Consider the following 57,671-nt stretch of genomic DNA (forward strand, 5'->3'; position numbering starts at 1 on the left):
ATATGTTTCTGCTGCTGCAACCACTCTGTCAGCATGCATGGTCATTTCGCATCCTCCACCTAAAGTCATTCCGTGAGGAGCAACCACTACAGGAATAGAAGAGTAACGTACTCTCATCATTGATTTCTGGAAATAAGCGATAGCCATATTCAAATCATCCCAATCCTGCTCAATAGCCATCATAAGGATCATAGCAAGGTTAGCTCCAACAGAGAAATTAGCACCCTGGTTTCCAACCACTAGTCCGTCATATTCTTTTTCAGCTAAATCAATGGCTCTGTTTAATCCGTCAAGAACTTCGCCTCCAAGAGAGTTCATTTTTGAACGGATTTCGAAGTTGATGATACCATCTCCTAAATCTTCAATAGCAGCACCGGAATTGCTCCAAAGCGTTTTATTTTTTCTGATATTATCTAAGATGATGAATGCATCCTGACCAGGAATTTTGTTGTATTCTCCTGAATTTTTGTCAACATAAATGCTTTGACCTTCGTCGTTAACTTTGTAGAAAGTTTCTACATTTTTCACCCAGTCTGAAACTTCATATCCTGCATCTTTTGCCAGTTCTATACCTTTCTGAACACCTACAGCATCCCAGATTTCAAATGGTCCGTTTTCCCATCCAAAACCGGCTCTCATAGCGTCGTCTATTTTGTAAACTTCGTCAGAAATTTCAGGAACTTTGTGAGAAACATAAGCGAATAATGCTCCTAAAGACTTTCTGTACAGTTCACCAGCTTTGTCTTTTCCACCGATCAGCACTTTGAATCTGTCAATTGGCTTATCAATAGATTTTGTTAATTCTAAAGTAGGGAAGGATGATTTTCCTTGAAGTTCGTATTCTAAAGTATCAAGGTTTAATCCGTGAATTTCAGATTTTCCTTCTGCGTTTTTCACTTTTTTGTAGAAACCTTGTTCGGTTTTTGAACCTAGCCACTTATTATCCATCATTTTCTGGATATAAGGAGGGAGGGCAAATACATCATTGAAATCATTCGCTTCAGCACCGCTTTGACGAACTCCGTTGGCTACCATTACCAAAGTATCAAGACCTACCACATCAGCTGTTCTGAATGTAGCAGATTTTGGACGCCCGATTACAGGTCCTGTTAATTTATCAACATCAGAAACGGTAAGTCCTAATTTCTGAACGTTGTGAAGAAGATCCATCATAGAGAATACACCGATTCTGTTAGCGATGAAAGCTGGAGTATCTTTAGCTAAAACAGTAGTTTTACCTAAGAATTTTGCTCCATAATTCATATAGAAATCGATGATCTCAGGATCAGTATCGTTAGTTGGGATAATCTCTAAAAGAGGAAGGTATCTTACCGGGTTGAAGAAGTGCGTTCCTGCAAAGTATTTTTTGAAATCCTCACTTCTTCCTTCTGTAAGAAAATGAATAGGAATACCGGATGTATTAGAAGAAATTAAGGTACCCGGTTTTCTGAACTGTTCAATCTTTTCGTATACAGACTTCTTGATATCAAGTCTTTCTACTACTACTTCAATGATCCAGTCTGTATTTTTTATTTTCGGCAAATCATCATCGAAATTTCCGATTGTAATTCTGTCTGCAAACTTAGGTGAATAAAGAAGTGCAGGACTTGCTTTTTTAAGTTTTTCAAAGTTTTCGGAAGCAATTCTGTTTCTTACTACCTTGTCATCTTTGGTCAAACCTTTTTTCTGTTCAGCTTCAGTAAGTTCAAATGGAACAATATCCAAGAGTGATACTTCCACACCAATATTGGCGAAGTGAGCAGCGATACCGCTTCCCATAATTCCTGAACCAAGAACCGTTACATGTTTGATTCTTCTTTTCATATGTAAATTTTTATTTTTTAAAAGATTATATGAACCCGAAGGTGTCATCATAATTTACTTTCTGTTATTCAATAATTCGTTGGCTATTTTCATGATTTCGGTCATCACGTCTTTGAAAGCTTCCAGTTTTTCCGGAGCTATTTTCTCCATTACCTTTTTGTTGAAGTTCACAACGACTTCCTTAGACATGTTTCTGGAGTTTAATCCTTTATCTGTAAGTTTAATGATGACCTCTCTTTTATCAGTAGTGGTCTTTTCCTTATAGATATATCCGTTATCTTCCAGAAGTTTTATGATTCTCGTTAACGAAGTGGGCTCAATAGCCATCTTCGGACCAAGATTGGTACTTCGGGTTCCTTCTTTGGGATCAATTTTTAGAAGAGTTAGTGCCTGTACCGCTGTGGAATCATGTTCCTGGGCTAATTCTGTGTACATTTTAGAAACAGCCAACCAGGTCTGCTTTAAAATTAAATCTACGTTTTCTATTTTTTCCTTATTATTATCCATCATTTTTGCGCCAATGGTTTTACCCAAATTTAATAAATATTATGCATGCATAATATTTATTAACGTTAAATTTTGTTAACAGGCTGTAAATAAACGAATTAAATTATATGATTAGCATAATACTATGCATGCATAGTATGTGAATTAATCAACAGAAAACGTGTATTAATGAATGTTTGTGACTAAATTGATGATTTCTTCAAAAGATTCACATTGATAAGTGGTGGAATCTTTAGTAATTACCCAAAAAGTGTTCTGAAACTCGAAATTGAGGTCAGACAGGTCTTTTTGGAAGTTTTTTTGAAGCAGAGAATACAGCATTTCCTTGTGAAATTGCGGTGCTGAGATAAAAGGTGGGATAAAGGTTTCGTTAATTTGAAATAACGAAGCATTAGTAAGTTCATCATGCTGCAACAAAACGTCCTCTACAATCCCTGAATACAGATGATTTTCCTTTACATACCATATTTTATCTGCAAACTCTTTGGCCAGTCGCCAGTCGTGGGAAGAAAACAGGATAAGTTTATTCTGCTCCTTAGCCAGCTTTCTTAAGGTTTTAAGGATAATGATTTTATTTTTTTCATCCAGATGGGTAGTAGGCTCATCCAGAATAATGATAGGTGAATTTTGAGTAATAGCACGCCCGATAAATGCTTTCTGAAGATTTCCGTCTGACAGGTTTTTTAAAAGAGTATATCTGTACTGAGTAAGACCGAGCTCCTCAATAATATGGGCAACTTCTTCACGGTCTTCTTTTTTTAACTCAAAATAAAAAGGGTAGTAGATGTATTTTCCCAGAGAAATAAGATCCTCAACCGTATAATGCTGCGGGATAACCGATTTGGAAAAGACAATAGCAATATTCTCAGCGATTTCTTTTACAGACAGATCTTTTACATTTTTTCCATTAATGGCGATTTCTCCTTTTAATAAAGAGGTTTGATGCAGAATAGATTTGATTAATGTTGTTTTTCCTACACCGTTATTACCAATCAGCAGACAAACATCCCCAAGCTTCAAATCTGCGCTAGCATTGGAAATTAAAGTTGTGTTGTAGCCAATATCTGATTGTTTAATCTGTAGGTGCATGTTTTTATTGGTTATACGCAAAGGCGTAAAATTTTTTACAAAAATAAGGTTTTAAGGCTCAGGGAATCTGACTTTTTTAAATTTTTATCCTATAAATTGTTTACAATTCTTATTACTCCGTTTTTGAAAACATCAGATTGAAAGTTGAGCAGCATACCTAATTTGCAGTTTGACATTTTTAAATAGGTTAGTAATTGAGCTTTATGAGTGGGGCTAATGTAATCAACTGCTTTTATTTCCAGTATTACCTTGTTTTCAATTATCATATCAAGTCTGAAAGCATTTTCTATTCTCAAATCTTCATAAACAATCGGAAGTAATTTTTGTTTTTCTACATGAATACCGGATTTTGTTAGTTCATAGAACATACATTCTTCATATACATGTTCAAATAATCCTGCTCCAAGCTTTTTATGAATTTTTAAACCGGTTTCAAAAACTACTTTTGATAATTCATTTTCTGTCATTTGTTGTGTTTTATTGAGTTTAAATATATGAATAGTTGCTTAACTATTATTAATGATGTACATTTTAAAACGTAGTAAATCTATACCTATTGATGCGAAATGTTGGATAAACGCGAAGGCGCAAAGGCTTTTAATCTGTTAGGTATATTTTAAGGTGCGAGAAAATCGAAGATTTTCAGCAAGGGGTTGGGGATATTTTTTGTTTAGAATATTTAAAATATGCAGTACTCAATTTTATCGGAGATAAAATCTTTGCGTCTTAAAAATATGTAGATTTTAAAAGTTTCTTGCGCCTTTGTGTTTCCAACAAAAAAATCTAAACTCTATTCTGCTTCAAAAGCATCATCAGAATCACAGGAATACCGAATACAGAACTGATTACATTCAAAGGGATCTGTGTTTTCTCAGCAATTATAGAGAAGAATAACATGATCAGTATTCCCAGAAACATATTAAGAATCCATTGCTGCCATAATTTTGAAGGATTATAAACGAGTCTGCAGAAGTGAGGAACAATAATTCCGATAAATAAAATAGGGCCTAAAAATGCCGTAACAGACGCTGATAGGAGAGAAGATGCAACAATGATTAAAAGCTTTAACTGTTTCAGGTTAACACCTAAACTTTGAGCATAGGAATTACCCAGTGAGTTTCCAATAAGTGGTTTTATAGCTTTGAAACAGATAAACATACCAATTGAGACTAAGATAAAGAGCACATAAATCTGGTTTCTCGTCACCATATTATTCGCTCCGAAAGACCATAAAATATAGTTTTTCAGGCTTTGATTTTCTGCATAAAACTGAAGAAGAGATACAATGGCACCGGCAAAAGCAGATACCAGGAATCCGAAAATAATAAGATAGGATTTGTCCTGAAATCTATTCGACATGGACAGTAGTATCAACATTAACAGCAAACTTCCTCCAATGGCCGATAGGCTAAGGAAGCTGTTCTGTAAAAATTCAGGGAGTAAAATATGGTGAGAAAAGAAAATATAAAAGGCAACCGACAGACTGGCAACTGAAGTAATTCCCAGTATATCAGGTCCTGCCAGCGGATTTTGGAAATATTCCTGCATCAGAAAACCTGAAGTGGGAATTGAAATTCCAGCCAGCATCATGACCAGAACCCTGTTAATACGGATTTCGGCAATCTGGCTATGAGCAGACTCCTGAAAGAAATCCTGGAAGCTTAAACTTAAAAATCCTGTGTTCAGATTAATGACAGCGCTTACAAGAATGGCAATCACAAATAACAAACACAGGATTTTAAATCTTTTTGACATGATTCAGAAAGAGTTCAGTCTATTTTTATTTTAAGAAAGAATCGATTTTTGAATTCAATACATCTTCCGTCATCATTCCCAGATACTCATCAGTTTTATCTCCTTTTCTCATGAAAGTGAAAGGAATAGAACCACCGTCCCATTGTTTGAAATTATGATGGAAGAAGTTTTGATCTAATTTTTGTCCGTCCAGTAAAATAATGTTTCCTCCCAGTTTATTTTCTGTAGCAAAATTTTTCACAGCACCAGCCCATTCTGCCTTATCATCAAGGTTTACGAAAGTGAATTTTACAGGTTTCCCCTTCAATTCCTCCATTTTACTTTTAAAACTTGGAATTTCTTTCATACATGGCCCACACCAGGTTGCAAAAAAATTAGTTACGTATAGAGTATCATTATTTTTTGCTAAATGCTGACTTACACTTTCAGGAGAAAGTTCTTTAGGAAGAGCCGTACTTCCTTCCGAATCTGTAGTTTGAGATACAGAAACAGAGTTCGCACCTGCTGTATTTTCAGTTTTCTGACCTTCTTTTTTACAGCTGTACAGTGCAGTAAGAAGTAACGTGGATAAAATTATCTTCTTCATAAATTATTTTTTATCTATTTTTGAATTGAAGTTATGGAACAACAAATCTATAAAGGGAAACTGATACAGTTTCATCCGTTAAAAATAGCGAAAAAGGAAGAGCTGACCAAAAATACTTTTTCTCTGGAGTTTGAAATTCCTGAGAATGTAAAGGAAAATTTCAAGTTTGAAGCAGGGCAGTTCGTCAGTATACGATTTCAATCACATGGAAAAGAGGTTATTAATGATTATTCAATGACTTCGGCTCCTTATGAGGAAAAAATATGTTTGGGGATAAAGGTTAATTCTCCTGATGGCGCGACTTCGCAGTTATTTCATAACTATAATGAAGGCGATATGCTGTGGGTGAGTGAGCCCGCAGGAAGATTTACCATTGTATCAAAACCCAGCGAATTCAGGACCATTGTGGCCTTTGCTGCCGGTATAGGGATTACTCCTATTTTAAGTCACTTTAAAAATATTCTTCATAACGAACCAAGAACGCGGCTGTTTTTATTCTTTGGGAATAAAAGCTCAGATGAGCTTGTTTATCGTGATCAGCTGGATAATCTTGCCAGAACCTGTGGTGACAGACTTCAGATATTTTATTTTTTTTCAAGGGAAAAAACAGCAGACCAGTTTTTTTATGGGAGGCTGGATGAAAAGAAACTGGCTCTCATCATCAATCAGATCCTTCATTTGGATGATACAGACGAAGAATCTACCATTTGGGATGCAGTAGATGAAGTGCTGATCTGTGGAAAAGGGGAAATGATTAAAACATTAGCTAATGCCTGCTATCACCATGGAATTCCGAAAAAGAATATTCATTTTGAGCTTTTTGAAGAATTTAATGATGATATTTATCCTGTAGAAAAAGAATTTCCTTTGATTGAAAATATTGAGGTGGAATTTACCATGCTTGGAAAAAAATATACTACCCAGCTTGCTGATAATAAGGATAAATTGTTGCAACAGCTTCTTATTCAGAAATTTCCGGTTCCTTATTCATGTAAGTCAGGGATTTGTGGAAGTTGTGAATGTTCTTTAGAAGAAGGGGAAGTGGAACTGCTGGAGAATGAATATCTTACCGAAAAAGAAGAAGAACAGGGACATATTTTAGCTTGCATGTCTATTGTGAAAAGTAAAAAAATAAAGCTTAACTTTGATCTTAGTTGAGAATTATACGGAACATATTTAACCTGGGTTTTATATCATTGGAATTGGGAATTCTGATGATATGCTTCTGTAATGTGTGGGTTTTTGGGCTTACCAACGGAAGAACGTATACCAAAATCTCAAAAATTCCGCCCAGGGAAATCGCTTTGGTTCTGGGAACATCCCCTAAAATGAGATCCGGAAAATCTAATCCTTATTTCACGAAAAGAATGGATGCTGCGGCCCTTCTTTACCATCATGGAAAGATCAAGAAAATTATCGTAAGCGGGGAGAAAAGTAAAGGCTACAATGAACCGGCAGCTATGAAAAACTATCTGATCAATCAGGAAGGGGTTCCGGAAGATATTATTGTGGAAGATCCGAAAGGCTTCAATACCTATAAAAGTATTCTTCGCTGCAAGGATGTTTATAAAAAGAAAAACGTGATTATCGTATCTCAGGGATTTCATAATCTGAGGGCGCTGTTTTTTGCAAGAAACAATGATATGAATGCATTAGGTTTTGATGCACAGGATGTCTCGAAGCCGGAAAGCTTCTACAGAAACCAGACGAGGGAAATCCTCGCCCGGGTAATTGCTGTAGTGTATTTTATTTTAGGCGTTTCTCCAGATTAGAAAGGATATCCGAATGCGATATTAACTGTAGGTTTGAATGGCTGGAAATACTTGAATCTCCATCGGTCTCCATCAGGTTTATTCGGGTCATAGATCTTGTAAGCAAGGTCAATTCTGGCCGTTACATAGGCAATATTTAGCCTTAATCCGAATCCACTTCCAATTCCCACCTGTTTCAGGAATTTATTGAATTTAAACTCATCTCCGTATCCATCATTGTAATTACGAAGGCTCCATGTGTTTCCGATATCGGTAAATAAAGCTCCTTCATAGGTTTTGTTGAATGGAATTCGGTATTCAATATTGGTGGTAAGCTTTAAGTTGTCCGTCATATAAGTACGCACTCTTTCATCTACCTGAGAATCTGCAGGACCTAATCCTCCAAATGCAACCCAAGCTCTGATATCATTAGAACCTCCATTGAAATAAGACTTGATAATCGGCATGTCCTGAGAGTTTCCATACGGAATTCCAACCCCGATAAACTGACGAAGCACTAAGGTTTGGTTTCCATTAAACTTGAAATATTTTCTGGCATCAATATCAAACTTTACAAACTGTGCATAAGGTAACCCGAAAATAGTTTTTTGAGGACTGGTAACAACTCCACCGCCATTATCTTTTTTGTTGAATAAGCTTAGAATATTACCGGCTAATTCAACTTTCCCGTTGAAGTAAAATGCATTGGGATATTCTTTTTTCCCGATTTCGCTGTATACAAAGTTGTAAATCATGGAAGAAATTAGAACGTCCTGTGTCTGTCTATCTTTATTAACCAAAGTTCCTCTGAAGGCCGTTAAAAGATCTTTTCCCTGCTGATTAAGGCTGGCCTGATAACTTTCATTCTGAAGAATCCTTTTGGAAACTTCGTCCACGGTAAGTTTTCCGTCTTTATAATCTTGCCCGGTTTGCTGAGTTTCCGGATTAAACATAAAATAATTCCCGAAAACTTCATCTTTTACCTTTCCGTCATTCACAAAATAATCGTAGTACGCATCTTTATTTTTAGTTAAGCTGACCTGGGTGTTGAATAAAGTAAGCTTATGATATACCTGATCATTTACGCTGGCCTGATAATTTAATCCGGTATTGAAAATAAGTCTCCCCAAACCGATATTGTTCTGTATAGACGCTCCCAGCAAAATAGAAGAAGTTGGGGTATATCTTTTAGGAATTAATTTGTAATAATTAATAGGAAGCAGCAACCTTGGGAAATTCAAAGATGCCTGAGCGGATATTTCGTAAGCAGCCACTCTCTTATCAATATCTTTTGTACTTCTGATGGATCCAAACGTTCCTGAAAGGCTGGTAGAAAGGTTTTCTGCCCCTCTGAAAACATTTCGGGTAGTAAGGTCTACTGAAGGAGAGATCCCCAGATTCAGGATCTGAGAATAATTGATATCTGTTCCCAGTTTAAATTCATACTTAGGAAGTGGTTTCAGTACATATAAAACATCCACAATACTGTCGTTAGGAGCAGTAATTCCGCCTTGTCTCAGAGAGTCTCTTGCTTTAACGATGCTAAAGTTGTTCATCGCCAAAAGATTTCTCTTGGTAACATCCAGTTTGCTTTGGTCAAATACTTTTTTGCTGTCCGGAATAATAGCTCTCCATATTGATGAGATTTTATATTTATCATTCACCGTATGGAATCTTATTCTTCTTAAGCTGTCTTTCTTTGTATTTTTAGGATAATCTCTGGGTTCATCCACAATGGCAACATCAATATTTCCAAAAGTAGCAATTTTATAAGGAGTATCCAGAGAATCTTTATGAATTTCAAGCGTTAAAGGAATCTGCTTTCTGCTTTTAAGAGAATCTGCCACGAAATACACTTCATCATTCAATGCATTAAACCTGTAGAATCCAAACTCCCTCATCTGTTCGGTAATTCTGGTTACCTCTCTTTCAAGAACAGTCTGGTCAAGAATCTGCCCGGATCTCACAAGACTTTTATTTAAGAAAGAACTGTAATATCCTTTGATCCCCTGATCCGGAATATTGTAAAAATAATCTTTAATACGGGTTGGTTCGTTATGTTTGATGGAATAACTTACAGACGCTTTTTTAGAAGCAGAATCCAGAGAATGCTTAAAGGTCACATCAGCATCCCAATATCCTCTGTAGGTAAGTCTTTTCTTGATAGATTCAGCACTTTTTTCACTTCTTGTCTGATCCAGAATGACAGGTGCTGTGCCCCAATTATGCAATAAACGATCAAAAAGCAGACTTTTTCCAACACTGCTTTTCATATTATATTTAAGGAATAAAGAATCTCTCAGTTTCTGATTTCTCATCTCACCGGGATACGTCATATACTCATTCAGTATTGTGTCATATTTTGTATCCGCCATGTTATACAGAAGTAAACTTAATGGCATGAAAAGAAATTGCTTTTTATTGGGCTTTTGCTGAATATAATCTTTCAGTTCTTCATCGAAAAATTCTCTCTTATCCTCGAACCCTAAAGTGTTCTTAGTAAGCAGATATTCGCCTTCCGGAACTTTTTTTGTCGTACTACAAGCATAAAGGAGACCAACAAATGTTGCAAATGAGATAATTTTATAATATTTTTGAGGAGAATTCTTATAATGCTTACAGCTCATACAATAAAAGTTTTACAATCTTTAGATAAAAAGAAGTTCAGACAAAAATACAATTTGTTTTTGGTTGAAGGTAATAAAATCATTTGTGAACTTTTTAATTCTAACATTAAAATTAAGGAAATATTGTCAACGGATCCACAAAAATTGGACCGTACTGATATTCCTATTACCCATATCTCTGAAAATGAATTAAAAAAAATTAGTTTTCTTAAAACCCCAAAAGATTCTGTAGCGGTATGTTATCTTGTCGAAGAAGAAAAACTGGAGGATAAGAATATACAGCTGGTTTTGGATGGGATACAGGATCCCGGAAATTTGGGAACCATTATACGTTTGGCAGACTGGTTCGGAATCGAGCAGATTATTTGCAGCGAAGATACCGTAGATGTTTACAACCCGAAAGTGATACAGGCGACAATGGGTTCTTTCACCAGAGTAAATATGGTTTATACTGATCTTGCAGCATATCTTTCTGCAACAGAAAATGTAAATATCGGAACAGATATGGAAGGGGAGAACATCTATACTTTTCAGAAACCAGAAAAGATCAATCTTATTTTAGGAAACGAAGGAAACGGAATGAGGCCGGAAACAGAGACGCTTCTACAGAAGAGTATCAGCATTCCAAGGTTTGGAAAATCCCAGTCTACAGAAAGCCTGAATGTATCAATGGCTGCAGGGATTATTTTAGGACAGTTATTTTCAAAATAGAAAATTAGAAACCAGAGGTTATAAATTATTGTAAAATATTACTGAATAATCTAGCGTCTGGTTTCTAATATCTTATTTTTAGATCAATTGTTCCAAACTTGAAACACTTTTGTTTTTCTGATATACTTCCATCTTTTTTCTGACATATTTCAATGCTATAGGAGCAAGATAGATTAATGCAGCGCCAATCAGTTTTTTCTTCCAGTTGGAGCTTTTCATATTCTTTTTGGCATAATTTCCTACGATAGCCGTAACGCCCAGCTTTACAAGACTGTCTGTAATATTCCCGCCTTTGAAAGCAGAACTGGCAAGTCCTACCGCTGTGTTTTTACTAATCAGAAGGTCTTTTACCTCTGAAGTAAGCTGTTTGGCAATGACATCCTTTCTCAGAACTACTTTTTCATCACCGTCTTCATCTATCTTTTCCTGAAGATACTGATCACTTAAACCATTGGTAAATGCACTTAAGCTTTCTTTTGTATTTTTGAAGGTAAGAAGATTTTCAAGATCACTTATTTCACCCTGAAGCAGTTTTTTCTTTCTTCTTAATTCTTCTATGCTCTCGTATTTTCTGCCCATAGTTTAATGATTTAAAAATTTAATAACCTGATCTGCAACAGTATTCACAATCTTATTTTTGAAGGCAATCACAAACGCCATTACCAGTGCATAAAATGCAGCCACAATTAAGAATCCGTATGAGTAATTATCCAGTGCTTTGCCAATAAGAAAAGCAATTCCAAAATTGAAAAGGATAATAAAAAAAGCAAAAGCAACAAGCAGTACTACAAAGTAAGTGATGAGCCCAGCGGAAAGGGACGACTTTTCTGTCGCTTCAATTTTCAGAAGATCTATTCTCTTGGAGGCATATTCTTTAATAGTTTCTATCATTGTTTTTTTTTAAAGTTACAAAAAAAGGAACTTTTGCACAAAAGTTCCTTTCTGTAATTTACTTAAAAAAGATAAATTACTTATTTTTTTAGATCATTCAGTTCCGCTTCTACATCTTTTGCCAAATCTGCAGTTTTAGAAACAATCTGATCTTTGTATTTATCATATCCGTCTTTCACAGTATGTGCTACGCTGCTTGCCGTTTCTTTGAAAGTAGAAGAAATATTGCCATATTGGTCTTTTACTTTTTCAGAAACCTCTCCGTATTTATTTTTAGCCTGATCTTTAAGATCATTTGCTTTAGTTTTGATTTTTTTTCTGGTTTCTTTACCTTCTTCCGGTGCGTATAACATTCCTAAGATTACACCTGCTGCAGCACCTGCAAGAAGTCCTGCCAATATACCTGCTGTATTATTTCCTTTTCTAGACATTTTAAGTTTTTTAATAATTAATAATAAATTAGTTTTTACAGTAATAAAACTTACAATTTGTATACCAAAGGGGGCTTTAAGCCTATTAAAAATTGTTAAATCTTTTTGATGTGAGATAAAATAAGTTCTATAGTTTCCTCTTTGGTTAATTCCGAATTATCAATCACAATAGCATCGTCAGCCTGCTTCAATGGGGCTATTTCACGCTCACTGTCGATTTTGTCACGTTCTATAAGATTTTGCTTTACCTGATCTTTATCTGCTTCTATTCCCAGTCCTTTCAGTTCCAGAAATCTTCTGTTGGTTCTTTCGTCTATGCTGGCAGTAAGAAAGAATTTATAGTCCGCATTTGGCAGAACTACTGTCCCAATGTCACGTCCATCCATAATTACACCTCCTTTTTCTGCCAAAGTGCGCTGTGACTGCAGTAAAAAATCTCTTACTTCTTTCTGTTTGGCCACAAGACTTACGTTGTCAGAGACAATATTGGTACGGATTTCTTTAGAGATATCGGTGTCGTTTAGGAAGAGAATAAGTGTCCCTTCATTGTTTTTGAACTCGAGTCTGATCTGGTCAAAAGAATTGAATAATGTATTCAGATCAATTTCGCCATTTGTGTTAAGGCAGTGCTGCAGTGCATACCAGGTAACTCCTCTGTAAAGAGCCCCTGTGTCCATATGAATAAGTCCCAGTTGATCAGCAATGATTTTAGAGATAGAACTTTTTCCGGTAGACGAGTACCCATCAATAGCAATTACAGGTTTTTTCATACTGCAAATTTCAAGATTTTTTCTTAAAAATCAAGAGTAAGTAAGAAAATTTAAGAATAATTACAAAAATTTCAGCCGGAGAGATTATTCTCCTCTGTGGCTGGAAAGATCCATAGAAATACCTATCTGATTGACATTCGAAGAGTTGTGATATCTTATGTGGGCGTAATCTATACGGAATCTGGAAACTTTTACTCCAAATCCTGCAGAAAGTCCCGAGAAGTTTCTCTGATCTGCTACAGCCAGTTCATTTCCTCTTTTTACATTATAGCCCAATCTGATATTGAAATTCTTTTCCGGAAACAATTCTGCTCCCAATGAAAAGTGGTCTGCAATCTTTCTGCCGGCACCTACTTTTTGCCCGTCCAGATTCTCTTCTGAAGAAATATCAAACTTTTGGAGATCGTGTGCGGTAATTGTGATGGCAAGAGGGAAGTTCTTAATAATTCTGGTGTATCCAAGATCTACTCTGAAAGGAAGATTTTCCCTTGTCCCGTTAAAAGATTTCAGCTGGAAACCAAAGTTTCTCATCACAAGAGAAAGCACTTCTTTATTCTTTTTATTATGATAGGTAATCCCCGCTGTTCCTGAAATAGCGGAAGAAGTGTAATTATCAATTTTTGAGGTAATGAAATTAATGCCTCCACCAATTGTCCAGTCTTCCTCAAACTGGTAGGCATAGCCTGCACCAATGGCTACATCCGAAGCTTTGAACTCTCCGTTTTCAAAACCGCTTTCATCCGTTCTCGGAATACTTCCATAGCTCATATACCTGGCATTGATGGTAGCCATATGGCCATTTTCAAAGTCTTTGGCATAAGCAATAGTACCGTATTTCGAATCTGCAAGATAAGCTGTTGCGTTTACGGAAAGCTGTTTGTCAGAATCTTTATTTAACAGGGAAGGGTTTGCAATAGCAAAGGAAACATCATAATCTCTCACCGAAATTGCATCTCCACCCAAAGCAGCCTGTCTTGCAGATACAGGTACATTTAAGAACGGATATACATTTGTTCCTGTTTGCGCATAAGAAACAATTCCTGATAGAAATAATGAAAAAATGATAATTTTCTTCAATTCAATTTATAATTAATGCAAAAATAATCCTTTTTCGTACTTTTCAAAATATTTCTTACATTATTTCTATTTAAATATTTTTCTTTTATCAATATCATTAATGATTATATTTGCAAAATCAAATTCTGGGGAAACCCTTACTAATAAAAAGTTACTAAAAATAAAAGATGAAATATAAAAGAATCCTTCTGAAGCTAAGCGGTGAGGCCTTAATGGGAAACAGACAATACGGTATTGATACTGAAAGACTGCAGGAATATGCATCTGAGATCAAAAAAGTAGTTGAAAAAGGCTGTGAAGTAGCGATCGTGATTGGAGGAGGAAATATCTTCCGTGGTGTAGCAGGAGCTGCAAAAGGGATGGACAGAGTGCAGGGTGATTATATGGGAATGCTTGCCACTGTAATTAATGGTATGGCACTACAGGGAGCATTGGAAGATGCAGGAATCAAGACAAGACTTCAGTCTGCTATCGAAATGGATAAAGTGGCTGAACCTTTCATCAAAAGAAGAGCGGTAAGACACCTTGAAAAAGGAAGAGTCGTAATCTTCGGAGCCGGTACAGGAAACCCTTATTTTACTACAGATACAGCAGCTACACTAAGAGCAATCGAAATCGGAGCTGATGTGATCCTAAAAGGAACAAGAGTAGACGGAATCTACGACAGTGATCCTGAAAAGAACGCTGATGCCGTGAAATACAATTCATTATCTTTCGATGAAGTATTCGAGAAAAACCTTAAAGTAATGGATATGACAGCATTTACTTTAAGCCACGAAAATAAATTGCCAATCATTGTATTCGATATGAATAAAGATGGGAATTTAGAGAAAATTATAGACGGAGAAAATGTAGGTACATTGGTTAATTTATAATCATTTTACGACTAAAAAATATACAAAACACCTGTTACAGTATTTGCTGTTACAGGTGTTTTTGTTTTAACATTAATCTTAATTATTTATCTGCACTAGCATTTTGTGTGACGTTTTCCTTTTCAACCAAAACATAATTGGAAGAAATCCACCCAATGATCTGATCTATTATTTTCAAAATCATCTCCAATTCGGTGACAGCAGTTACTCCCGGTACCAGTTTCACAGCTGGTTTTGGTAATGGCTGTGGCAAAATAAGACCGTTCACTTGTGGATTAGACCCTGCTGCAGGAATACCATTATACATTCCCACATGCTGTACTGATAACTGGAATATATAGTCCTGCAAAGTCTCAGGAGGTGTTTTGATGCTGACAGATCCACTAGAGTGTTGGAGCTGACCTGGAAGCGATTGGTTTTGTATTCGTGTATAGCTGGCCCCCGATTTTGAAGAATCATCGATTGCCATCTTTTGTAAAGCGTTTAATAAACCGGCCGTCATAAATGTAGGAGCCTGACCATATATAGTTGCAATTTTCCCCAGTTCTGAGACCGGCCATGCATGAGGAACAACGTCCAGATCATTCCAGTGCATGGTATTCCAGCTTTGGTAAGTACCTGTTTGTTGCTGCCATCCTGGAGGTAATGGTGGAAATTTGCTATTGAACAGATTGGCAAATGCTGTTTCTCCCGGTGTTGGTCCGGCTGTAGGATATACAAGCGTTACCCCGAAAGCATTTAGATCTTTATTTTCTTTCAAATAAAGAGCAAGAGTAGGAGATAATGCGCCTGCAAGACTGTGTCCACAGAATACGATGGCTGTACCCGGGTCTGGATTTAAACCAGCAAGGAACTGCTGAAGTGTAGTATTGGGTGAAGCAGCATTATTAGGGCTTATCAATCCCAGAAGGATACTTATACCGGTAGCAGTACCTTTTGAAATATAAGGATCAGTACCATTATAAGGTGATGGAGCAAAATTCGAAGGGTTATAAGTTGTCCAGTTTACGACTTCTGCAACTGAGAAATCTTCTGTTTCCCAATCGTAAAGAGAGGAAGGATTGGTAGCAGCAATGGCCACAACATAAGTAGGCAATGTAGGACCTCCTGGAAATGCTACAGCATTAGACTTAACGACATATAATGCATTATCTGCAACACCTGTAGGAACTCCTTTTTCATTTTTTTCTTCGATCAGGGCAGGTCCCCAGACCAAATCCCAGCTTCCTAATTCCGATACAACTGAAGGATCAGCTGTGGAAGGTGTTTTCTGATCCATTATTTTAACCGGGGGAACATTGTTAAAATAAAAGGATAAATCATATTGAAGCTGTTGCTGTAATTGGATACCAAAACCGTTGTAGCCTCCTGCACGGTTAGCAAGACCTGCCATACCAAATACTTGTTGATAGGCATCTAAAGATGGATTTGTCATGATGTGATTGGTTTAAAATTAGTTTTAAATTTTCAATTAATAAGAAATGTCTTCGCTAAGACTTTCCCGTTTATTATACCTGGCATTCTATTAAAAAAATCTGCTAAAGTTTCGTTTAAAAGAATAGAGTAAAGGAAGCTATTAAAAATGATATCACACTAAGTAGAAATAACCAAAATAAATGATAGGTATTTGTACCTGAAGCCTTTTTATGCATTAAAAAATAACCTTCTTTTTTTTGAAGCAAAACCAAGTACACAAAATCCATCTATGGAAATACCTATTATTCGAAAACAATCATTATTTTTGCACCACTGAATAACAGAAAATAGTTTAAAAAACAATTATAAAATATCCATTTTAAAAGTTTTTTTAAAAACTTAATTAATTGATATTCAGTATGATTAATAGATGTGTAATTTATCAAACTTTAATATAATAATGGAAGAATTAGATCTTATATTAGAATCTGTAAAACAAGACATGGATGCAGCTGTAAAGCACCTGGATCACGCATTTCAAAGAATTAGAGCAGGACGTGCTTCTACGGCAATGGTTCAGGATGTAATGGTAGAATACTATGGAGCAATGACTCCTATCAACCAGGTTGCGAATGTTTCTGTTCCGGATGCAATGACCATCTCTATTCAACCTTGGGACAGAACTGCCATTAACGCGATTGAAAAAGCAATCATCAACTCCAACTTAGGTTTTGCTCCTTCTAATAATGGAGAAAACATTATCCTTAATGTTCCGCCTTTAACAGAAGAAAGAAGAAAAGAGCTTGCGAAACAGGCTAAAGTAGAAGCTGAGAACACTAAAGTAACGGTAAGAAATGCAAGACAGGATGGTTTGAAAGAACTTAAAAAGCTGGACGGAGTTTCTGAAGATGTTGTAAAAGGAGTGGAAGAAGAAATTCAGGCTTATACAGATAAATATGTGAAGCTTTGTGATGAGCATCTTAAGACAAAAGAGGCTGAAATTATGAAAGTATAATTTTCAGTTTGAAAAAATACAGAAGAGGTTTCCTGTGGAAGCCTCTTTTTTGTGATCTTATTTTTTAATCTTTATAATGCAATGCATGGTTGTTCCATACTATATTGATAAATATTTACGTTCACCTATTATATTATTAAAACTATTCTTGTACTTTTATATAAAATACAAAGAGCTTAAACATTAAAGTGATGACAAAGATTATCGGGGTAGGTAACTACATCCCATCGGAAACAATAACCAATCTATTTTTTGACCAACATATTTTTCTTAATGAACAGGGCGTATTATTAAAAGAAAATAATGCTTCTATTACAGATAAATTAAAAAAGATCACAGGGATTGAAGAAAGAAGGTATGCGCATAGTACAGAGGTTACTTCGGATCTGGGCGTAATCGCAGCCCGCTCCGCAATAAAAAATGCAGGCATAGATCCTGAAACATTAGACTATATTATATTTGCCCATAATTTTGGAGATGTCCGTTTCGGGACAGTTCAGTCTGATACGGTACCCAGTCTTGCAGCAAGAGTAAAACATGTATTGGGGATCAAAAATAATTTTTGTGTTGCCTATGATGTTTTATTTGGATGTCCGGGATGGATTGAAGGAGTGATACAGGCACATGCATTTATTAAGTCAGGGATGGCGAAACGTTGTCTTGTTATTGGAGCAGAAACGCTTTCGCGTGTGGTAGATATCCATGACAGAGACAGTATGATTTATGCTGATGGAGCCGGAGCTGCAGTTTTGGAACTAAATAATGATGACGATGCCGGAATAAAGGCTCATTTATCTGCATCCTACACCCTTGAAGAGAAAGACTATCTGTATTTCGGAAAGTCCTATAACAATGAAGGATGTCAGGATACAAGATACATCAAAATGGATGGCAGAAAGATCTATGAATTTGCTTTGGTAAATGTTCCTGATGCCATGAAAAAATGCTTGGATAACAGCGGCTATTCCATTAATCAATTGAATAAAATTATCATTCATCAGGCTAATGAAAAAATGGATGAAGCTATTGTTAACAGATTTTATCAACTGTATGATATGCCAACTCCCGAAAATATAATGCCTATGGTGATTCATAAACTTGGAAACAGCAGCGTAGCTACCATTCCGTCTTTGCTCACAATGATTTTGCAGGATGAGCTGGAACATCATAAGATTCAGAAAGGCGATATCGTACTTTTTGCTTCCGTAGGTGCCGGGATGAATATTAATGCTTTTGTGTATCAGTTTTAAAAATAAAAAAGGTTTCCAGAGGGAAACCTTTTTTATGTATTTTATTTACAATTCTCATTATAATCGTAGACCACTTCATTGATGATAGAAAGTTTATCTACCGTGGCATTGCTGATTTCATCACGGATAAATTTCCCAAAACCTGACCTTTTCTTTTCTTCATTTTTAAGAGATCCATATTCCCCTTTTACAATTTTTGATTTTACATAAGGACAGTCTGCAAGAATGATTTTTGCTTTTGCCGGAGTCAGTTCTTCTACTTTACCTCCTTTTTTAGAAAAAATATAATTCGGGTTTTCTCTTAACCGGTCTGTTTCCGCCTGGGAAATAGCCTGGGTACTGTTAGCTGAAAGAGCAGTAGGATAACCATAAAGCTTATAAACGGTTACTTTCCCTTCTACCACTACTTCTGCAAACTGTTCCGTTCTTGAAAGATTGTTAATTGCCTTAAAACCTGCTGCCAGTCCTGTAGAACTCTCAGAGCTGTTTAAAGCTTCTCTCATATTCGAATATTTTACAGATTTAAAGATTCTTGGAGTATCACCCTGATAAAGCATATATTCTTTAATATCGTCTGTATCATAGGTTTTGAATTTAATCCTATTCTTTGCTTTATCAATATCTGCAATGGCTGCAAATTTTACCTTTAGCTGATTTTGCCATGGACTGGAATATCCTCCGTGCAATTGTACAACACCTTCAATTTTCTTTCCGGATTTGTCAATAATGTAGCCGTATTTTTCGCCGTTATACGTTCCGTTGTCATCCTGATCCTGGGCATAGGCATTCAGAGACAGAAGGCCGAACAGGCCAATAAGTAGTAATTTCTTCATGGTTTTATTTTAAACTTCAGCAAATATAATTTTTTAAATTCAAAATAGTATAAAACAAAATATTTTACCTCAATCCACAAAAAAGCTCCGAATTTTTCCGGAGCTTTTTATTTTTAAATCAGAATTATTGATACCTCTGATGTTCTTTATTTTTTGCAAACCTTTTGGTAATCGGTTTGAATAGTGCTTTGTATTTCTCTGCATCAAACAATTGAGAGTCTGTAAGAGCTTTATACGTCATCCATACTCCGAATGGAAGAAGAATCAGGTTAGGAAGCCAGGCTGCCAGATAAGGATTCATTTTTCCGCTCCAAGAAAGGTTTTCTACTCCTACATTCATTACATAAAAGACAATGAAAATAACAATAGCGATGATGACAGGAAGTCCCATTCCTCCTTTTCTGATGATGGAACCCAAACTGGCACCAATAAGGAAGAAGATAATACAGGTCACCGAATACGCTATGATCCTCTGCTGGTAGATCACTACTTTGCTGAAATATTTTACATTGGAACTGTATTCATTCTTTTTAGATTCCAGCGTAGACTTCAAATTATCTAATCTGTTATAAGAGTTGTAGATGATATCAAGCTTTTTATCACCTTTTACGGTGTCCAGTTTAATCTGGGTTTTTGGAGCCACTTTATGTTTGTTGCCTTTATCCATATAAGTAACCACAGAATTGGTCTGGTTAAGAACCTCAGATCCGATATTATCAAAAAACTGTTTATTGTCTTTTTTACTTTTGCTTACCGTTTCGTTAAGCTGATTATAAGTCTGGAAACGGTAGTCGTCTGTGATCTGTTCTTTTTCGATCGCTTTATTAATGATCTCACTGATATCGAAATGGGAAACCAATGTGTCAAACTTAATAGCCTGATCAGGTTGTTTTTGTCTTACATTGTCACCTTTTCCGGCGAAAGCATCTTCGAATACATATCCGTTATACAAAACAAGCTTCAGGAAGTTTTTATTAACAGCAGGAACAAATTTTCCTTTTTCTGCTACTACAGATTGCTGGTTTTCGTAAGCATTGGCTTTCTTGTGTACAAAAACTCCTTCAATATTTTCTCCGTTTTCACCATATATCTTATCAAACTTCACCATATAGCCAGGAATCTGATCAATAAACTGTCCCGGAGTAAAGTTGATAGCCGGTTTGGTCTGGGCAATATTGAAAAGCATGTTTTTCGCCTTTTTCTGAAAATCCGGGATAATATTGTTGGAAAAGAAAAACAGCATGATGGCAAGTGCCGTTGAAATTCCCAACAGGGGAGTCATCACTCTGGTCAAAGGAATTCCTGCCGCTTTCATTGCCGCCAGCTCATAGCGTTCCCCAAATTCCCCGAATGACATGATGCTTGCCAGAAGAATTGTAAGCGGGAGAACCATACTGATGACGTTTACCCCAAGATAAAATAGAAGTTTAAGGATTTGCCAATAGCTTAATCCTTTTCCCATAAACTGTCCTAACTGAACCCAGATAATGTTTACAATAAAAATGAAAAACAATACGCTGAATATAAAGAAAAACGGTCCAAAGAAGGTTTTTATGATATATCGGTCTAGTATTTTTAACATGCGCCAAAATTAATCAAAAAGCCACAAAGTTTACTTGTGGCTTTTTATATTTTGTTATTTTTTTAACTTAAAAAGTGAATTTGCGGAGTTGTGAATTCACTTTCAGCTTTTTAAAGTTCTGTAATGACGTAGTTTTTAAACTTGTTCTTGTCAAAAACAAACATATTAGGATCCAGTTCCTGATTTTCTTTGTATTCTTTAATGGCAATTACTGCAACGTCTTTGTTGTTTCCGTGCTGTTCAAGTTTTACCATCTGTTTTTTCGCAGAATCTACGAAAAGATACACGAACTGTATTCCGTTTGCCTTTACGGGAGTCAGCTTAATAAAATCAGCATTCACGCCGTTGACCATTTTCTTACCGTTATATGTTACATTATAATCGTTTCTGTACGTGGTAAGGTAGTTGATGGGGGAGAACATAGTGCTGCTTCCGTTAGGTTTAGCAATTGTTACTTCCATATCATCAGCATTGATGTTGTAAATTTTGCTTCCGTCAAAGATCTGCTCTGTATCCATGATCTTTAGTTTATACTTCTCTCCGGCAGCGTAATAAATACCCGGTTCGGTTTTAGTCACCTGTCCGTTAAGACCGCTTCCAAAAGAAAATTTGAAGTAAGAATTCTTTTTAGAATTATAGTTGGCTGTAATATCATCCAATATCTTTTTAGCTTTAGCATCAATCTTTTGAGCATTCGCCATACCTACTGCACCTACAACAAAACTTCCTAATATAACTTTTGAAATAATATTTTTCATTTTTTTATTTAATAATCTTTAGACATTTTCAATTTTTAAAGGTTAAATCTTGCAATTTTCCCCTTAACTACGCAGATCTTCCAAAAACTGTTCCAAAGAATGAAGGTCACTGATAATGACTTCTCTTGCTTTAGCTCCATTGAAACCTCCTACAATACCACTTGCCTCAAGCTGATCCATAATTCTTCCGGCTCTGTTGTAACCCAGTTTCAATTGTCTTTGAAGCATGGATGTAGAACCCTGCTGAGTAGAAACAATAATTCTTGCCGCTTCTTCAAATAAAGCATCTTTTTCGTTAGGATCAAAAGCACCTACTGTACTTGTAGAATCTTCAGAAACATATTCAGGAAGTAAAAATGCTGATGCATATCCTTTTTGTTCTCCGATAAATTCTGCAAGTCTTTCCACTTCCGGAGTATCCACAAACGCACACTGGAGTCTTAAGATCTCATTTCCGTTGAAATAAAGCATATCTCCTTTACCAATCAGCTGATCTGCTCCCGGAGAGTCAAGGATCGTTCTTGAGTCTACACTGGAGATTACTCTGAAGGCAGCTCTTGCAGGGAAGTTGGCTTTAATCATCCCTGTAATTACGTTTACAGAGGGTCTCTGTGTTGCTACGATTAGGTGGATTCCTACGGCTCTTGCAAGCTGTGCAAGTCTGGCGATTGGTAATTCAACCTCTTTTCCTGCGGTCATGATCAAATCTGCAAACTCGTCTACTACCAATACGATATATGGTAAGAAACGGTGTCCGTTTTCAGGGTTTAATTTTCTTTCAGCAAATTTCTTATTGTATTCTTTTAAATTTTTACAGAACGCATTTTTAAGAAGATCGTATCTTGTATCCATCTCAATACACAGAGAGTTCAGGGTATTGATTACTTTATTGGTATCTGTAATAATCGCTTCTTCCGCATCCGGTAATTTTGCTAAATAATGTCTTTCAATTTTTGAATATAATGAAAGTTCCACTTTTTTAGGATCTACCATAACGAATTTCAGTTCGCTTGGATGCTTCTTGTAGAGTAGTGAAGTAAGGATAGCGTTAATCCCTACAGATTTACCCTGACCTGTTGCTCCCGCCATCAGCAGGTGAGGCATTTTTGAAAGGTCAGCCATAAAGATCTCGTTGGAAATTGTTTTTCCGAAAACTACCGGAAGATCCATATCCGTATTCTGGAATTTCTGGGAAGCAATCACAGAACGCATAGAAACCATGGTAGGATTTTTTCTCGGTACTTCGATACCAATGGTTCCTTTCCCTGGCATTGGAGCGATAATTCTGATTCCTAGTGCAGAAAGGTTCAGTGCAATATCATCCTGAAGTTTTTTAATCGCCGCTACTCGGATTCCTGCTTCCGGAACAATCTCATACAGCGTAACTGTTGGTCCAATGGTTGCTTTGATTTCTGCAATTCCTACGTTGAAATTCTTCAGAAGACCAACAATCTTATTTTTATTTTCTTCTAATTCTTCTTTGTTGATAGAGATTTCTTCACTTCCATAGTCTTTCAGTAAATCTACAGGAGGCATTTGAAATTTAGCCAGATCAAGCTTGTGGTCATACAAACCATGTTTTTCTACCAATTCCTGTGACTGTTTCTCAGAATCGTCCAGAATATCAATAACAGGTGCTACTTCCACATTGAATTTAATATCTTCCTGTGTTGGTGCTGGTGCAGTTGCTACAGCCGGAGAAGGTACAGATGGTCTAATGTCAAAAGCGTCTTCCGGGCTGGAAACCGGAATGGTAGGTTTTGATGAAAGATTTAAATTGACCGGTTGAGAAACCTCTCTTGGTTCCGCTTCAAAAGAAGTGTGGTTAGGAGTCGTAATGGTTTCTATATTGGTAGACACCGGAACTTCAGGGAATCCTTTCGGAACGCTCACAGGTTCTGGTTCTCTTACTGTATTGATTGGAGTATTTGGAGAGTTTTTAGTCACATCACTTACCGTAACCCGGGATGCTGTTTCTTCTTCCGCTTCCTCTGCTTCTTCCTTCAATTCTTCATCTGCCTCGAAATCATCATTAGAATCGGGCATCATAGATTTTACTTTTCCAATGGTATTTTCATTGATCTTGTCCAGTTTTGATTTGATAGAACTTGGACGAAGATTAAATTCAAGAATAAAATATAAAAGAATGCTTGCTGCTAAAACAGTCCACAAGCCCACAGTCCCAATGATAGAATTAAGGTAATCCATAATCTGATACCCATAAACTCCTCCTAAAACTCCTTGTCCTTTAGTAAGTGCTCCCATGAAAATAGGAAGCCAGCAGATAAAAAATAAAGAGTGGCCAATAGTTTTCCATGGTTTGAAGATTTTCTTTTTAAGAATCAGCGTACCTACGACCAGAAGTAAAAAGGCAATTATAAATGAGGCAATACCAATACTTTCAAAAATGAAAATATTTCCCAGCCAATCACCTATCTTACCAAAGATATTTGAAGATTTTATAGTCTTGTCCAGCATGGTTCCTGCCTGGCTTTGATCAGCTTTCCAGTTCATTAAATAGGAAATGAATGAAAGTGCCATGACAGCCGAGAAAAGGATAAGAGTAAGCCCGGAAAAAATACGTGGCTTAGATAAAATTCTGCCTTTTTCAGGCATTTCAGTCGGTTTTTTTTGTGTCTTTTTGTCCATAATATCAATGTCACAAATTTAATGTTTTTTCAACACTAAAAGAATCTTTTTTTCTCCAAAAAATGTTTTGGAAATCCCGCTTTTTACAACGATTATTTAAAATTTAATTAGAAATATTTTCAGCAGTTGTGGAATAAAATAATGCATTCATTTTTGTTTATCCAAATCTGATACCGTTAAATTATATTAACAGATTGTTATTTGTATTTCTTTAAAAAAGATAATAAAATTTCTTGTTTAAATATATATAAATGAAAAAAAATAATAATATTTGAAATCTGATGAATATTTTATATGTCTGTGGTATTTTTTTGAACTAGTTCAAAGGTCAGGGTTGGTAGCCTGTGTAATTTTGATCCATACAATTTTATACATGAAAAATACTTTTAAAAAAATCATGATCTTAAGTCTGATTTTTATTTCACTGATTACAATGAATGCACAACAAAAACAAACAATGGAAAACACTGCATTATTAATTATTGATGTGCAGAATGATTATTTCCCGGGAGGAAAAATGGAACTGGAAAAAGCAGAACAGGCAGCCAAAAATACTAAGGAAATTTTAGAATATTTTCGGAAGAATAATCTCCCAATTATTCATATCCAGCATATTTCTACCAATGAAGGGGCTACTTTTTTCCTGCCAGATACCGAGGGTGCTAAAATCAACACTCTTGTTTTGCCCAGGGAAAATGAAAAAGTAATTGTCAAGCATTTTCCCAACAGTTTCAGAGAAACTGATTTATTGAACTATCTGATGTCAAATAAAATTAAAAATCTCGTGATTACAGGAATGATGACGGATGTTTGTGTAGAAGCCACTACAAGAGCTGCATTCGATTTTGGCTTTCACAATACAATCATCGGAGATGCTACGGCAACTAGAAACCGTGAATTAAATGGAGAAGTCATAAAAGCAGCAGATGTACAAAAGTCCTTTTTGGCAGGAATATCTGCTCTTGGAAATCTTTATGCTCGTGTCGTAAATACTGATGAACTTTTAAAATAATGTTATTTTGAAGCTGGAAAGGCACAACGATTTTTAAGATAAGATTTTTGGAATCATCTAAAAAGTCTTTTTCATCTGTTAAAGAATTAAAATAAAAGGCTATTTTAAAACGCGATGGCGCTAAGAATTTTTAGAATATCAGGTGTTTTTAAGGTCGCAAAGATTTTATCTCCGATAAAATTTAAAACAGTTCATCTTGCTGAAAATCTCACATTGAGCGAAGTCGAAATGTTCTTGTGTCTTGAAATAAATAAAATGTATGATAAATTTTTGCGTCTACCCAACAAAAAACCAGAGTTCTATTGCTTAAATACAGAAATAACTTAAAATAACTTAATTCCGCAAAGGTGTCAATAATTTTGATACCTTTATTTTGCTTAAATAAACCCATGTCCGATTTACTTTTTAAAAATATCAGTCAATGCATCAACCTTTCAGAAGAGGACTTTCAACATTTTGTAAAGCCTTTTAAGCTCAAAGCATTTAAAAAGAAAGATATTATTCTCAAAGAAGGAGACCATTGCCTCTTTGAAGGATTTGTTCTGAGTGGCTGTTTTAAAATTTATTATCTGAACGAAAACGGATTTGAGCAGACTTTATACTTCGCCGTAGAAGGCTGGTGGATTACAGATATTGACAGTCTTATTAATAATGTACCCAGCATTCTTAATATTGAAGCTCTTGAAGATAGTGAAGTAATGATGATTGCTAAAAAAGATAAAGAAAATCTGTATGAGACAATGCCTCAGATAGAAAAGCTTTTCAGGATAATGAACCAGAAATCTTCGGTAGCACTGCAGAGGAGGATTCTTTCTTTGACAGGTAAAACTGCAGATAAACGATATCTCGAATTTCTTGAAAAGTATTCGGGACTGGAACAAAGGATTACCCAACAACAAGTGGCTTCTTATCTTGGAATTACGCATGAGTTTTTAAGTAAAATAAGGAAGAAACTATTGAAAAGATAAGTAAAATAATTTTTAGGTTTCTTTTTTGGTTATAAACCAATGCTTTATAGAATTTTATTCGGCTTGCAAATAGAAGGGTTCAATCATTGGAATAGTTTTTATGAATCCAATTTTGTCCAGAATTAGAAATTGAATTTTTCCCAATGTTTTCAGGCTTATTAAGAATGTTTCAAAATAAGCAAAACCGAGGCCAAAGTGACAAAAAACAGCTTTTTTTAAGCTCTTTGTGGTTTATCATGCTTATTTTTGCATGTCAAGTACAATAAATCATGAAGAAGCTCCAAGATATTCTTATCTCAACCAGGACAATGGCTGTATTGCTGCTGGTTTATGCATTCGCGATGGCTTATGCAACGTTCTTAGAAAACGACTACGGAACTCCTACAGCAAAAGCGTTAATTTATGAGGCCAAATGGTTCGAACTGATCATGGTCCTGCTTATTCTTAACTTCATAGGAAATATCGGAAGATACAGGCTATGGAAAAAAGACAAGTGGCCGGTTCTTGTTTTCCACCTTGCCTTTGTTTTTATTTTTATCGGTGGTGCTATCACAAGATACATCAGTTTCGAAGGAACCATGCATATCAGAGAAGGTGAAACTTCAAACGAAATCGTAACGGATAAAAATTTCTTTAAAATTCAGGTAGAAGAAAAAGGTGACGTTCTTAATTATCAGGATGTTCCTTATCTGATGTCTCCATTACACAAAGATTTCAAGGCTACTTATGACTTCCACGGAAAAGAAGTAAAAGTATTTGCCAAGGAATACATTCAAAGAAAAAAAGACAGCCTTGTAGCTGAACCAAATGGTGCAGAGTATCTTCACCTGGTTTCTACAGGGAATACCGGAAGACAAAACATTTACATCAAACCGGGAGAGACAAAATCGATCAACGGAACTTTGGTAACGTTCAACAGAGCGATTGAAGGAGCTGTTGAATTCAAAAATGAAGGTGGAAAATTATTCATCAAAACTCCTGTAGATGCCAACTATATGACGATGGCAACCCAGGCAACAGGAACTACGGTGAAAGATGAGTTCCAGCCTTTGGCATTAAGAAGTTTATATACCATCAACGAGTTAAAACTTGTAGTGCCGGAAGGTCTTAAAAAAGGAAGACTGATGGCGATTGAAGGTGACAGAAAGAAGGATGCTAATGTTCCTGACATGCTTCAGATAGAGCTTCAGGGGCCAAAAACAAAACAACTTGTAGACCTTTCTGTTGAAAAAGGAAACCCGAATGCTTATAAGCAGGTAACTATGGATGGCCTAAACATCATGGTAGGATTCGGACCTAAAGTATATAACACGCCTTTCGCATTGAAGCTGGATGACTTCGTAATGGAAACATATCCGGGAAGTTCATCTCCAAGTGCTTACGAAAGCCATGTAAAAATCATTGATGAAGGTAAAGAGACTCCTTATAAAATCTATATGAACCACGTTCTAAACCATAAAGGATACCGTTTCTTCCAGTCAAGTTTTGATCCGGACAGAATGGGAACTGTTCTTTCTGTAAATCATGATTATTGGGGAACTTTAATTTCTTATATCGGATATACTCTTTTGTTCTTAGGAATGTTTGTGATTTTCTTCTGGAAAGGAACTCACTTCTGGAAACTGAATAAAATGCTGGCTGATGTCAACAAAAAGAAAGCTGCCGGAATACTTTTGCTGTTCTTAAGCTTAGGGTTAAATGCTCAGAAAATAGAAACTCACGGAACTACTGACGGAAGCAGAGAACATATCCATGTGGAAGGAGATAATCATTCTCATGCTCCGGCTCCATCTGCCCAGCCGCTTGACGGTGCTGCTCCAAAGCAGAACTCTCTGGCAACGCCAATGGGTAAGATGAGATCTATTTCTCCAGATGAAATCATTGCGAGAAATAAAATAAGCAAAGAGCATGCTGATAAATTCGGATATCTTCTGGTACAAAGTTTTGAAGGAAGAATTATTCCTATCAATACAGAAGCATTAGATGTTTTAAGAAAATTATACAAAAAAGACGAATTCAAAGGAACAGACGGAAAGTCTCTTACGGCTAACCAGTGGTTCCTTTCAATCAATACAGACACGCCAAGCTGGACAATGGTGCCTATGATCAAAGTAGGACCTAAAGGAGGTGATGAACTGAAAAATAAAACAAAGGCAGATGAAGATGGCTATACTTCACTGATGAACCTTTTCCCGGCAGATGCTAACGGAAATTTAACTTATATTCTGGAGCACGACTACAATACGGCATTCCGTAAAAAACCGGCTGAACAGACCAATTATGATAAAGAAGTAATTGCTGTAAACGAAAGAGTACAGATCTTCAATGAGTTTTTCAGCGGTCAGTTTATGAGAATTGTTCCTGTGAAAAATGATGCTAATCACACTTGGAATTCATGGTTAGACCAGAAATTCGAACCGGATATGGAATCTCAGCAGGTAATGGGTCCTTATCTTGCAGAAGCTCTTACGGCACAGAAAACAGGAGACTGGAGCAAAGCAGATACAGAATTGGCGAAGCTTTCAGAATACCAGCAGAAATGGGGTAAAGCTGTTGTTCCTGCTAAATCTAAAGTTGATCTTGAAGTATTCATGAATAAAGCAGATATCAACTTCAAATTGTTGATTTTCTACACACTTGTTGGTGGTCTTCTTTTGATCTTAGGTTTTGTTGAGTTATTCAAATCAAATAAAGTACTAAACAAAGTAATTAAAGTAATTATTGCGTTTGGTTTAGTTGGATATCTATTACATTTCTTAGGACTTGTTGCAAGATGGTATATCTCAGGACACGCTCCTTGGAGTAACGGTTATGAAGCCATTATCTTTATCTCTTGGGTAGGTATTACGGCTGGTTTAATTCTGTACAGAAATGCCAATGCATTAATTCCTGCAGCCGGATTTATGGTGGCAGTTATTATGATGGGATTTGCTCATGGAGGTTCGGCTCTTGACCCACAGATTACGCCGTTGGTTCCTGTATTGAAATCTTACTGGCTAATTGTTCACGTTGCTATTATTACCTCCAGTTATGGATTCTTTGCACTGTCGATGATCATTGCTGTAATTTCATTGGTGTTCTATATTATCTCCAATAAAGAAACCTATAAAATTCATCACGATACTACTTTAAAGGAATTGGTAATCGTTTCTGAAATGTCATTAACCATCGGATTGTTTGCACTAACAGTAGGAAACTTCTTAGGGGGAATCTGGGCAAACGAATCATGGGGAAGATACTGGAGCTGGGATCCGAAAGAAACATGGGCTTTCATTTCCATCATGGTCTATGCATTTGTACTGCACATGAGATTAGTACCTGGATTGAGAAGCAGATGGGCATTCCACGTAGCAACAATGTTTGCATTCTGCTCAATGGTAATGACGTACTTCGGAGTAAATTATTATCTAAGCGGACTTCACTCATACGCAGCAGGAGATCCGGTACCGGTACCAGCTTGGGTATATATCGGAATCTCAACAATGATTATTTTATCAGCTGTTTCTTATTGGAAGTTTAAAACTCTTACAAAGAAATAGACTTTTATACATATAAATTAAAATCCTGGAATTCACTTTCCGGGATTTTTTTGTTCATACTGTTTCTGACTTTGGATTGAGCTGTTCTAACACTATGTTCGCAATGATATATATATTGCAATAAGATATCGTTCATAAAAGCGTTTCACTGAGCAAAGAAAAGAATTGTTCGTTGCTAAACGAAGTGGCCTTGCGAACAAAAAATAAAATGCATTATAAAATAATTGCCCTCGCGAATTTTACATTAGCTAAAATACTTAAATCTCGAAACTCTCCCATCATTCAAAAAAACAAAATTCATAATTTATAATTCATAATTCATAATTAATTAGTATCTTTATGATATCAAAATAATATCAAATTAAAAATTCAATCATGGAAAAAACATTAAAACCCATGTCGGGTTATCTTACCTTAGTTATCTGCCTTGCATTATTTGTGGCAGCAGTTTATTTCTTTGTGAGCGGTGTAGATCAAAGTATAGCTTATGTGGTTATCGCAATGCTTTGCTTTCTTCTTTCGTGCTTTTTTTTAAAGGGGCTAATGATTATTCAGCCTAACCATTCAAGAGTATTAAATTTCTTTGGGAAATATGTGGGAAGTGTAAAAGAGAACGGATTGTTCTTCATCAATCCTTTGTATTCGTCACAGAAAATATCTTTACGTTCAGAGAACTTGCAAGGCCAGACTTTGAAAGTAAATGATAAAATGGGTAACCCTATTGAAATTGCGGTAGTCATCGTATGGAAAGTTGGAGATACTTATAAAGCGGCTTTTGATGTGGAGCGTTATTCGGACTTTGTAAAAATGCAGAGTGAAGCGGCGGTAAGACACTTGGCGATGAGCTTTCCTTATGATAATTTAGAAGATGATCATGCTCCGATTACGTTGAGAGAAGGAGGAGATAAAATCAATTCCATCTTGGAGCAGGAACTTACAGACCGTCTTTCGAAAGCAGGAATTGTGATTCAGGAGGCTAGAATTTCGCACTTAGCGTATGCTTCAGAAATTGCAGGAGCAATGCTCCAGAGACAACAGGCTACAGCTATTGTTGCGGCAAGAACCAAGATTGTGGAAGGGGCTGTAGGAATGGTAGACCTTGCTTTGAAAAAACTTTCAGAAGAGAATATCGTAGAGCTTGATGATGAAAGAAAAGCGGCTATGGTAAGCAATTTAATGGTGGTTCTTTGTGGTGAAAAAGCAGCGACACCAGTATTAAATGCCGGAACACTTTATAATTAAAAGTGGAAAATTAACAATTCGATTTTAGTGCAGGGTATTTCTACACTAAAGCAGTAAGAAATAATGTAAGAGAATTTTAGAAAAATGAAATCAGAAAAAGCTCAAAACTCATCGGAAAGCAAAGGCAAAAAATCCTTTGTGATAAGAATAGACGAGTCTACTTATAAACTCCTTGAAAAGTGGGCCAATGATGAATTCAGAAGTGTGAATGGGCAGATAGAATACCTGCTGCATCAGAGCCTGGTGGATGCGGGAAGGAAAAAGAAAGAGTGATTTTGAAGAAATCAATTTTTAAGGAATAATGGTGCTTTTGGGGGAATTTATTCATAAGAAGCCTCTGTTTATTCAGGATTTTACATTAGAGAAAATGTAAAAAAGGCCACTTTTTTGAACACTTCAATACATAAATAACAATTTGGTTAACCTTATACCAAAAAAGAAAGCAGAGAAATTTTCTCTGCTTTTTTATTTTATACAACTCTGAAGACTGTCTGCTCCAACGTAGAATATGACGAGCCAAATCAAGCCTTTTATGGTAAAGAAAGCTAATCCTGCCCATCCCACACGCTTGAACCACTTTTTAAGCTTTGAGTTATTTTCTTGTGAATTTTCCATTGGCGATTATCAAAATGATTACCCTGCAAAGATAAGCATGTTTATAATTAGTCCAAATAAAAAGCCTGTTAAAAATTAAAGTTTTGAGGTTCACATAATATTTTTATCTTTAGAGAGAACGAAAAGTAAGATTTTATGTCAAAAAAAGTAAAGGATTTCGGAATTGAAAAAACACTTAGAAATCTTGGTATCAAAGAAGAGAACAAAGGGACTTCAGTGGGCGGAAAATATTTCGCTTCAGGAAAGGTGATAGAAAGCATTTCTCCTGTAGACGGAAAGTTGATCGCTAAAGTAAAAACTTCCGGAGAAAGTGATTATGACAAAGTAATTGAAACTGCTCAAAAGGCATTTCAGGAATTCAGGCTGATTCCGGCTCCTAAAAGAGGAGAGATTGTAAGACAGCTGGGCTTAAAATTAAGAGAATATAAAGATGATCTTGGTAAACTTGTTTCTTATGAAATGGGTAAATCATTACAGGAAGGACTTGGTGAAGTTCAGGAGATGATAGACATCTGTGACTTTGCGGTAGGACTTTCAAGACAGCTTCAGGGGTACACGATGCACTCTGAAAGACCTGGACACAGAATGTACGAGCAATACCATCCGCTGGGAGTAGTAGGAGTTATTACTGCTTTCAACTTCCCGGTAGCTGTTTGGTCTTGGAACACTGCATTGGCTTGGATCTGTGGTAACGTTACCATCTGGAAGCCATCAGAAAAAACACCACTTTGTGCTATTGCATGCCAGAATATCATGATGGAAGTTATCAAGGAAAATAATCTTCCAGAAGGAGTTTCAAGTGTATTGGTATCAGACCACGAAATCGGACAGAAATTAGTAGATGATAAAAGAGTAGCCCTTGTATCTTTCACCGGATCTACAAGAGTAGGAAGAATGGTTTCTTCTAAAGTGGCAGAAAGATTCGGGAAATCTATCCTTGAATTAGGTGGTAACAATGCTATCATTATTACAAAAGAAGCAGATATTGACATGTCTATCATTGGAGCTGTTTTCGGAGCTGTAGGGACGGCAGGACAGAGATGTACTTCTACAAGAAGACTGATCATCCACGAAAGTGTATATGATGAAGTGAAAAACAGATTGGTAAAAGCTTACGGTCAGTTGAAAATCGGAAACCCATTGGATGAGAAAAACCATGTAGGACCGCTTATTGATACCGATGCAGTAAATCAATACGAAGAAGCCATCAAGAAATGTAAAAAAGAAGGTGGAAAATTCGCTGTTGAAGGTGGAGTTTTAACCGGAAAAGATTACGAATCCGGATGCTATGTTAAGCCTTGCGTTGCAGAAGTGAAGAACTCTTACGAAATTGTTCAGCACGAAACATTTGCACCGATCCTTTATCTGATCAAATACAAAACATTAGAAGAAGCTATTGCTATTCAGAATGATGTTCCTCAGGGATTATCTTCTGCGATCATGACCCAGAACCTAAGAGAAGCAGAATTATTCCTTTCTCATGCAGGTTCAGACTGTGGTATTGCCAACGTAAATATCGGAACTTCAGGGGCAGAAATTGGTGGAGCTTTTGGTGGAGAAAAAGAAACCGGAGGTGGAAGAGAATCTGGTTCTGATGCATGGAAGTACTACATGAGAAGACAAACTAATACTATCAATTATACTGCACAACTTCCTTTAGCACAAGGAATTAAATTTGATTTATAAAAGCTTTACTTAAAGCACCCAAAAAACTTAAAACTTAATAACCTGAATGGTTAAATGTTTCCCTATTGAGGAACATTTAACCGCTCACTTATTAAATCACACTACAAATTTATTATGGAACAAACATTAGATATAAAAGCAAATAAAGTAAAAGAAACAGTAGGAAGACACGTTCTTGCAGACGGTTTCGATTTTGTGATGGACATTGAAAAATCTCACGGATCATGGCTTTATGATAAATTAACCAACAGAGAATATCTGGATATGTTCTCCATGTTCGCATCAGCATCCATTGGATACAATCACCCTTATCTTTTAGAAAGATCAGAATGGTTGGGAAGAATGGCGGTAAATAAACCTACTTTGGCGGACGTTTACTCAGAAGAATACGCTCATTTCCTTGAAGTATTCGAAAGAGTAGTGATTCCTGAAGAATTACAATATGCTTTCTTTATCGAAGGCGGAACTCTGGGAGTTGAAAATGCGATGAAAGCATGCTTCGACTGGAAAACCCGTAAAAACTTTGCAAAAGGATTAGACACGGAAGCAGGAATCTGCATCCACTTCAAGCAGGCTTTTCATGGAAGAAGCGGCTATACTTTGAGCTTAACCAATACTTCTGATCCAAGAAAATACCAATATTTCCCAATGTTCAACTGGCCGAGAATTTTAAATCCAAAATTAAAGTTCCCAATTACAGATGAGAACCTGGAAGAAACCATCAAAAACGAAAATCTTGCTTTACTTCAGATTGAAGAGGCTATCCTGATGAACCCTAATAAAGTGGCGTGTATCATTATAGAACCTATTCAGGCAGAAGGAGGCGACAACCATTTCAGAGACGAATTCCTTTTAGGATTAAGAAGAATCTGTGATGACAACGAAATCTTACTTATTTTTGATGAAGTTCAGACGGGGATCGCTATTACAGGAAAAATGTGGGCATTTCAGCACTTTACAGCAAAGCCGGATATTATTTCTTTCGGTAAAAAAGCTCAGGTTTGCGGTGTTTTAGCCAATAAAGAAAAGTTTGATGAAGTTCCGAATAATGTTTTCAGAGAAAGCTCAAGAATCAATTCTACATTTGGAGGAAACTTTATTGATATGCTTCGTTTCCAGTTGGTAATGGAAGTGATTGAAAAAGAAAATCTTGTGGAAAACGCAAGAGTAGTAGGCGATTTCTTATTGGAAAGTCTGAAAACCCTTGCCGAAAAATATCCTGAAAAAATTTCAAATGCAAGAGGAAGAGGTTTGATGTGTGCTGTTGACCTGCCATCAGGAGAACAGAGAAATGCCCTGATGAGTGAGCTTTACAAGGATGGATTAATCATTCTTCCATGTGGAGATCAGTCACTTCGTTTCAGACCTCATCTGAATGTGACTAAAGAAGAAATCAAGCTGGCTTTAGACAAAATTGAAAATAATATTAATAAAATTTAAAACTCAGGATTTGTAATTGTAAAAAAAACATTGTATATTTAGATACTCAAACAGTTAGAATATGGAAAGAAGTACGAGAGTATCAGTTTATGTAAGTGATAATCCTTCAGAAATTCAGTTGGTTAAGTCTAAATTGGATGACGCTCAAATTACAAATACCGTTGAAAATAACTATCTTACGTTTACTACAACGCCTACAGCAACTTCGCTGAAGCTTATGGTAGACTTAGAAGATGAAAAAAAAGCATTTGATGTTATTGATGCTTACCTTCAACAAAGTGAAAATCAATAAAACAATTTCATAATTTTAAATTTTACTACTTCAAACCGAAAATTAATCTACATTAATTTTCGGTTTTTTAATTAATTACAAACTATTAAAAGATGTAACAATTCATTACGTATTTCATCTTTTAATCAAATCTTACAACATGAATCCAGAGATTAAATTAAGACAGGCAGAAATTGAAGACAGAGACATTATTTGGGAAATTATCCAGCAATCCATAGAAAGAAGAAGACAGGACGGAAGTACCCAATGGCAGAACGGATACCCTAATCTCGGGACAGTAGAAAGTGACATTGCTAAAGGATTTGGCCACGTAATGACTGTAGACGGAGAAATTGCAGTGTATGCAGCACTTATTCTGAATGATGAACCTGCTTACAGTACTATTGAGGGAGCTTGGCTGAGTGACGGTGAATTTGTAGTAGTTCACAGAGTGGCTGTAGATGAAAAATTTGCAGGGCAGGGTATGGTGAAAAAGCTTTTTGATCAGATTGAAGAGTTTACCAAATCGCATGGTATTCAGAGTATTAAAGTGGATACCAATCATGATAATATGGCCATGCTGAAAATCCTTGAAGGAAGAGGTTACTCCTATTGTGGAGAAGTTCTTTTGAAAGACGGAATGAGAAAAGCCTTTGAGAAGATTATAATTTAGGCAAAAAGTTAAATCCTCTTTCATTGAATTTTTAAACCGCTGTCTATTTATAAACTCTATCAGGTTTGTTCGTTTGGTTCTGAACTAATTTTTACTTTTGTTCAAATTTTTATATTATGCATAAAAGTATAGAAATTGATGAAAAAATTTTTCAAGATGCCGTAAAATTCTACGGTGTCGTGTTCAGCTTACCCCCTTTAGCATCTAAAATTTATTCCTACCTTCTTTTCGACTATGAGAAAGTAGGAATTACTTTTGATGAATTTGTGGATGTACTCTCTGCCAGCAAAAGTTCCGTTTCTACCAGCATTTCGCTGCTCTTAAATGCAGAACTTATTGTAGATCACAATAAAATGGATGAGCGAAAACGGTATTTTTTCATCAATGATGAATACAAGAAAATACGATTTGAAAAAATTGTCCAGAAAATGCAGGACGAATTAAAACTATTAGATGATTTAAACAATTTTAAAAAAAGTAAAGACGATGGTTACAATGAAAGAATAGAAGTTTACAAAGCACTCTTAAATAAAAACATAGAAAATATTCAGGAATCTCTTAATAAACTATAAAATGAATAATAAGCTAGTTATACTTTCCATTGCAGCGTTTTCACTGACGGCCTGCAAAAAAGAAGCCCCGAAACAGGATGGTGCCAAACCCTATCCGGTAGTTTCTGTGGAGTCAAAAAATATAGTGGGTTATCAGACGTTTCCGGCTACCATCCAGGGTAGGGTAAACAATGATGTACGTGCAAAAATACAAGGGTATATTACCCAGGTATTGGTAGATGAAGGACAATACGTTACCAAAGGACAGCCTTTGTTCCGTCTGGAAACCAATATTCTGAACGAAAATGCGGCCGCTTCCAAGGCAGGAATCGGGGCTGCGGAATCCAGTATTGCAGCGGCTCAGGCTTCTGTAAATGCAGCACAGGTTGAAGTAAACAAATTAAAACCACTGGTTCAGAAAAACATCATCAGCAATGTACAGCTGCAGACCGCTCAGGCTCAGCTGGCACAGGCACAGGCACAGTTACAGCAGGCCAATGCTGCCAAAAGACAGGCAGAAGCCAATTACAAAGGAGTAGAGGCCAACATTGAATATTCCATCATTCGTGCGCCTATTTCAGGGGTAATAGGAAGACTTCCGCTAAAAGTAGGAAGTTTGGTAGGACCGTCTGACCAGACCCCTCTTACCACAATTTCTGATACTTCAGAGATCTATGCGTACTTTGCCATGAATGAAAAGGAATACTTCAATTTCCTTGAAAAAGCACCAGGAGCTTCTATGCCTGAGAAAATCAAAAACTTACCTATGGTAGAGCTTCAGCTGGCCAATGGAAGTCTTTATCCTGAAAAAGGAAAAATTGAAGCCATCACAGGTCAGATTGATCCTACAACGGGAACCATTCAGTTCAGAGTAGCGTTCTCCAATGCTCAAAAATTATTAAGCAATGGTAACAGCGGAACCATCAGATTCCCTCAAAACTATGACAATGTATTGGTAGTTCCTGAAAGTGCCACTTACGAACAGCAGGGAATTGTTTACGTATACAAAATAGAAAAAGGAGATACTGCAAGAAACGTTGTGGTAAACGTTATTGACAGAATCGACAATTTAGCTCTTATCAAATCAGGAGTTAATAAAGGGGAAAGAGTTATTGCTGCCGGTATCGGAGGTCTGAAACCGGGAACAGCAGTGAAGCCTAAACCTATTAAAATGGATAGCCTTGTTCAATCAATAAAACCGAAATTCTAATGATAAAAAACTTTATTAACAGACCGGTTTTATCTACCGTAATCTCAATCCTGATTGTGATTCTCGGTGTGCTAGGGCTGATCTCGTTACCGGTTACACAGTATCCGGATATTGCACCGCCTACAGTGAGTGTTTCCGCCAACTATACGGGAGCCAATGCTGAGACGGTAATGAAGAGTGTAGTAGTACCTTTGGAAGAACAGATCAACGGGGTGGAAGGAATGGATTATATTACTTCTTCTGCAGGTAATGACGGTTCTGCGCAAATTCAGGTATTCTTTAAACAAGGAATAGACCCGGACATTGCTGCGGTAAACGTACAGAACCGTGTGGCCAGAGCGACACCGCTTTTGCCGTCTGAAGTAACCCGTTCAGGGGTTGTAACCCAGAAACAGCAGACCAGTGCCCTGATGTATATGTCTTTCTATTCTGAAAATAAAGATTTGGATGACGTATACCTTCAGAACTTTTTGAACATCAACATTATTCCAAACCTTAAAAGGGTAAATGGTGTAGGGGATGCCAACGTTTTCGGGGGTAAAAATTACTCCATGAGAATCTGGCTGGATCCTGCAAAAATGGCTGCCTATAGTGTAACTCCTACAGATGTTACCAATGCGATTAACGAGCAAAGTAGGGAAGCTGCTGCAGGTTCTATAGGACAAAACAGCGGAAGCTCTTTTGAATATATCATTAAATATGTTGGTAAATTCAACGATAAAGAGCAGTACGATAATATCATTATTAAATCTCTTGCAAACGGGCAAAACCTGATGCTGAAGGATGTTGCCAAAGTAGAACTTGCAGGCCAGTCTTACACAGGAATCGGGGAGAACGGGAATAGTCCTTCCATCAGTATGGGGATCTTCCAGACACCGGGTTCCAATGCACAGGAGATTATTAAAAATATCAAAACTTACCTGAAATCGGCAGAAAGTACTTTCCCTAAAGGAATTAAATATACTTTTAACTTCGATACGAACGAGTTCCTTGATGCTTCTATTGAAAAGGTGGTTCACACCCTTATTGAAGCCTTCATTCTTGTATTTATCGTAGTATATATTTTCCTTCAGGATTTCAGATCTACGTTAATTCCGGCTATTGCGGTTCCGGTATCTATTGTGGGAGCGTTCTTCTTCCTGAATCTGTTCGGGTATTCACTGAACCTCTTGACATTATTTGCATTGGTACTTGCAATCGGTATTGTGGTGGATGACGCCATTGTGGTCGTGGAAGCCGTCCATGCGAAGATGGAACACGGTATTTCTGATGCTAAAAAAGCTACGGTAGAAGCGATGGATGAGATTACAGGGGCTATTATTTCTATTACGTTGGTAATGGCGGCAGTATTCATCCCGGTAACTTTCATTACAGGACCTACAGGAGTATTCTACCAGCAGTTTGGTATTACGCTGATTATTGCCATCATCATTTCAGCTATTAATGCATTAACGCTGAGCCCGGTTTTATGTTCATTATTCTTAAAACCTCACGAGGCGCATCATGCAGAGTACAAGAACTTAAACATTCTGCAGAAGTTTTTCTATAAGTTTAATATTGCTTTTAAAACAACTACTGAACGTTACGGAAGAGGATTTGTATTTCTTTTAAGACATAAATGGGTAACCCTTGTTATTTTCGCTGTTACCGGAGGTATCTTATTCTGGGCAAGCAGCAGTATGAAGAAAGGATTTGTACCTACAGAAGACCGAGGGATTATCTTTACAGATGTTCAGCTTCCTCCGGGAGCTTCTATGGAAAGAACATATAATGCTCTGAAAACCCTTCAGGCTAAAGCATTGAAAGTTCCGGGAGTACAGAACGTAACCATCTCTACAGGTAGAGGATTCTTATCAGGAAACGGTAGTAATAACGGTCTTGCATTTATAAAGCTGAAACCGTTTGACGAAAGAAAAAAAGACGGACAGACTTCTGAAGATATCACCAAACAATTATTTGGAATTGTAGGAGCTGTTCCTGATGCCAAAGTAGTATTCTTCCAACCGCCAAGTGTGCCGGGATTTGGTAACAGTGCCGGTTTTGAGATGGTACTGCTGGATAAGGCAGGAGGTGAATATGCTGATCTGGATGCTAAAACCAATGAATTCATTGGTAAACTAATGGAGAGACCGGAAATTCAGTTTGCTCAAACATCATTCAATACGAAATATCCTCAGTATCAGATGGAAATTAATGTTCCGCTGAGCAAACAGCTTGGAGTTTCTGTAAATGACATCCTGGCTACCATGCAGGGGTATATCGGAGGTATCTATACTGCCGACTTTACCAAGTACGGAAAACAGTTTAGAGTAATGGTTCAGGCACTTCCTGAAAACAGAAAAAGTATTGAAAATCTGAATGAACTTTATATCAAAACAGGTTCAGGGGCAATGTCTCCTATTTCACAGTTTGTAACGTTAACAAAAGCATACGGACCACAATCTGTAAGCCGTTATAACTTATTTACCTCTGTGAAGGTGACAGGAGCGAACTCAGAAGGATACAGTTCCGGGGATGCTATTACCGCTGTTCAGCAGGTGGCCAGTGAAACCCTGAATCAAAACTACGCAGTAGAATTTACAGGATTAACAAGAGAAGAATTGAATTCAGGATCTCAGACGCTTCTGATCTTTGCATTGAGTTTAATCTTTGTATACTTTATTCTTTCCGCACAGTATGAAAGTTATATTCTTCCGCTGGTGGTGGTAATTTCTCTTCCTTTAGGGGTAATGGGAGCTTATTTCGGACAGAAGGTTATGGGCTTGGAAAACAATATTTATTTCCAGATCGCCCTGATCATGCTTGTGGGGCTATTGGCAAAAAATGCGATCCTTATTGTGGAATTTGCTGTTCAGAGAAGGCATCACGGTGAAACCATTGTCATGTCTGCCATCAATGCAGCTAAGGCCAGAGTAAGACCTATCCTAATGACATCATTCGCCTTTATCTTCGGTTTATTACCGCTGGTACTGGCAAGTGGAATTGGGGCAGTAGGTAACAGGTCTATTGCTACGGGTGCTGCCATCGGACTATTGATAGGAACTATTCTAGGATTATTTGTAATTCCTGTACTGTATGTGATCTTCGAGACACTTCAGGAAAAAATTAAGCCTATCAAAAAAGAAGAAATCAATTTAGCAGAATAAAATTAATTAGAGAAGTTAGAAGTTAGATATTTAGAAATCAGTCTGAATCCTATCTAACTTCTAGCCTCTAACATCTAATTTCTAATTTTAAATAATGAAGAGTTTATTAAACATCATAAAAGGAATTACTTTTTCAGTTTTCATACTCGGAGCCATTTCATCCTGTATGGCAAGAAAAGAATATGAAAGACCGAAGAACGTTGTAGATGAAAAGCTGTTCCGTACAGATATGCTTCCTTCAGACAGTGCCAGCATCGCGAATGTTTCATGGAAAGAAATATTTACCGATCCGATACTGCAGGGGCATATTTCTAAAGCGCTGGAGAACAATCTTGATATCAGAATTGCTTTGGAAAGTATCAATTCTGCGGAAGCTTATCTGAAACAAAGTAAAGCAGCTTACCAGCCAACCCTTTCTATCGGGCCCAACTATACGTTCCAGACACAGTCTATCAACACTCAGTTTGGGCAGATCATTGGATCAAGACGTTATGTGAACCAGTTTGACATTACGGCAAGTATCGGATGGGAAGCAGATATCTGGGGAAAATTAAAGGCACAGGAGAAAGCACAGTTAGCCACATATTTAGGGACTGTTGCTGCTCATAAAGCCGTAAAAAGCAGTTTGGTGTCTTCCATTGCTTCTGCATATTATCAATTGTTGACTTTTGATGCACAGAAGAGAATTATTACAGAAACCATTGCGGTAAGGGAGAAAAACTTAGAAGCTACAAAAGCTTTGAAAACTTCCGGAACCGTTACTGAAGTTGCAGTACAGCAAAGTGAAGCACTTGTTTTCAATGCCAAATCATTACTGATTGATATTGATACCCAGATTCAATTGCTTGAAAATACCATGAGTCTTCTGATGGGTGAGCCTTCTCATTCTATCGAAAGATCTACACTGGAAGGGCAGAATCTTCCAATTGATTTAAAATTAGGCTATCCTACTCAGCTTTTGGCCAACCGCCCGGATGTTATGAGAGCAGAATATAACTTAATGAATGCTTTTGAGTTGACCAATGCTGCCAAAGCTCAGTTTTATCCAACTTTGAAACTGACAGGAAGCGGAGGAGTACAGTCGGTAGATATTGACCATTTATTCAGTGTAAATTCATTGTTTGCAAACGTAGTGGCAGGACTGGCTCAGCCGATTTTAAATAAGAGACAGATTCAGACCAACTATGACGTGAGTCTTGCCAATAAAGAAACAGCTTATTTAAATTTCAGAAAAACAGTTCTGACTGCAGGGAAAGAAGTTTCGGATGCCATCAGAGTTTTCTCCGTTCAGGATTCATTTATTGAATTAAAACAAAAAGAGCTGGATGCCTATAAAAAATCAGTTGACTATTCCCAGGAATTGGTGAACTATGGTATGGCGAACTACCTAGAAGTATTGAATGCCAGTGTGAATTCACTGAATGCAGAGCTTAACATTTCTAATGCACGATACAGTAAAATGAAAGCAGCCGTAGAGCTTTATCAGGCTTTAGGCGGAGGCTGGAAATAACCGTATTTTACAATTTAAATAGAATAAAAACGTATGTCAGTAATGGCATACGTTTTTTTATTATTGATCACGCTAAAATAATGTAATAGGTAAAATCAATTTGCATTTATGTATTTAACTACGTAGTTTTATACTTTGAAATTCAGACACAATGAAATTACAGATTCAAACCATAGGAAATTCTTATTCCGAACAGGCCATTGACTTGATTTTGACGATCCAGCAGCAGGAGTTTAATATTCCGATTACCATACAAGACCAGCCCGATCTTTTGCAGATTGAAAGTTTTTACAGAGAAGCCGGTGGTAACTTTTGGGGAGCTTTTGTGAACGGAGAATTGGTAGGTTCTATTGCTCTAATTAAATTTGATGAAAGGGCAGGAGCCATCAGGAAAATGTTTGTGAAAAAAGAATTCAGAGGAAAAGAACTGAATATTGCCCAGGAATTACTGGAAGTTTTACTTTCTTTCTGCCGGGAAAACGGAATTGATGATCTTTATCTCGGAACAGTAAACGTATTGAAAGCTGCCCAGCGTTTCTATGAAAGAAATCATTTTGTAAAGATTGAAAAAGAGAATCTTCCTGTGAAGTTTCCATTAATGAGTGCTGATGATGTTTTTTATCATTTAAATCTTGACTGAATATGAATGTAATCAACGAAGCAGGAATTCTTGCCATATCCACCAGACTGCACCGTCTCAGTGAACAATTGAGGAAAGACGGAGCACTGATCTATAAAGCTTTCGGAATTGATTTTGAACTGAAATGGTTTCCGGTGATCTTCACCATTTATAAAAAAGAAATTGCCAGTGTAGTAGAGATAGCCAACGAAATAGGATATACCCATCCCTCAACCATAACACTCCTGAAAGAACTTGAAAAGCTGGAATTGATACAATGGGAAAAAGACAAGCAGGATGAAAGGAAAAGACTTTTTAAGCTGACTTCCAAAGGTAATGAGCTTATTGAGAAAATGAAACCTGTCTGGGAGCTGATGTCACAGATTCTGGGAGATATTTCCGATAACAAAAATAATCTGCTTACGGCCATTAATGAAGCGGAAGAAAAAATTGCAAGCCAGTCTTTTTATCAACGAGCATTGCAAGTGAAGAACAGGAAATAATAAACCGGCTAATAAAATCGGCCGGTTCATTTACACACTTAGATGACTTGGAAAGTAATAAAATACTATTTTTATCAAAAGTAAATACATTTCCCTATGATTACTGAGATATTGTACAATATTAATTGATAAATAGTTAATATCATTACGGGTTCCAGTAAGGTAATTAAATAAATTATTTTATATAAAGTTTAAAAATGAGAAACCCCACCAGAACATGGTGGGGTTTCTCAGTCATTATTAAAATGAAATTTTGTTAGAATCTTAAAGTAGCCGCAACAGACCAGGTTCTTCCAAAACCAAGGAATCCTGTATTACCATCTGCTACACCCTGATAAACTCTACCGGCATCCTGATACGTTTTTCCAGCATCCGGACCGTTAGCAATTTTATCACCTGCGAAAATATTGGAACTTAATTCAGAAATATAATATTTGTTGAATAAGTTGTAGACGTTCGCTCTTAAGGTTAAAGATTTTTTGGCATCAAGGGTGAATTTGTAAGAAGCCCCCACATCAAATAAATGATAGCTTGGCAATTTTACAATTCCTTTTTCTCTTGCTGCCTCCGTAAGAAAGTTGATCGGGTTGAACTGAGCATACAGTTTGTCATAATATTCCCAGTTAGCATCGATACTGAATGCTTTTGTGATGTTATAATCAGCCCCTATGCTTGCTGTGGTTTGTGCAGCATCTCCAACTTTTAAGTCTTTGATATTGATCACTCCTGTAGCTCCGGAAATTTCCTGGTTGGTCTGAACATCAAGGATATTGAAGTTGGCGTTTCCTTTGTACTTCCAGTTACCTAATGATAGCATCCCTCTAAGTTTAAGGTTGGCAAAAGGTCTCGCTTTAGCTTCCAATTCAATTCCCTGGTGTACCTGTCCTACGTTCAGTGCATTATAGAAATAAGCATTTCCAAGACTTAGCTGAGAGAATTTTGCAACATCTGCCGCAGTTGCATTGAATGTTCTTGAAATAAATCTGTCATCCCACTGCGTTCTGTAAGCATTAATGTTCACATCTACATAACGGGATTTGAAACCATATCCTAATTCTACAGAGAAAATTCTTTCATTCTTTGCATCGTTATAAATATTCTGGTTGGAAGGGAATAAAGCGTTAAATAAAGGCTGTCTTGAAATAACTCCTGTATTGAAAAATACATTATGATGGTCATCTATATTATAGTTGGCACCACCTTTTACGATATACCCCGTTTTGTGATACCATTTTGTCTCCTGGTTTCCTGGTGTATACAGCATATAATCTACTCTCTTGTAGTATTGCTCGGAAACGGATCCCTGAACGGATGCACTTAGTTTGTCTGAACTGTATTCAACCATTCCGTATACGCCTGCCCATTTTACCAGTCCTTCATTATAAATAGATACTTTCTGAGCATCTTTAAGCTTAGTAAGTGGCTCTGGTTTTACAGTTTGATTAATATAATATCCTTTTGGAGCGTTGGCCGTATTGGGAACATATAAAGCATCAGATCCTAACATATCCGTAACAATATCATACAACGCACCTTTGTACGTTTTAAGATCAATCCCTCCGTTAAAAGTCCAGTTATTTTTTTTATAATTAAGGTCTGCAATTACTCCATACCAGTCATGAGCATTGATGCTCTGTTTTCTCACAATACCATTGGTACCGTTAAGAGTTGCTACATATTGTCCGTTATAATCAGTGGGAGAGCCTGCAGGAGCAGTAAAAGTTGATTTCTGGAAAGTATTTCCATTATAATCCGTTACCATGCCGCCTCGGTTATAGCGATAAATCATATCCCAGTTGATGGTACCGTCTCCGCCAGCACCATAATTCATAAAGTTCATGGTCTGCCCGGCTGCATTTTTGATAGAGCCATTAAGCCCGGTGCCACCGCCGCCACGTCCCCAGGAACCGTAAAGAACAGTAGATAATTTCAGATTATCATTCATATTCCAGTCCCAGTTTAAGGAAGCGATAGGTTTGTGGTAAAAGTTGGGAGCTAAATTGAATTGAGAACCATTCAGCATTCCTGTTTGAGGATTATATCTTCTTCCATAAGTTTCAAACTGCTGTAATGTGGCTACATTCGCTCCGGTAGCAGAAGATCTTCTTGTATCGTGTACCTGTGGTGCTCCGGTTGCAATAAAATTGAACGCATGTTTTTCATTAGGCTTAAATCCTGTAGAGAAAAACCAGGAATAACCTTCTCCCTGGGTTCCGTTGATGTATCCGTCACCTTGCCAGCGGGAAAGTAATACCGTAGTTCCCCATTTGTTTTTTAATCCTGAGGAATACATCGCAGATATTCTGGAATAGTTGTCATTACCAACCTCTCCTTTGATCATTGCTTTCTGCTCAGAATCAGTGGCTTTGGTTACAATGTTTATGGTACCTCCTACAGACGGAACCACAAATTTAGAAGCTCCCAATCCTCTCTGGATTTGAATGTTGCTCGCAATATCAGCCAATCCCGTCCAGTTAGACCAGTACACCGTACCTCCCTGCATGTCATTTACAGGCTGTCCGTTGATGATCACTGCAATGTTGGCTCCGTCAAAACCTCTCATGTTGATTCTGCTGTCTCCGAATCCTCCACCTACTTTAGTCACGTAAACGGATGGGGTAGACTTCATAATTTCAGGGAATTCTCTGTTTCCCAGTTTCTCCTGAATTTCTGCTGCTTTAATGTTGGAAACAGCAACAGGTGTTTTTCTCTCTTTGGCTGTTTGGGAAAGGTTTCTACCTACCAACATAACCTCATCAATAGATTTTGATTTGTCTAAAGAATCCTTCGTACTCTGCCCATAATATATGGCGGCCGTAGGTAATACAAGCGCTATAATAAGTCGCTTTTTAAAAGTAATGCTCATGAAATAAACTAGCGTGTTTGATTTTAAGGCTGCAAAGATGAATATTTATTTTTGAATTAAGTATTAAATCTTCAATGAGTGATTTCATATAGGGTGTAAATCATGCGCTGGTACTCATTTCTTTGACTGTATTAAATTACTTCATACCTTTAATTTACAATTTGTTAAAGATAAAATATGAAGTAAAAAGAGATCTTTTTAACCATAAAAATAATTATGCTGTTCTTATGAAAAATAGAACTGAAATCCTTTAACAAAAGGCTTTGCTGAATGATTTTCATTTGTTTGATTGTTTTTGTATCATTTTTAGTAATTTTGTGGATATTATTTGTATCAAATCTGTTTCTTTAAATAATACTTTCTGTTACCCAAAAAATTAAAAATATGACCCAGCTCAGTTTGTTCGATTCAGAAGAATTATATGAATTTCCAAAAGACCTTCTGGAATACAAAGAACATTTCCTGAGCCTGGAAGAAGCAGATCATCTTAAGAGCCGTTTGCTTGAAACTGCTCCCTGGAAACAGCGTACCCAAAAAATGTATGATAAAATGGTGTTGACGCCGCGTTTAACGGCTTGGTATGGAGATCCGAAAACGGATTATCCGTTGGGAAATGGTGAGGTGGAGAATAATCTATGGACTCCTGAGCTGTTTTCTTTAAAACAGAAAATAGAAGAAACATTCGGGTATCGTTTCAATTCCGTATTGCTTAATCTTTACAGGGATCATAATGATTCTGTTGCCTGGCACCGGGATAAAGAAAGCAGATATGGAAACCGTCCGGTAATTGCATCCATCAGTTTAGGACAGACCAGAAGTTTTGATTTCCGCAAAAAAGATCATCACCAGAGCAAATACAGCCTGCCTCTTCCTCATGGTTCATTATTGATTATGAAAGGAGATCTGCAGGAAAACTGGGAACACCGGATTGCTAAATCTGTAACGTCTATGAAGGAACGTATTAATCTTACATTCCGGTTGGTTCAGGGAGGGTAAATATGCATTCTTAGCAGATAGGTTTTGAGACGTTCTATTTCAAAATAAAAAGCCGATGTATTTTCTTTTTCCATAAAAAAGCTGCACCTTTGCCCCAACAATGGGGTGCTACAGATAACAGTGGCTGAGATGATACCCAGGAATGTACTTCCACACCTGATCCGGATAATGCCGGCGTAGGGATTGCTTACTGATCATCTCATCATTTGATTTCTAATAATTAATATGATGCAGGACATTTTAAAACAAATTACCTTACCGGAATGGTTCGGAGTCTTATTTTCAGTCATTCAGGTTTTGCTGGCTCGTAAAAACAATGTCAACAATTATCTTTTCGGAATTGCAGGGATTCTGCTAACGTTGTACGTGATGCTTACCTCAAAGCTTTACGCTGAGTTTACCTTAAATCTTTATTATCTGATCATGAGTATCTATGGATGGATGTATTGGAAATTCGGGAAGCAAAAATCCGAAATGGAAATTTCTTTTACTACCACCACAGAAAAATGGATTTCCGGAGGAATTGTTCTGGGAACTTTTATCTTATTCTGGTCATTTCTTACACATTTTACAGATTCGGATGTTCCGGTCTGGGATTCTCTGGTAAGTGCTTTTGCATGGGCAGGAATGTGGCTGATGGCGAGAAGGAAAATTGAAAACTGGGTGATACTGAATGTCAGTAATATTATTTCTATTCCTTTAATGATTCATAAAGAATTATATCTCTATGCTGTTTTAACGTCATTTTTATTTTTAGTGGCTATTTCCGGATATATAGAATGGCAGAAAATTATTAAATCCAAAGCCAATGCTCAGTACTAAAGACATCAGACAACAACTTCACGGAACTGCTGTCATTTCTGATGAGGTAATACAACATATTCATGAAGAAAGATTGCTTACAATTTGGGTTCCCAAAAAATACGGAGGATTAGGCTATCGTTTTGAAGACGGATTGAAAGCATTATTTGGCTGGGCTGAAACCGATGGCAGTTTTGGCTGGATGCTGACGCTTTGCGCCGGAGCCAATTATTTTTCCAGAAACATCAAGCCGGAGATTGCTCAATCACTCTTCTCCCAGTCTAAAACCTGTTTTGGAGGAAGCGGAATGATTGGCGGAACGGCAGAAAAGCAAGATAATAATACCTATCTGATTAATGGTTCATGGAATTTTGCAACAGGAGCGCCACATTTGACGCATTTTACACTGAATGCCGGAATTACAGAAAACGGACAACCGATAATTGATCACAACGGGAATGAAATTATTCACTCATTCATCGTTCCGAAAGAGCATGCTGAAATTATCCCCAATTGGAAATCTATGGGAATGAAAGCCAGCGGCACCTATTCATTTACGATTAAAGATGTTATTGTAAATGAAGATTACAGCTTTGTTTACGATACGTTTTACACGAATGATATTCTGGACAGTATTCCGTTCCGGGTTTTTGCGGATCTGACGCTTTTGGTCAATTACCTTGGAATGGCTTCTCATTTTATTGAAGAAGCGGAAATTATTCGTCCCGAGATCAACTTCAAAAATTTTGCGGCGTCTGTTGAAAAACATTTGGAAAAGGTTTTAATTATTGCCAGGGAAGTGGAAAATATCTTGAGTGAAAATAAAGAGATTTCGGAGGATCAGCAGAATGAAATTCACCAATATGGAGTAGGGCTGGTGGAAAAATTATCCCATCAAATCTTAACGGTCTATACACACCTTGGAATACGGGCAACGGATAAAAATTCTGCTGTATATCAGGTTTTCTGTGACTATTTTACAGCAGCTATGCATTCCAATTTCAGACCTTCTGCTGATGATTTGAACTTTTCTTTCTGAATGAAATATGACTATATAAAAATTAGAAATACCAATTTGAATAGGTAAAAGCTTTATAATTAAATAAAACTACCACGAAGCAATTCATTGTATTATTGTTTAATTTCACATTTTGGAAGTTTTTTTTTCAACTTTTCTAAATATATTGTATCAATATAATTTCCTCTCAGATCTAATTGTTTTAGAGAAGTCAGATTAGAAAAGCTGTCGGGAAGATATTTCAATTTATTGTTTTTTAATTCGAGTCTGTATAATTGGTTTAATTTGCCAATCGTTTCAGGCAGCGAGCTGAGGTGATTATCATTCAGGAGGAGTACTTCAAGGCTTTTTAAATTTCCCAGTTCTTTCGGAAGTGATTCCAATTCACAATGATTGGCCGCAAAACTTTCTAAGCTGATACATTCAGTAAGTTCGTGAGGAATATGTTTTATAGGATTGTTATTAATGGTAAGTATTTCAAGCTTCTTTAAAAGGCCTATGGATGTTGGTATTTCGGAGATCCTATTGTGATTAAAATAAACCTCTAATAATTTTCCAAAATTTCTGAAAATATCCGCAGACAGATGCTCAATCTTGTTATAACCAATTTCCAGGCAGGTAATGTTGGTATACTCAATAATATCTTCAGGCAGGCTAACTGCATTGCCACGCCAGTTTTCATCATTGCCTAATTCAAACGAAAGTATTTTTTTATAATCTGTACTCATGGCTGTCTGATCAAATTTATTAACCCCGTTATCTATCTTTTTAGCCATTCTTCACGGAGAACAGCGTAGATAACATCATCTACCCAGTTGTTTTTCCAGAACAGACTTTTTACGAAATGTCCTTCTTTACGTAGACCAATTCTTTCCATAAGCTGAATGGAAGCTGTGTTATCAGGATCTACGGAAGCTGTAATTCTGTGTTTGTGTAAATCATTAAAAAGGTAATCAATAATCCTTTTTATAGCCTCAGAAGCATAACCTTTTCCCTGAAAAGAGGTATTTAATGTAATTCCGAACTCTGCCTGTACGTTTTCGTCTCCAATAAAATGAACTCCAATATCTCCAATGACTTCTTTTGATTCTTTATCAGTAATTAACAGCTGATACCAGCTTTCAGGTTGATTGAACTCTTTATTGTTTCTTTGAATAAAACTTTCTACATCTTCCAGTGTTTCAGGAATCCAGCCTTGAAATTTATTGGCTTCTGCATCTGAACGGTAATTGAAAATATCCTGTTTGTCATCAAGAGTAATATCCCGAAGAAGAAGTCTTTCTGTATAGAGTTGCATGATTGTCTTATTATTTCACGCAAAAATAAGATTAATTGGGAAGTTTTTCAATGAGGAATGGGGGCTTTTATTAATTTCAAGAAATAAAAAACTCCTATAATCATCAAGAATTATAGGAGTTATAATGTTTTAATGTATTTTGAATATATTTTCAGCTACATCTGTGGAGAATACGGGATTCGAACCCGTGACCTTTTGACTGCCAGTCAAACGCGCTAGCCAACTGCGCCAATCCCCCGTCTTTATTCTAAAAGCGCTACAAAAGTAAGTATTTAAATGGTATTTGCAAATGTTTTGTAGATTATTTCTCAAAATTGACTGTCATTTTTTTCAACCTTGGTTTCTAATTCAATCTTTTGGAGATAAATTGATAAGCTAACCTAGATTCTCTGGAGTATTATATATTGAATTATTCCCATTTATATAAAAAGATTTTAATTGTGCAATAATTATAGTTACGGATTTCCGTAAAGTATCGTATTAAGAATATTTCATTTTTGTAAAAAAGAATGAAAAAAATCTTATACCTAGTATTACTAATGTCATGTTCGAATAAAGACAATCATGAATAATATAGGTAAGTAAAGCATTTAGTAGACTTATATTAAACATAAGAATCTTTCTATAAGTTTTAATTTTTTTCTCAAAATAAAACCAGATAATCATTTAACTCGTATATACTGTTAAAGACCTTTTATCATAAAAACTAATGCAACTATACAGAATGAAAACAGTGAATTTTATGGTTCCTTTTCTACTGGCCGGCTTTTCAATGATTAAAGCCCAAATCGGAATCGGAACTTCTTCTCCTAATGCCAATGCCATGCTGGATGTAATCAGTACAAATAAAGGTGTTTTATTTCCAAGAGTTGCTCTTATTTCTACCAACAGCGCATCTCCACTTTCTGCCCATGTTGCCGGAATGACGGTTTACAATACAGCGACTAATACTTCTGTGGCTTCTAATCCTGTATATCCGGGTCCTTATTATAATGACGGCACTCAGTGGTTAAGAAAATCTACATGGAATGACGTCAGAACAATTACGGGGGGAAGTATCAATGACCCTATTTCGCTCATCACTGCAGATGCTGTAGCAGAAACGGCATTGAGTACAGTTTTGAGTACTATTTCTTTTACTTTAGACAGACCTTCAACGGTAGAATTCAGTGCGAATGTCTCTACCCGATATACTGCTTCCGGAAGCAATACGACTCCATTATCAGATGGATCCGTAAAATTATGTACGATTAATTTTCAGTTTACCACAGCTCCGGCAGGAGTATCTACAACAGCTTTTTTTGGGGATCATTCAACCTCTTATACCAATTTACTTTCGAATGCGGGAACAACAATTGGAGATGTTTATCTGAATCCATATGCAGTAGTTACCTTACCTGTAGGCAGCTATGTTTTAAATTTACGAGGCTCTGTTTTAAGCGGGACAGCTTTCAGAATAGGATATGGGGGTGGTACCCGTGATTTGATTATGATCAAAGCAACTCCATTACAGTAATCAGAATACCTTTATATTTTAAGCACCTCTAAAAATCAAAATATGAAAAAAAACAAATATATTACTCTGATATTCATGGGTTTTTATTTAGTTACAAATGCACAGGTTGGGCTAGGAATTTCAAATCCAAATACCAATGCACAATTGGATATTACAAGTACTAATAAAGGTTTTTTACTACCCAGAGTTGCATTGATAGCCACTAATAACCCGGCACCGCTTACCAGCCATGTAGCTGGAATGACGGTGTACAATACAGCAACTAATACTTCTGTTGCAGCCAACCCGGTATATCCTGGTGAATATTATAATGATGGAACACAATGGCAGAGAAACTCAGCTTTAAATGATGTAAGAATGATAGCAGGAGGCACTATTGCTGATTTACTTTCACCTATTCCTGTCGATGTTTCGGCTGGGAGTACTGTCACTACAACTTTAACATCTTTTTCTTTTACTCTGGACAGACCTTCCAGTGTAGAGTTTGGAGGAAATATTTCGATGTCTTTTACAGCAAACGGAGATAGCAATACTCCGGTAGGTGATTCGTCTGTAAAATTAGTTACTGTAAATTTCCTGTTTACTTCTGCACCCAGCGGAATAGCTGTCAATACACCATTTGGAGACAGTACAATGAATTATATGAATACCACAACGGCTAATATAACCACCATTACAGGTAATCTTTATACAGCGCCTCATGCAGTACTCCAATTGCCGGCGGGAAATTATGTTGTCAATTTAAATGGATCAGCATCTGGAGCAGCAGCTTTTAGGGTTAATTATGGATCGGGTATTCGTGATCTTGCCCAGATTAAAGCCACACCAACAAGATAAAGAGTATACATTGATTAAAACAGGACTAATGAAAAATTTATTATATACATTAATTATTTTTTTAGGGGTTTCATCCCCGGTAGTGGCACAGGTGGGAATAGGTCTAGCTTCACCCAACAGTAATGCAATGCTGGATATAAGCAGTACCAATAAAGGCTTGTTACTTCCCAGAGTAGCTCTTACCGCAACCAATAATCCTTCACCCCTTTCAGCCCATGTTGCCGGAATGACGGTATACAACACAGCAACAAATAATTCTGTAGCAGCAAATCCCGTTTATCCGGGAGAATACTATAATGACGGAAGCCAGTGGCAGAGAAAAACACCCTGGTCTGAAAAAACAATGACTTCAGGGGTACCATAGGCGGAGATGCACTTTCTGCTACAGTTTTAGATGTTCCGGCAGCTACCACCAGCGGATCGATATCCACTATTACTTTATCTACCATATCATTTACGCTCAATAAGACCTCTTTAGTAGAGTTTAATTCTAATATTTCTGCAGTTTTTACCAATTCAGGTATTTCCCAGGGATCTCCAGGAGCTGGAATAACGGATAATGTGGTAAAATTATGCACTCTATATTATTCATTTACTACTGCACCTACGGGTATTCCTACTAATACTGTGTTTGGATTATCCTCACTTACTTATATTAATAGCTTCGCAACTTTTGCTGCAACAGGTAATTTTTATCTTGTTCCCCGTTCTACTTTAACTTTACCTGCGGGAAACTATACCCTTACAGTAAACGGTGCCGGAGGAAGCGGAACAGCTTTTAGGCTAACGTTTGGCTCGGGTAACCGTGATGCTGTTAATATTAGGATAACACCAATCAAATAGATGGTTGTAAACTCTACAAATCTAAATTTTGTAGAATTTTTTATTGTCATTATTGTTTTTTTAAATCTTGGAATCCCATCAGAATAAGTTAGCTTTGAGAAAAAATAAAACATGGAATTTTCCCCTTTTAATCCTGTGGTCAAGCTTTGCCTTCAAGGGATGAGTTTTGAAGATAAAGGAATACCTGAAGATGCGGTTCAATTATTTTTACAAGCATGGGAAGAAGCTTCGGATGATCATGAAAAGTTTCTGGCATCATATTATATAGCACGTCATCAGAAATTGGCAGTTGACCGTTTAAAATGGCTTGAAACTTCTTTAGAATTTGCCTTAAAAATAAATAATGACACGGTTAAAAGTGCGCTGCCTTCTCTTTACCTGAATATCTCTAAATGTTACGAAGAGTTAGGAGATACGGAAAAATCAAAAGAGAATGCCGAATTATCGGTGTTACTTAAAAATCAGCCGTCTGATAAAGGCCCTTTTTATCATGGAACAAAAGCAGATTTACAAATTGGAGATCTGCTGACAGCAGGCGGAAATTCTAATTATCAATCAGAATTAAAAATGAATCACATTTATTTCACAGCTTTGACCAATGGAGCAGGACTTGCTGCTGCACTGGCAAAAGGAAATGGAGTAGAGCGTGTATATGTTGTGGAGCCAACAGGAAATTTTGAAAATGATCCCAATGTAACCGATAAGAAATTCCCGGGAAATCCTACCCGTTCTTACCGCTCCGAAATGCCTTTGAAAATCATCGGCGAAATTACAGAATGGACCAGGCCAAGTGCTGAAGACCTTCAAAGATTCCGCGAAAAATTAGAGAATAGTAAAGGAGAAATCATTAATTAGTTTTAAAATGATAATGAAAATATCTGTTTATGACTATACTCATAAAGTGCCGGATAAATGTTTTCATAGATTTGAAACAAGTTTTTCATTTATCCAATAGTCTTGGTCTCTCGGTTGGACACTTTCTATTGGATATTTTTTTATTTCTCTATTTAAGTAATATTGCTATATTTGGAGCGAACTAAAAATTTTTAACCATGAAAAATTTAAAGAAAATCTCAGACAGCAATTAAAATCAGTAAAAGGTGGAGCGACTCCGGTTGTTCAGTGTAAAATCGGATTTCATTATGAGTGCAGATCAGTAGGAGTTTGCGATGATATGCAAGATCTTCATGACTGTTCATGCGAATGTGTTCCCAATAAAAAATAAATTATTTACCCTCTGAAAAAGAAGGTTTTATTGAGTAAAAAACAAAAAACAGCCACAATTCATATTGTGGCTGTCTTTTTTGAAATTAAATATCAACTCTTATAAAGATCTGGAGCGGGCTATATTAATAAGGTACACAAGGTGTGCGTACATGTTTCGTTTTACAGATTCCACTTTTATATCTCCAGTGGTTTGGTTAATGGTGGTAACAATATCCGTATTACATTGTCCCCCAAAAGTACCACTGCCCAGATAATTTACTGTATTGGCTGTTGGATAAGAAATTCTGGGATAATCAGGTGCTGTTTGGTTAGCAACAGGAGCGGTACCGGCAAAACCTTTATTATCAACATATCTGGCTGTCCAGGTACCTAAAAACTGCCCATTTCCTGTATTGATTCCTTGTCCTACCACAACTTGAGTATCTACAGGATTAGTGAATCCGGTACAAGAGGTATAATGATTGATAGAAACGGTACAGGAAGAAGCATTATCAAGAGGCTGAAAGCATTTTCCTTCATAAATAGTCAGTCTTTGATCGGCAGAAGACATAGAGGTGTTTAATAATGCCTTGGGAGCAAAAATCTCTTCCGGTGAAATCAGGGTTAAAACGCCTTCTGCATCAGCTGCAACAATTTTTTTTTCGGCATTAGAAAGGGCTCTTACTCTTACCAAACCATTAACGTCTAACGTTTGAGTAGGAGAGGATGTATTAATCCCAACCTGTGCTGCTAAGCTTCCACTCATGGCAAGAACTGCCAAAAAGAATGTTTTTGTTTTCATGTTATTTTTGAAAAGGTTAAATTTTTCACTAAGGTAAGAAATATCCTCAAAACAGAAAGAAAAATAGCCTGAAATCTAATATAAAGTAATTGTAAACGAATATTGAATATAATACTATCCGTTTTTAAGTTTATTTTTAAAATAACTCAAAATTTAAACAGCTTGTAATTGTTTGAAAAATATTTGTATTTTAGCCGAAATATGTTGTTTTTTAATAAACATATTGGTCACTAATTAAAATTCAGATAATTTGAATAAAAAATTAGTAGATTTGCACGGAACAAAAAAATAATAAATATTAAACACTATTCTCTGTGAAGGAACTTTTAAGAAGAACATCATAGAGAATAACAGGATTTTAGGTTATAAAACTACTGAAACTATGAAGAAACTTTTTTTACTTTTATTTACGGCGTTTTTATTTATCGGTTGCAGCTCAGATGATGATACCATCTATGATTATGTAGGAACATGGTCTGGTTCTTATGAAGGAAGTGACAAAGGAGTTTGGAACTTTGTGATAGATGAAAATGGTAAAGTGGTAGGAACAATGCATTCCGATGTAAATGATGAAAACTATAATATTTCCGGAAATTTAAGTGAAACAGGAGATCTTACAGCAACATTGGGACTTCCTTCAAAAGGAGAATTCAAAGGAACATTATCTTTTAAAGATAAAAATGGAAACGGAACCTGGTCTAACTCACTTCCGACGCCTCCAAAATCAGGAAGCTGGAAAGGACAAAAGAAATAAAATAAAAAGTCTGCAGTAGATTCTGCAGACTTTTTTATTTAAACAAACCCCATATGGGTAATTTCATTCTTCTTATTCTTTAATACCATAAAGTGGAGTAGAAGGTCATCTTTAGAAAAATACTTTTTAAAAAGACTTTCCTGTTCTTTGTTCCAGGTAATTATTTCTTCAGCAGATTCTGTTATGTATTTTTCAGAATCTAATTTTATGATGATGAATAATGTCTGATCCGAGAAACATTTCTCATTCTTATAAAGCATTTGATCCTGAATTCTTACACAATCCGAAACATTTTGGATGGCACCCATCTGAAATTCTCTCAAAAGCTTTTTGCCTTCTTCTGTTTTTAACCCATTTCCAACCGTCCGTTTTCCTCTTTCGGAAATCTTGTCCAAATCCTTAATAGACGTCATCAATTTTGCAAACTTCTGATAGAGGAGTGGATCACCTGCTTCTTTGATGTAGCTTTCCAGACTCTTACGAATAATCTTTCCCATTTTTGAACAATGCCCAAATTCCGAACTGTTTTGGCGGACTTTCTCATATGATGGACTCTTTTTAAAAGCCGTTTTATTGAACCCGCTTTTCTTCCGAACCACATTTTTCCCGTTCAGATTATAAAACACCAGGTCGCCCACAGCTCCGGTGATCTTGATTACACTTTCATAGGTTGCCATATCTTTAAAATAGAAGTCAAATATACCAATAAATAATGAAAATCAAAATTTTAACATATATTTATAATATAGTTGTAGTATAGTTATACCGTAATTAAAATATAAAATGTATATTTGTGATGGGTTTTGTTAATTAATTATAAATCAGAAGAATATGGGAACGGAATTATTTCAACAAAAAATGAAAGTAAAGCACATGGCTGTTATACTGGCAGCATCTGTTTTTGTGGTTTCCTGCGGATCGTCTAAAAGAGTATCCGGTAACAAAAAATCAAATACGAAAACAATAGCAAAAGCTGAGAATCTCAGAAAGCTGGATTCAAAATTTAATGGTAATGTTTCCCGATCGATCAATGACATTCTGAAAGATGCTGAAAAATACATCGGAACTCCTTATAAATTTGGAGGAAATACATCATCAGGATTCGATTGTTCCGGATTTACCGTAAAAGTATTTGAAGAAAATGATTTTAGTCTTCCGAGAAGATCTTCTGATCAGGCCGAGGCCGGAAAAAACATTGATATCAAAGATGTAAAACCTGGTGATCTGTTATTCTTTGCAACAGCAGGAGGGAGCAGAGTATCTCACGTAGGAATTGTTCACGATATTGGTCCAGATGGAGAAGTGAAATTCATTCACGCTTCTACCTCAAAAGGAGTAATGATTTCTTCACTG

54 protein-coding genes, 1 tRNA gene and 1 riboswitch (2 of these 56 running past the window's edge) are annotated in these 57,671 nt (G+C 36.5%); of the genes, 31 read left to right on the top strand and 24 right to left on the bottom strand.

Annotated features, from left to right (window positions below; all coding sequences use genetic code 11):
* From CLU97_RS09245 to CLU97_RS09270, 6 genes are all read right to left on the bottom strand, one after another.
* Window positions 1-1,824: the 5' portion of a 3-hydroxyacyl-CoA dehydrogenase/enoyl-CoA hydratase family protein gene (locus CLU97_RS09245; protein WP_121489691.1), read on the bottom strand. It extends 570 nt beyond the left edge of the window; only the first 1,824 of its 2,394 coding nucleotides appear in the window; it begins with the start codon at window positions 1,822-1,824; its stop codon lies beyond the left edge, outside the window.
* 54 nt (window positions 1,825-1,878) lie between these two features.
* Window positions 1,879-2,331, bottom strand: a complete 453-nt coding sequence (locus CLU97_RS09250; RefSeq protein ID WP_105703816.1) for a MarR family winged helix-turn-helix transcriptional regulator — start codon at window positions 2,329-2,331, stop codon at window positions 1,879-1,881.
* A gap of 165 nt (window positions 2,332-2,496) precedes the next feature.
* Window positions 2,497-3,420: an ABC transporter ATP-binding protein gene (locus tag CLU97_RS09255; protein WP_121487668.1), complete on the bottom strand. Its 924-nt coding sequence runs from the start codon at window positions 3,418-3,420 to the stop codon at window positions 2,497-2,499.
* 89 nt (window positions 3,421-3,509) lie between these two features.
* A complete protein-coding gene (locus CLU97_RS09260) occupies window positions 3,510-3,887 on the bottom strand; it encodes a GxxExxY protein (RefSeq protein WP_121487669.1) in 378 nt (125 codons plus the stop codon).
* Window positions 3,888-4,203: 316 nt separating this feature from the next.
* On the bottom strand, window positions 4,204-5,175 hold the full coding sequence (locus CLU97_RS09265) for an iron ABC transporter permease (protein WP_183084544.1): 972 nt from the start codon (window positions 5,173-5,175) through the stop codon (window positions 4,204-4,206).
* A 25-nt stretch (window positions 5,176-5,200) separates the two neighbouring features.
* Window positions 5,201-5,761, bottom strand: a complete 561-nt coding sequence (locus CLU97_RS09270) for a TlpA family protein disulfide reductase (RefSeq protein ID WP_121487671.1) — start codon at window positions 5,759-5,761, stop codon at window positions 5,201-5,203.
* 33 nt (window positions 5,762-5,794) lie between these two features.
* Here CLU97_RS09270 and CLU97_RS09275 point away from each other — a divergent pair, with 33 nt between their 5' ends.
* Window positions 5,795-6,919: a ferredoxin--NADP reductase gene (locus tag CLU97_RS09275; RefSeq protein WP_121487672.1), complete on the top strand. Its 1,125-nt coding sequence runs from the start codon at window positions 5,795-5,797 to the stop codon at window positions 6,917-6,919.
* Between the two features lie 56 nt (window positions 6,920-6,975).
* Window positions 6,976-7,533 carry a vancomycin high temperature exclusion protein gene (locus CLU97_RS09280; protein WP_410493421.1) on the top strand — a complete coding sequence of 186 codons (558 nt, stop codon included), beginning with the start codon at window positions 6,976-6,978 and terminating at the stop codon, window positions 7,531-7,533.
* Here CLU97_RS09280 and CLU97_RS09285 read toward each other — a convergent pair.
* Window positions 7,530-10,139, bottom strand: a complete 2,610-nt coding sequence (locus tag CLU97_RS09285) for a BamA/TamA family outer membrane protein (protein ID WP_121487673.1) — start codon at window positions 10,137-10,139, stop codon at window positions 7,530-7,532. The genes CLU97_RS09280 and CLU97_RS09285 overlap by 4 nt on opposite strands.
* Here CLU97_RS09285 and CLU97_RS09290 point away from each other — a divergent pair.
* Complete coding sequence (locus tag CLU97_RS09290; protein WP_121487674.1) at window positions 10,125-10,850, top strand: TrmH family RNA methyltransferase; 726 nt, start codon at window positions 10,125-10,127, stop codon at window positions 10,848-10,850. The two genes, CLU97_RS09285 and CLU97_RS09290, sit on opposite strands and share 15 nt — an antisense overlap.
* A gap of 78 nt (window positions 10,851-10,928) precedes the next feature.
* On the opposite strand, the gene CLU97_RS09295 is transcribed toward CLU97_RS09290, so the two are convergent.
* The 5 genes from CLU97_RS09295 to porQ form a co-directional block, all read right to left on the bottom strand.
* Window positions 10,929-11,429: a phosphoribosyl-ATP pyrophosphatase gene (locus tag CLU97_RS09295; RefSeq protein ID WP_121487675.1), complete on the bottom strand. Its 501-nt coding sequence runs from the start codon at window positions 11,427-11,429 to the stop codon at window positions 10,929-10,931.
* 3 nt (window positions 11,430-11,432) lie between these two features.
* Entirely contained in the window at window positions 11,433-11,741 is a 309-nt protein-coding gene (locus CLU97_RS09300; RefSeq protein ID WP_047496002.1) for a phage holin family protein, read from the bottom strand.
* An 80-nt stretch (window positions 11,742-11,821) separates the two neighbouring features.
* Complete coding sequence (locus tag CLU97_RS09305) at window positions 11,822-12,172, bottom strand: YtxH domain-containing protein (protein WP_034694334.1); 351 nt, start codon at window positions 12,170-12,172, stop codon at window positions 11,822-11,824.
* Between the two features lie 95 nt (window positions 12,173-12,267).
* Complete coding sequence (cmk, locus tag CLU97_RS09310) at window positions 12,268-12,942, bottom strand: (d)CMP kinase (RefSeq protein ID WP_121487676.1); 675 nt, start codon at window positions 12,940-12,942, stop codon at window positions 12,268-12,270.
* Between the two features lie 84 nt (window positions 12,943-13,026).
* Entirely contained in the window at window positions 13,027-14,019 is a 993-nt protein-coding gene (gene porQ, locus CLU97_RS09315) for a type IX secretion system protein PorQ (RefSeq protein WP_121487677.1), read from the bottom strand.
* Window positions 14,020-14,186: 167 nt separating this feature from the next.
* On the opposite strand from porQ, the gene pyrH reads away from it, so the two are divergent.
* Window positions 14,187-14,894, top strand: a complete 708-nt coding sequence (pyrH, locus tag CLU97_RS09320) for a UMP kinase (protein ID WP_105703767.1) — start codon at window positions 14,187-14,189, stop codon at window positions 14,892-14,894.
* Window positions 14,895-14,976: 82 nt separating this feature from the next.
* Here the strand turns inward: pyrH and CLU97_RS09325 are convergent, their stop codons facing one another.
* Window positions 14,977-16,329: a lipase family protein gene (locus tag CLU97_RS09325; protein WP_121487678.1), complete on the bottom strand. Its 1,353-nt coding sequence runs from the start codon at window positions 16,327-16,329 to the stop codon at window positions 14,977-14,979.
* A gap of 441 nt (window positions 16,330-16,770) precedes the next feature.
* On the opposite strand from CLU97_RS09325, the gene frr reads away from it, so the two are divergent.
* Window positions 16,771-17,325: a ribosome recycling factor gene (frr, locus tag CLU97_RS09330; RefSeq protein WP_121487679.1), complete on the top strand. Its 555-nt coding sequence runs from the start codon at window positions 16,771-16,773 to the stop codon at window positions 17,323-17,325.
* Between the two features lie 188 nt (window positions 17,326-17,513).
* Complete coding sequence (locus CLU97_RS09335) at window positions 17,514-18,575, top strand: 3-oxoacyl-ACP synthase III family protein (protein WP_121487680.1); 1,062 nt, start codon at window positions 17,514-17,516, stop codon at window positions 18,573-18,575.
* 41 nt (window positions 18,576-18,616) lie between these two features.
* On the opposite strand, the gene CLU97_RS09340 is transcribed toward CLU97_RS09335, so the two are convergent.
* The 4 genes from CLU97_RS09340 to CLU97_RS09355 form a co-directional block, all read right to left on the bottom strand.
* Complete coding sequence (locus tag CLU97_RS09340; protein WP_121487681.1) at window positions 18,617-19,408, bottom strand: hypothetical protein; 792 nt, start codon at window positions 19,406-19,408, stop codon at window positions 18,617-18,619.
* A gap of 124 nt (window positions 19,409-19,532) precedes the next feature.
* Window positions 19,533-20,990 (bottom strand): LptF/LptG family permease, encoded by a 1,458-nt coding sequence (locus CLU97_RS09345; protein ID WP_121487682.1) that lies wholly within the window; start codon window positions 20,988-20,990, stop codon window positions 19,533-19,535.
* 110 nt (window positions 20,991-21,100) lie between these two features.
* Window positions 21,101-21,748, bottom strand: a complete 648-nt coding sequence (locus CLU97_RS09350) for a LolA family protein (RefSeq protein ID WP_105703760.1) — start codon at window positions 21,746-21,748, stop codon at window positions 21,101-21,103.
* Window positions 21,749-21,811: 63 nt separating this feature from the next.
* On the bottom strand, window positions 21,812-24,397 hold the full coding sequence (locus CLU97_RS09355; protein WP_121487683.1) for an FtsK/SpoIIIE family DNA translocase: 2,586 nt from the start codon (window positions 24,395-24,397) through the stop codon (window positions 21,812-21,814).
* A gap of 373 nt (window positions 24,398-24,770) precedes the next feature.
* Between CLU97_RS09355 and CLU97_RS09360 the strand changes: the two genes are divergently transcribed.
* The 5 genes from CLU97_RS09360 (at window position 24,771) to CLU97_RS09385 (ending at window position 31,431) form a co-directional block, all read left to right on the top strand.
* Window positions 24,771-25,409, top strand: a complete 639-nt coding sequence (locus CLU97_RS09360; protein ID WP_121487684.1) for a cysteine hydrolase family protein — start codon at window positions 24,771-24,773, stop codon at window positions 25,407-25,409.
* Window positions 25,410-25,798: 389 nt separating this feature from the next.
* The gene (locus CLU97_RS09370; RefSeq protein ID WP_121487686.1) at window positions 25,799-26,377 is read left to right on the top strand and encodes a Crp/Fnr family transcriptional regulator; all 579 of its coding nucleotides are present in this window, start codon (window positions 25,799-25,801) and stop codon (window positions 26,375-26,377) included.
* 269 nt (window positions 26,378-26,646) lie between these two features.
* Window positions 26,647-29,916 (top strand): cytochrome c biogenesis protein CcsA, encoded by a 3,270-nt coding sequence (ccsA, locus tag CLU97_RS09375; RefSeq protein ID WP_121487687.1) that lies wholly within the window; start codon window positions 26,647-26,649, stop codon window positions 29,914-29,916.
* Window positions 29,917-30,291: 375 nt separating this feature from the next.
* Window positions 30,292-31,158: an SPFH domain-containing protein gene (locus CLU97_RS09380; protein ID WP_047422804.1), complete on the top strand. Its 867-nt coding sequence runs from the start codon at window positions 30,292-30,294 to the stop codon at window positions 31,156-31,158.
* 84 nt (window positions 31,159-31,242) lie between these two features.
* Complete coding sequence (locus CLU97_RS09385) at window positions 31,243-31,431, top strand: Arc family DNA binding domain-containing protein (protein ID WP_121487688.1); 189 nt, start codon at window positions 31,243-31,245, stop codon at window positions 31,429-31,431.
* A 192-nt stretch (window positions 31,432-31,623) separates the two neighbouring features.
* Here the strand turns inward: CLU97_RS09385 and CLU97_RS23665 are convergent, their stop codons facing one another.
* Entirely contained in the window at window positions 31,624-31,773 is a 150-nt protein-coding gene (locus CLU97_RS23665) for a histidine kinase (RefSeq protein ID WP_047375093.1), read from the bottom strand.
* A gap of 135 nt (window positions 31,774-31,908) precedes the next feature.
* Between CLU97_RS23665 and CLU97_RS09390 the strand changes: the two genes are divergently transcribed.
* The 10 genes from CLU97_RS09390 to CLU97_RS09435 all read left to right on the top strand — a co-directional run bounded on the left by CLU97_RS09390 (window position 31,909) and on the right by CLU97_RS09435 (window position 43,382).
* On the top strand, window positions 31,909-33,459 hold the full coding sequence (locus CLU97_RS09390; RefSeq protein ID WP_121487689.1) for an aldehyde dehydrogenase family protein: 1,551 nt from the start codon (window positions 31,909-31,911) through the stop codon (window positions 33,457-33,459).
* A 114-nt stretch (window positions 33,460-33,573) separates the two neighbouring features.
* Window positions 33,574-34,899, top strand: a complete 1,326-nt coding sequence (gene lat / locus CLU97_RS09395; RefSeq protein WP_121487690.1) for an L-lysine 6-transaminase — start codon at window positions 33,574-33,576, stop codon at window positions 34,897-34,899.
* 61 nt (window positions 34,900-34,960) lie between these two features.
* Window positions 34,961-35,191: a DUF2007 domain-containing protein gene (locus CLU97_RS09400; protein ID WP_121487691.1), complete on the top strand. Its 231-nt coding sequence runs from the start codon at window positions 34,961-34,963 to the stop codon at window positions 35,189-35,191.
* 139 nt (window positions 35,192-35,330) lie between these two features.
* The gene (locus CLU97_RS09405; protein WP_121487692.1) at window positions 35,331-35,843 is read left to right on the top strand and encodes a GNAT family N-acetyltransferase; all 513 of its coding nucleotides are present in this window, start codon (window positions 35,331-35,333) and stop codon (window positions 35,841-35,843) included.
* A 116-nt stretch (window positions 35,844-35,959) separates the two neighbouring features.
* On the top strand, window positions 35,960-36,415 hold the full coding sequence (locus tag CLU97_RS09410; RefSeq protein ID WP_121487693.1) for a transcriptional regulator: 456 nt from the start codon (window positions 35,960-35,962) through the stop codon (window positions 36,413-36,415).
* A 1-nt stretch (window position 36,416) separates the two neighbouring features.
* Window positions 36,417-37,604, top strand: a complete 1,188-nt coding sequence (locus CLU97_RS09415) for an efflux RND transporter periplasmic adaptor subunit (protein WP_121487694.1) — start codon at window positions 36,417-36,419, stop codon at window positions 37,602-37,604.
* Entirely contained in the window at window positions 37,604-40,750 is a 3,147-nt protein-coding gene (locus CLU97_RS09420; protein WP_121487695.1) for an efflux RND transporter permease subunit, read from the top strand. The genes CLU97_RS09415 and CLU97_RS09420 overlap by 1 nt, the downstream gene beginning before the upstream one ends.
* 94 nt (window positions 40,751-40,844) lie before the next feature.
* Window positions 40,845-42,260 (top strand): efflux transporter outer membrane subunit, encoded by a 1,416-nt coding sequence (locus tag CLU97_RS09425; protein ID WP_121487696.1) that lies wholly within the window; start codon window positions 40,845-40,847, stop codon window positions 42,258-42,260.
* 151 nt (window positions 42,261-42,411) lie between these two features.
* Window positions 42,412-42,900, top strand: a complete 489-nt coding sequence (locus CLU97_RS09430; protein WP_121487697.1) for a GNAT family N-acetyltransferase — start codon at window positions 42,412-42,414, stop codon at window positions 42,898-42,900.
* Between the two features lie 2 nt (window positions 42,901-42,902).
* Entirely contained in the window at window positions 42,903-43,382 is a 480-nt protein-coding gene (locus CLU97_RS09435) for a MarR family winged helix-turn-helix transcriptional regulator (protein ID WP_121487698.1), read from the top strand.
* Between the two features lie 256 nt (window positions 43,383-43,638).
* Here the strand turns inward: CLU97_RS09435 and CLU97_RS09440 are convergent, their stop codons facing one another.
* Entirely contained in the window at window positions 43,639-46,248 is a 2,610-nt protein-coding gene (locus CLU97_RS09440) for a TonB-dependent receptor (protein WP_121487699.1), read from the bottom strand.
* 384 nt (window positions 46,249-46,632) lie between these two features.
* Here CLU97_RS09440 and CLU97_RS09445 point away from each other — a divergent pair, with 384 nt between their 5' ends.
* The 3 genes from CLU97_RS09445 to CLU97_RS09455 all read left to right on the top strand — a co-directional run bounded on the left by CLU97_RS09445 (window position 46,633) and on the right by CLU97_RS09455 (window position 49,084).
* The gene (locus CLU97_RS09445; protein WP_121487700.1) at window positions 46,633-47,244 is read left to right on the top strand and encodes an alpha-ketoglutarate-dependent dioxygenase AlkB family protein; all 612 of its coding nucleotides are present in this window, start codon (window positions 46,633-46,635) and stop codon (window positions 47,242-47,244) included.
* Window positions 47,245-47,335: 91 nt separating this feature from the next.
* Window positions 47,336-47,444: riboswitch (TPP riboswitch) on the top strand.
* 25 nt (window positions 47,445-47,469) lie between these two features.
* Window positions 47,470-48,066, top strand: a complete 597-nt coding sequence (pnuC, locus tag CLU97_RS09450; RefSeq protein WP_121487701.1) for a nicotinamide riboside transporter PnuC — start codon at window positions 47,470-47,472, stop codon at window positions 48,064-48,066.
* Window positions 48,053-49,084: a hypothetical protein gene (locus tag CLU97_RS09455; protein ID WP_121487702.1), complete on the top strand. Its 1,032-nt coding sequence runs from the start codon at window positions 48,053-48,055 to the stop codon at window positions 49,082-49,084. Before pnuC ends, CLU97_RS09455 begins: the two co-directional genes overlap by 14 nt.
* A 92-nt stretch (window positions 49,085-49,176) precedes the next feature.
* On the opposite strand, the gene CLU97_RS09460 is transcribed toward CLU97_RS09455, so the two are convergent.
* The 3 genes from CLU97_RS09460 to CLU97_RS09470 all read right to left on the bottom strand — a co-directional run bounded on the left by CLU97_RS09460 (window position 49,177) and on the right by CLU97_RS09470 (window position 50,598).
* Entirely contained in the window at window positions 49,177-49,839 is a 663-nt protein-coding gene (locus CLU97_RS09460) for a leucine-rich repeat domain-containing protein (protein WP_121487703.1), read from the bottom strand.
* Entirely contained in the window at window positions 49,824-50,360 is a 537-nt protein-coding gene (locus CLU97_RS09465; RefSeq protein WP_121487704.1) for a GNAT family N-acetyltransferase, read from the bottom strand. Before CLU97_RS09465 ends, CLU97_RS09460 begins: the two co-directional genes overlap by 16 nt.
* 164 nt (window positions 50,361-50,524) lie before the next feature.
* Window positions 50,525-50,598: transfer RNA gene (locus tag CLU97_RS09470), tRNA-Ala, on the bottom strand.
* Window positions 50,599-51,069: 471 nt separating this feature from the next.
* On the opposite strand from CLU97_RS09470, the gene CLU97_RS09475 reads away from it, so the two are divergent.
* The 5 genes from CLU97_RS09475 to arr all read left to right on the top strand — a co-directional run bounded on the left by CLU97_RS09475 (window position 51,070) and on the right by arr (window position 54,411).
* On the top strand, window positions 51,070-51,876 hold the full coding sequence (locus tag CLU97_RS09475; RefSeq protein WP_183084545.1) for a hypothetical protein: 807 nt from the start codon (window positions 51,070-51,072) through the stop codon (window positions 51,874-51,876).
* A gap of 42 nt (window positions 51,877-51,918) precedes the next feature.
* On the top strand, window positions 51,919-52,713 hold the full coding sequence (locus tag CLU97_RS09480) for a hypothetical protein (RefSeq protein ID WP_121487706.1): 795 nt from the start codon (window positions 51,919-51,921) through the stop codon (window positions 52,711-52,713).
* A gap of 28 nt (window positions 52,714-52,741) precedes the next feature.
* Entirely contained in the window at window positions 52,742-53,077 is a 336-nt protein-coding gene (locus CLU97_RS09485) for a hypothetical protein (protein ID WP_121487707.1), read from the top strand.
* 197 nt (window positions 53,078-53,274) lie between these two features.
* The gene (locus tag CLU97_RS09490) at window positions 53,275-53,556 is read left to right on the top strand and encodes a hypothetical protein (RefSeq protein WP_147436468.1); all 282 of its coding nucleotides are present in this window, start codon (window positions 53,275-53,277) and stop codon (window positions 53,554-53,556) included.
* Between the two features lie 447 nt (window positions 53,557-54,003).
* Window positions 54,004-54,411: an NAD(+)--rifampin ADP-ribosyltransferase gene (arr, locus tag CLU97_RS24355; RefSeq protein WP_410493422.1), complete on the top strand. Its 408-nt coding sequence runs from the start codon at window positions 54,004-54,006 to the stop codon at window positions 54,409-54,411.
* A 469-nt stretch (window positions 54,412-54,880) separates the two neighbouring features.
* Here the strand turns inward: arr and CLU97_RS09500 are convergent, their stop codons facing one another.
* A complete protein-coding gene (locus CLU97_RS09500) occupies window positions 54,881-55,564 on the bottom strand; it encodes a hypothetical protein (protein ID WP_121487710.1) in 684 nt (227 codons plus the stop codon).
* Window positions 55,565-55,946: 382 nt separating this feature from the next.
* On the opposite strand from CLU97_RS09500, the gene CLU97_RS09505 reads away from it, so the two are divergent.
* Window positions 55,947-56,318: a hypothetical protein gene (locus CLU97_RS09505; RefSeq protein WP_121487711.1), complete on the top strand. Its 372-nt coding sequence runs from the start codon at window positions 55,947-55,949 to the stop codon at window positions 56,316-56,318.
* Window positions 56,319-56,356: 38 nt separating this feature from the next.
* Here CLU97_RS09505 and CLU97_RS09510 read toward each other — a convergent pair whose 3' ends face one another.
* Window positions 56,357-56,995 carry a hypothetical protein gene (locus CLU97_RS09510; RefSeq protein WP_121487712.1) on the bottom strand — a complete coding sequence of 213 codons (639 nt, stop codon included), beginning with the start codon at window positions 56,993-56,995 and terminating at the stop codon, window positions 56,357-56,359.
* 181 nt (window positions 56,996-57,176) lie between these two features.
* On the opposite strand from CLU97_RS09510, the gene CLU97_RS09515 reads away from it, so the two are divergent.
* Window positions 57,177-57,671, top strand: the 5' portion of a protein-coding gene (locus CLU97_RS09515; protein WP_228437613.1) for a C40 family peptidase. 51 nt of this gene lie beyond the right edge of the window; 495 of the gene's 546 nt are visible here — the first part of the coding sequence; the start codon lies at window positions 57,177-57,179; its stop codon lies off the right edge, out of view.

Source organism: Chryseobacterium sp. 7 (assembly GCF_003663845.1).
In the GTDB taxonomy this organism is placed as follows: Bacteria; Bacteroidota; Bacteroidia; order Flavobacteriales; family Weeksellaceae; genus Chryseobacterium.

Bases quoted from the DNA above. Each gene is read 5' to 3' on its own strand.
- CLU97_RS09250 (WP_105703816.1), bottom strand. From the start codon at position 2,331: ATGGATAATAATAAGGAAAAAATAGAAAACGTAGATTTAATTTTAAAG.
- CLU97_RS09255 (WP_121487668.1), bottom strand. From the start codon at position 3,420: ATGCACCTACAGATTAAACAATCAGATATTGGCTACAACACAACTTTA.
- CLU97_RS09260 (WP_121487669.1), bottom strand. From the start codon at position 3,887: ATGACAGAAAATGAATTATCAAAAGTAGTTTTTGAAACCGGTTTAAAA.
- CLU97_RS09265 (WP_183084544.1), bottom strand. From the start codon at position 5,175: ATGTCAAAAAGATTTAAAATCCTGTGTTTGTTATTTGTGATTGCCATT.
- CLU97_RS09270 (WP_121487671.1), bottom strand. From the start codon at position 5,761: ATGAAGAAGATAATTTTATCCACGTTACTTCTTACTGCACTGTACAGC.
- CLU97_RS09275 (WP_121487672.1), top strand. From the start codon at position 5,795: ATGGAACAACAAATCTATAAAGGGAAACTGATACAGTTTCATCCGTTA.
- CLU97_RS09280 (WP_410493421.1), top strand. From the start codon at position 6,976: ATGATATGCTTCTGTAATGTGTGGGTTTTTGGGCTTACCAACGGAAGA.
- CLU97_RS09290 (WP_121487674.1), top strand. From the start codon at position 10,125: ATGCTTACAGCTCATACAATAAAAGTTTTACAATCTTTAGATAAAAAG.
- CLU97_RS09285 (WP_121487673.1), bottom strand. From the start codon at position 10,139: ATGAGCTGTAAGCATTATAAGAATTCTCCTCAAAAATATTATAAAATT.
- CLU97_RS09295 (WP_121487675.1), bottom strand. From the start codon at position 11,429: ATGGGCAGAAAATACGAGAGCATAGAAGAATTAAGAAGAAAGAAAAAA.
- CLU97_RS09300 (WP_047496002.1), bottom strand. From the start codon at position 11,741: ATGATAGAAACTATTAAAGAATATGCCTCCAAGAGAATAGATCTTCTG.
- CLU97_RS09305 (WP_034694334.1), bottom strand. From the start codon at position 12,172: ATGTCTAGAAAAGGAAATAATACAGCAGGTATATTGGCAGGACTTCTT.
- cmk (WP_121487676.1), bottom strand. From the start codon at position 12,942: ATGAAAAAACCTGTAATTGCTATTGATGGGTACTCGTCTACCGGAAAA.
- pyrH (WP_105703767.1), top strand. From the start codon at position 14,187: ATGAAATATAAAAGAATCCTTCTGAAGCTAAGCGGTGAGGCCTTAATG.
- CLU97_RS09325 (WP_121487678.1), bottom strand. From the start codon at position 16,329: ATGACAAATCCATCTTTAGATGCCTATCAACAAGTATTTGGTATGGCA.
- frr (WP_121487679.1), top strand. From the start codon at position 16,771: ATGGAAGAATTAGATCTTATATTAGAATCTGTAAAACAAGACATGGAT.
- CLU97_RS09340 (WP_121487681.1), bottom strand. From the start codon at position 19,408: ATGAAGAAATTACTACTTATTGGCCTGTTCGGCCTTCTGTCTCTGAAT.
- CLU97_RS09345 (WP_121487682.1), bottom strand. From the start codon at position 20,990: ATGTTAAAAATACTAGACCGATATATCATAAAAACCTTCTTTGGACCG.
- CLU97_RS09350 (WP_105703760.1), bottom strand. From the start codon at position 21,748: ATGAAAAATATTATTTCAAAAGTTATATTAGGAAGTTTTGTTGTAGGT.
- CLU97_RS09355 (WP_121487683.1), bottom strand. From the start codon at position 24,397: ATGGACAAAAAGACACAAAAAAAACCGACTGAAATGCCTGAAAAAGGC.
- CLU97_RS09360 (WP_121487684.1), top strand. From the start codon at position 24,771: ATGAAAAATACTTTTAAAAAAATCATGATCTTAAGTCTGATTTTTATT.
- CLU97_RS09370 (WP_121487686.1), top strand. From the start codon at position 25,799: ATGTCCGATTTACTTTTTAAAAATATCAGTCAATGCATCAACCTTTCA.
- ccsA (WP_121487687.1), top strand. From the start codon at position 26,647: ATGAAGAAGCTCCAAGATATTCTTATCTCAACCAGGACAATGGCTGTA.
- CLU97_RS09380 (WP_047422804.1), top strand. From the start codon at position 30,292: ATGGAAAAAACATTAAAACCCATGTCGGGTTATCTTACCTTAGTTATC.
- CLU97_RS09385 (WP_121487688.1), top strand. From the start codon at position 31,243: ATGAAATCAGAAAAAGCTCAAAACTCATCGGAAAGCAAAGGCAAAAAA.
- CLU97_RS23665 (WP_047375093.1), bottom strand. From the start codon at position 31,773: ATGGAAAATTCACAAGAAAATAACTCAAAGCTTAAAAAGTGGTTCAAG.
- CLU97_RS09390 (WP_121487689.1), top strand. From the start codon at position 31,909: ATGTCAAAAAAAGTAAAGGATTTCGGAATTGAAAAAACACTTAGAAAT.
- lat (WP_121487690.1), top strand. From the start codon at position 33,574: ATGGAACAAACATTAGATATAAAAGCAAATAAAGTAAAAGAAACAGTA.
- CLU97_RS09400 (WP_121487691.1), top strand. From the start codon at position 34,961: ATGGAAAGAAGTACGAGAGTATCAGTTTATGTAAGTGATAATCCTTCA.
- CLU97_RS09405 (WP_121487692.1), top strand. From the start codon at position 35,331: ATGAATCCAGAGATTAAATTAAGACAGGCAGAAATTGAAGACAGAGAC.
- CLU97_RS09410 (WP_121487693.1), top strand. From the start codon at position 35,960: ATGCATAAAAGTATAGAAATTGATGAAAAAATTTTTCAAGATGCCGTA.
- CLU97_RS09415 (WP_121487694.1), top strand. From the start codon at position 36,417: ATGAATAATAAGCTAGTTATACTTTCCATTGCAGCGTTTTCACTGACG.
- CLU97_RS09420 (WP_121487695.1), top strand. From the start codon at position 37,604: ATGATAAAAAACTTTATTAACAGACCGGTTTTATCTACCGTAATCTCA.
- CLU97_RS09425 (WP_121487696.1), top strand. From the start codon at position 40,845: ATGAAGAGTTTATTAAACATCATAAAAGGAATTACTTTTTCAGTTTTC.
- CLU97_RS09430 (WP_121487697.1), top strand. From the start codon at position 42,412: ATGAAATTACAGATTCAAACCATAGGAAATTCTTATTCCGAACAGGCC.
- CLU97_RS09435 (WP_121487698.1), top strand. From the start codon at position 42,903: ATGAATGTAATCAACGAAGCAGGAATTCTTGCCATATCCACCAGACTG.
- CLU97_RS09440 (WP_121487699.1), bottom strand. From the start codon at position 46,248: ATGAGCATTACTTTTAAAAAGCGACTTATTATAGCGCTTGTATTACCT.
- CLU97_RS09445 (WP_121487700.1), top strand. From the start codon at position 46,633: ATGACCCAGCTCAGTTTGTTCGATTCAGAAGAATTATATGAATTTCCA.
- pnuC (WP_121487701.1), top strand. From the start codon at position 47,470: ATGATGCAGGACATTTTAAAACAAATTACCTTACCGGAATGGTTCGGA.
- CLU97_RS09455 (WP_121487702.1), top strand. From the start codon at position 48,053: ATGCTCAGTACTAAAGACATCAGACAACAACTTCACGGAACTGCTGTC.
- CLU97_RS09460 (WP_121487703.1), bottom strand. From the start codon at position 49,839: ATGGCTAAAAAGATAGATAACGGGGTTAATAAATTTGATCAGACAGCC.
- CLU97_RS09465 (WP_121487704.1), bottom strand. From the start codon at position 50,360: ATGCAACTCTATACAGAAAGACTTCTTCTTCGGGATATTACTCTTGAT.
- CLU97_RS09475 (WP_183084545.1), top strand. From the start codon at position 51,070: ATGCAACTATACAGAATGAAAACAGTGAATTTTATGGTTCCTTTTCTA.
- CLU97_RS09480 (WP_121487706.1), top strand. From the start codon at position 51,919: ATGAAAAAAAACAAATATATTACTCTGATATTCATGGGTTTTTATTTA.
- CLU97_RS09485 (WP_121487707.1), top strand. From the start codon at position 52,742: ATGAAAAATTTATTATATACATTAATTATTTTTTTAGGGGTTTCATCC.
- CLU97_RS09500 (WP_121487710.1), bottom strand. From the start codon at position 55,564: ATGAAAACAAAAACATTCTTTTTGGCAGTTCTTGCCATGAGTGGAAGC.
- CLU97_RS09505 (WP_121487711.1), top strand. From the start codon at position 55,947: ATGAAGAAACTTTTTTTACTTTTATTTACGGCGTTTTTATTTATCGGT.
- CLU97_RS09510 (WP_121487712.1), bottom strand. From the start codon at position 56,995: ATGGCAACCTATGAAAGTGTAATCAAGATCACCGGAGCTGTGGGCGAC.